This is a genomic window from Neolewinella xylanilytica (genome assembly GCF_002934605.1).
Taxonomy (GTDB): domain Bacteria; phylum Bacteroidota; class Bacteroidia; order Chitinophagales; family Saprospiraceae; genus Neolewinella; species Neolewinella xylanilytica.
In genome coordinates, this window is the sequence record NZ_PTJC01000007.1 from 57,672 (window position 1) to 115,342 (window position 57,671).

Annotated in this window: 39 protein-coding genes (2 of these 39 cut by a window edge); 24 read left to right on the plus strand and 15 right to left on the minus strand. The window is 61.1% G+C overall.

The annotated features are described in order from the left end of the window. Positions 1-3,615, minus strand: the 5' portion of a protein-coding gene (locus CLV84_RS18280; RefSeq protein ID WP_146088871.1) for a DEAD/DEAH box helicase. Its footprint begins 522 nt before the window's first position; only the first 3,615 of its 4,137 coding nucleotides appear in the window; the start codon lies at positions 3,613-3,615; its stop codon lies beyond the left edge, outside the window. Between the two features lie 123 nt (positions 3,616-3,738). Between CLV84_RS18280 and CLV84_RS18285 the strand changes: the two genes are divergently transcribed. Together CLV84_RS18285 and CLV84_RS18290 are read left to right on the plus strand one after the other, a co-directional pair. Then, positions 3,739-4,791: a hypothetical protein gene (locus CLV84_RS18285; RefSeq protein ID WP_104421281.1), complete on the plus strand. Its 1,053-nt coding sequence runs from the start codon at positions 3,739-3,741 to the stop codon at positions 4,789-4,791. A gap of 200 nt (positions 4,792-4,991) precedes the next feature. Beyond that, positions 4,992-6,044: an outer membrane beta-barrel protein gene (locus CLV84_RS18290; RefSeq protein ID WP_104421282.1), complete on the plus strand. Its 1,053-nt coding sequence runs from the start codon at positions 4,992-4,994 to the stop codon at positions 6,042-6,044. A 10-nt stretch (positions 6,045-6,054) separates the two neighbouring features. Here the strand turns inward: CLV84_RS18290 and CLV84_RS18295 are convergent, their stop codons facing one another. Together CLV84_RS18295 and CLV84_RS18300 are read right to left on the minus strand one after the other, a co-directional pair. Further along, complete coding sequence (locus CLV84_RS18295) at positions 6,055-6,900, minus strand: metallophosphoesterase (protein WP_104421283.1); 846 nt, start codon at positions 6,898-6,900, stop codon at positions 6,055-6,057. A 72-nt stretch (positions 6,901-6,972) separates the two neighbouring features. Then, the gene (locus tag CLV84_RS18300; protein WP_104421284.1) at positions 6,973-7,845 is read right to left on the minus strand and encodes a hypothetical protein; all 873 of its coding nucleotides are present in this window, start codon (positions 7,843-7,845) and stop codon (positions 6,973-6,975) included. 336 nt (positions 7,846-8,181) lie between these two features. On the opposite strand from CLV84_RS18300, the gene CLV84_RS18305 reads away from it, so the two are divergent. Together CLV84_RS18305 and CLV84_RS18310 are read left to right on the plus strand one after the other, a co-directional pair. Next, complete coding sequence (locus CLV84_RS18305) at positions 8,182-10,362, plus strand: cellulase family glycosylhydrolase (RefSeq protein ID WP_104421285.1); 2,181 nt, start codon at positions 8,182-8,184, stop codon at positions 10,360-10,362. Between the two features lie 319 nt (positions 10,363-10,681). Beyond that, entirely contained in the window at positions 10,682-11,002 is a 321-nt protein-coding gene (locus tag CLV84_RS18310) for a Sec-independent protein translocase subunit TatA/TatB (protein WP_104421286.1), read from the plus strand. 85 nt (positions 11,003-11,087) lie between these two features. Here CLV84_RS18310 and CLV84_RS18315 read toward each other — a convergent pair whose 3' ends face one another. Next, entirely contained in the window at positions 11,088-12,194 is a 1,107-nt protein-coding gene (locus tag CLV84_RS18315; protein ID WP_170067771.1) for a serine hydrolase domain-containing protein, read from the minus strand. Positions 12,195-12,431: 237 nt separating this feature from the next. On the opposite strand from CLV84_RS18315, the gene lysS reads away from it, so the two are divergent. The 3 genes from lysS (at position 12,432) to CLV84_RS18330 (ending at position 15,803) form a co-directional block, all read left to right on the plus strand. Continuing rightward, a complete protein-coding gene (gene lysS, locus CLV84_RS18320) occupies positions 12,432-13,955 on the plus strand; it encodes a lysine--tRNA ligase (RefSeq protein ID WP_104421287.1) in 1,524 nt (507 codons plus the stop codon). 192 nt (positions 13,956-14,147) lie between these two features. Continuing rightward, entirely contained in the window at positions 14,148-14,984 is an 837-nt protein-coding gene (gene lgt, locus CLV84_RS18325) for a prolipoprotein diacylglyceryl transferase (protein WP_104421288.1), read from the plus strand. A 192-nt stretch (positions 14,985-15,176) separates the two neighbouring features. Beyond that, positions 15,177-15,803, plus strand: coding sequence for an HAD family hydrolase (locus CLV84_RS18330; protein WP_104421289.1), 627 nt, complete (start codon positions 15,177-15,179; stop codon positions 15,801-15,803). Between the two features lie 36 nt (positions 15,804-15,839). Here CLV84_RS18330 and purQ read toward each other — a convergent pair whose 3' ends face one another. From purQ to yidD, 5 genes are all read right to left on the minus strand, one after another. Continuing rightward, a complete protein-coding gene (gene purQ, locus CLV84_RS18335) occupies positions 15,840-16,544 on the minus strand; it encodes a phosphoribosylformylglycinamidine synthase subunit PurQ (RefSeq protein ID WP_104421290.1) in 705 nt (234 codons plus the stop codon). Between the two features lie 111 nt (positions 16,545-16,655). Beyond that, positions 16,656-17,669, minus strand: coding sequence for a sugar kinase (locus tag CLV84_RS18340; RefSeq protein WP_104421291.1), 1,014 nt, complete (start codon positions 17,667-17,669; stop codon positions 16,656-16,658). 111 nt (positions 17,670-17,780) lie between these two features. Beyond that, a complete protein-coding gene (locus CLV84_RS18345) occupies positions 17,781-18,971 on the minus strand; it encodes a prolipoprotein diacylglyceryl transferase (protein WP_104421292.1) in 1,191 nt (396 codons plus the stop codon). Between the two features lie 30 nt (positions 18,972-19,001). Beyond that, positions 19,002-20,180 carry a thioredoxin family protein gene (locus tag CLV84_RS18350; RefSeq protein ID WP_104421293.1) on the minus strand — a complete coding sequence of 393 codons (1,179 nt, stop codon included), beginning with the start codon at positions 20,178-20,180 and terminating at the stop codon, positions 19,002-19,004. 112 nt (positions 20,181-20,292) lie between these two features. Then, the gene (gene yidD, locus CLV84_RS18355) at positions 20,293-20,535 is read right to left on the minus strand and encodes a membrane protein insertion efficiency factor YidD (protein WP_104421294.1); all 243 of its coding nucleotides are present in this window, start codon (positions 20,533-20,535) and stop codon (positions 20,293-20,295) included. Between the two features lie 232 nt (positions 20,536-20,767). Here yidD and CLV84_RS18360 point away from each other — a divergent pair, with 232 nt between their 5' ends. Beyond that, positions 20,768-21,322, plus strand: a complete 555-nt coding sequence (locus tag CLV84_RS18360; protein ID WP_146088872.1) for a hypothetical protein — start codon at positions 20,768-20,770, stop codon at positions 21,320-21,322. Between the two features lie 164 nt (positions 21,323-21,486). Then, on the plus strand, positions 21,487-22,047 hold the full coding sequence (locus CLV84_RS21915; RefSeq protein ID WP_170067772.1) for a hypothetical protein: 561 nt from the start codon (positions 21,487-21,489) through the stop codon (positions 22,045-22,047). Positions 22,048-22,106: 59 nt separating this feature from the next. On the opposite strand, the gene CLV84_RS18370 is transcribed toward CLV84_RS21915, so the two are convergent. Next, the gene (locus CLV84_RS18370) at positions 22,107-22,541 is read right to left on the minus strand and encodes a Dabb family protein (RefSeq protein ID WP_104421297.1); all 435 of its coding nucleotides are present in this window, start codon (positions 22,539-22,541) and stop codon (positions 22,107-22,109) included. A gap of 58 nt (positions 22,542-22,599) precedes the next feature. After that, positions 22,600-22,893: a LamG domain-containing protein gene (locus CLV84_RS18375; protein WP_104421298.1), complete on the minus strand. Its 294-nt coding sequence runs from the start codon at positions 22,891-22,893 to the stop codon at positions 22,600-22,602. A 236-nt stretch (positions 22,894-23,129) separates the two neighbouring features. Between CLV84_RS18375 and CLV84_RS18380 the strand changes: the two genes are divergently transcribed. Then, complete coding sequence (locus CLV84_RS18380; RefSeq protein ID WP_104421299.1) at positions 23,130-23,972, plus strand: carboxypeptidase-like regulatory domain-containing protein; 843 nt, start codon at positions 23,130-23,132, stop codon at positions 23,970-23,972. 33 nt (positions 23,973-24,005) lie between these two features. On the opposite strand, the gene CLV84_RS18385 is transcribed toward CLV84_RS18380, so the two are convergent. Beyond that, positions 24,006-24,617 carry an LbetaH domain-containing protein gene (locus tag CLV84_RS18385; RefSeq protein WP_104421300.1) on the minus strand — a complete coding sequence of 204 codons (612 nt, stop codon included), beginning with the start codon at positions 24,615-24,617 and terminating at the stop codon, positions 24,006-24,008. A gap of 158 nt (positions 24,618-24,775) precedes the next feature. After that, positions 24,776-25,171: a hypothetical protein gene (locus CLV84_RS18390; protein WP_104421301.1), complete on the minus strand. Its 396-nt coding sequence runs from the start codon at positions 25,169-25,171 to the stop codon at positions 24,776-24,778. Between the two features lie 157 nt (positions 25,172-25,328). Between CLV84_RS18390 and CLV84_RS18395 the strand changes: the two genes are divergently transcribed. Both CLV84_RS18395 and CLV84_RS18400 read left to right on the plus strand, forming a co-directional pair. After that, on the plus strand, positions 25,329-28,628 hold the full coding sequence (locus CLV84_RS18395; protein ID WP_104421302.1) for a VPS10 domain-containing protein: 3,300 nt from the start codon (positions 25,329-25,331) through the stop codon (positions 28,626-28,628). A gap of 500 nt (positions 28,629-29,128) precedes the next feature. Continuing rightward, positions 29,129-30,391, plus strand: a complete 1,263-nt coding sequence (locus tag CLV84_RS18400; RefSeq protein ID WP_104421303.1) for an MFS transporter — start codon at positions 29,129-29,131, stop codon at positions 30,389-30,391. Between the two features lie 7 nt (positions 30,392-30,398). Here the strand turns inward: CLV84_RS18400 and CLV84_RS18405 are convergent, their stop codons facing one another. After that, positions 30,399-31,214, minus strand: coding sequence for an inositol oxygenase family protein (locus CLV84_RS18405; protein ID WP_104421304.1), 816 nt, complete (start codon positions 31,212-31,214; stop codon positions 30,399-30,401). A 31-nt stretch (positions 31,215-31,245) separates the two neighbouring features. Continuing rightward, positions 31,246-32,850 carry a solute:sodium symporter family transporter gene (locus CLV84_RS18410; protein ID WP_104421305.1) on the minus strand — a complete coding sequence of 535 codons (1,605 nt, stop codon included), beginning with the start codon at positions 32,848-32,850 and terminating at the stop codon, positions 31,246-31,248. Positions 32,851-33,690: 840 nt separating this feature from the next. Between CLV84_RS18410 and CLV84_RS18415 the strand changes: the two genes are divergently transcribed. From CLV84_RS18415 to CLV84_RS18470, 12 genes are all read left to right on the plus strand, one after another. Then, entirely contained in the window at positions 33,691-36,141 is a 2,451-nt protein-coding gene (locus CLV84_RS18415; protein ID WP_104421306.1) for a glutaminase family protein, read from the plus strand. Between the two features lie 134 nt (positions 36,142-36,275). Next, entirely contained in the window at positions 36,276-37,850 is a 1,575-nt protein-coding gene (locus CLV84_RS18420; protein WP_104421307.1) for a M20/M25/M40 family metallo-hydrolase, read from the plus strand. 117 nt (positions 37,851-37,967) lie between these two features. After that, positions 37,968-38,963: an aldo/keto reductase gene (locus CLV84_RS18425; protein WP_104421539.1), complete on the plus strand. Its 996-nt coding sequence runs from the start codon at positions 37,968-37,970 to the stop codon at positions 38,961-38,963. A gap of 2 nt (positions 38,964-38,965) precedes the next feature. Then, positions 38,966-39,895 (plus strand): helix-turn-helix domain-containing protein, encoded by a 930-nt coding sequence (locus tag CLV84_RS18430; protein WP_104421308.1) that lies wholly within the window; start codon positions 38,966-38,968, stop codon positions 39,893-39,895. 220 nt (positions 39,896-40,115) lie between these two features. Next, positions 40,116-43,241, plus strand: coding sequence for a SusC/RagA family TonB-linked outer membrane protein (locus CLV84_RS18435; protein WP_211295300.1), 3,126 nt, complete (start codon positions 40,116-40,118; stop codon positions 43,239-43,241). 5 nt (positions 43,242-43,246) lie between these two features. Then, a complete protein-coding gene (locus tag CLV84_RS18440; protein ID WP_104421309.1) occupies positions 43,247-44,842 on the plus strand; it encodes a RagB/SusD family nutrient uptake outer membrane protein in 1,596 nt (531 codons plus the stop codon). 103 nt (positions 44,843-44,945) lie between these two features. Continuing rightward, the gene (locus CLV84_RS18445; RefSeq protein WP_104421310.1) at positions 44,946-47,684 is read left to right on the plus strand and encodes a helix-turn-helix and ligand-binding sensor domain-containing protein; all 2,739 of its coding nucleotides are present in this window, start codon (positions 44,946-44,948) and stop codon (positions 47,682-47,684) included. A gap of 122 nt (positions 47,685-47,806) precedes the next feature. Continuing rightward, on the plus strand, positions 47,807-49,681 hold the full coding sequence (locus CLV84_RS18450; protein ID WP_211295301.1) for a glucoamylase family protein: 1,875 nt from the start codon (positions 47,807-47,809) through the stop codon (positions 49,679-49,681). A 26-nt stretch (positions 49,682-49,707) separates the two neighbouring features. After that, positions 49,708-52,413 carry a T9SS type A sorting domain-containing protein gene (locus CLV84_RS18455; RefSeq protein WP_104421311.1) on the plus strand — a complete coding sequence of 902 codons (2,706 nt, stop codon included), beginning with the start codon at positions 49,708-49,710 and terminating at the stop codon, positions 52,411-52,413. Between the two features lie 72 nt (positions 52,414-52,485). Beyond that, positions 52,486-53,871 (plus strand): glucoamylase family protein, encoded by a 1,386-nt coding sequence (locus CLV84_RS18460; RefSeq protein WP_104421312.1) that lies wholly within the window; start codon positions 52,486-52,488, stop codon positions 53,869-53,871. A gap of 67 nt (positions 53,872-53,938) precedes the next feature. After that, positions 53,939-56,131 (plus strand): glycoside hydrolase family 3 N-terminal domain-containing protein, encoded by a 2,193-nt coding sequence (locus CLV84_RS18465; protein ID WP_104421313.1) that lies wholly within the window; start codon positions 53,939-53,941, stop codon positions 56,129-56,131. 10 nt (positions 56,132-56,141) lie between these two features. Next, positions 56,142-57,671, plus strand: partial view of a SusC/RagA family TonB-linked outer membrane protein gene (locus CLV84_RS18470; protein ID WP_104421314.1) — the 5' portion only. It continues 1,452 nt past the right edge of the window; only the first 1,530 of its 2,982 coding nucleotides appear in the window; its start codon is at positions 56,142-56,144; its stop codon lies beyond the right edge, outside the window.

The window sequence follows — 57,671 nt, forward strand, 5'->3', positions numbered from 1 at the left end:
GCTTTTCGGGCGGACCAGCCGCGGATGGCAAGCTGCCTGCCGCAGTTTGGTCAGTTGCCGCAGCACGATGAATTTCTTTTTCTCGGGCGGGGCCTCGGCGATTTCGGCCAGGGCCTCCCGGCGCAATGCCTCGTACAGGGCCGCCTCTTCGGGCGTGGGAGTGACGGTGAGCACCACCTCGGTCTTGGCCGGCAGTTCGCGGAGTACCTCGTCCTTCCGGCGGCGCAGGATGAAGGGCTGCACCAGTTGGCGTAGTTGGTCGCGCCGCCCTTGATCACCCGCGGCGATCGGTGCTCCGTACTGCTCTCCGAAGGTCTTTTTGCTCCCCAGTAAGCCCGGGTTCAGGAAGCGGAAGAGGCTCCACAGCTCGCCCAGGTGGTTCTCGATCGGCGTGCCGGTGGTGGCGATGCGGAAGTCGGCCTGCAGCTCGCGAACGGTCCGCGCCCGCTGGGTGGTGGGGTTCTTAATGGCCTGGGCCTCGTCCAGCACCACGGTAGCGTAGGGGATAGCCGTGAGCTCGTCGGCCACGTAGGTCAGCAGGCCGTAGCTCACCAGCAGCAGGTCGCCGGGCCCGAGCTGGGGTAGCAGGTGGGTGTCGCTGCGCCGGGCCAGTACGATGGGCGTGAGCGCCGGGGCGAAGCGTTCGCATTCCGCCCGCCAGTTGCGCACTACCGAGGCGGGGGCCAGCACCAGGGCGGGGCCCAATTCCGCGCGCATAGTCAGTACGGCCAGGGCCTGTACGGTTTTCCCGAGGCCCATATCGTCGGCCAGGCAGGCCCCGACGCCCCAGGCCGCGAGGCGGGACAGCCAGTCGTAGCCCTCCCGCTGGTAGGGCCGCAGGTCGGCGTGAAAATTTTTCGGGGCGGCGGGGCGCAGGTGCCTGGCGGATTCGATCCGTTGGAGACTTTCGTGCCAGGCGGCATCGTACGCCACGTCGTCGAAGCCTTCCAGGAGCTCCGAAAAGGGCGCGGCGGCCAGGACGGGCAGTTGCCGGCTCTTGCCGCGCTCGTGCAGCATGCCGTCGAGCTGCTGAATACGTTGCCGCATCTCGTCGGTCAGCGCCACGAACTCCCCGGCTCCCAACCGGATGAAGCCGCCGTTGTTGTTGTTTCGCAGTTGCTCGAAGAGGAGCTGCAGGTCGAGCACCCGATTTTCGTCGAGCTGCAACTCCCCGCTTACCTCGAACCATTCGCGCTTCTTGCCCACCCGCAGCTTGAGGCTGTCGAAGTCGGCCAGGGACGTCAGGCGCAGGGGCTCGCCGCGGGGGTACTCGACCTCCACCCGGTCGGCCTGCACCAGCTCCTGCAGTTCCAGCAGGAAGGCAAGGGTAGCGTGTTCGTCGGTGAGTTCCCACTCGTTGCTGCCGGCAATGGGCGCACCGAGGGAGGGGCAATCGCTCACCAGCGCACGGGCTGCCTCCGTTTCCGCCTCGAGGTCCCGCTCCAGGATGCGCCGGCCGTCCTCCCCGGCTACCAGATTCCGCCGCATGCCCTCTCCCGGCGGGTAATACAGCGGCGGGTCGGTTACCGGGCGAACGAGCAGCTGCACCTGGTAGCCCTCGCCGAGGGGTAGCAAGTGCAGACTGAGCCGCGTGGCACCGGAGACGACGGGCAGGTCGCTCCGCAGTAGGTCGGTATCGGATTGTACGCTCACGTCGCCGCGCATGCCCTCGATGGTGGCCTCCAGCCGTTCCCGGGCCGAAGCGGGTACGTCCAGGCCGTAGCCGATGGAAGCGGCCAGCTCCCGTTGCCGGTCGCTAAGGTGGTACACGAGGTAGCGGGTGGGGGTGACCTGGCGGAGCTGGTAGTTACCCGGGCTGGTCACCGGCGGCTCGAACCGCAGTTGGAGCATGTCGTCCCGGTCCTCTACGGTGACGCCGGCCTGGCCGACGGTCACGGTCAGGGGCAGGCGTTTTCCTTCACCGAGCAGCAGCCGGGGATGATCGGCCAGTTCGTAAAGTAGCCGTTCGAAGTGGATGGTGACGTAGTCGTCGTTTAGATAGCTGTCCAATCGTACCGGCCGACCGTCGTAGTACCGCAGTCCGTGGACGGCGTTCAGGTCCTGTGGCTCCCGGTACTGTCGGAAAGCCGGTTGGAAGAGCTCGTCCCACCGCAGTTTACGGCCCTTGGAGTAGCCGCGGGGGCCTAGTTTTTGTTCCTTGGGGTAGATGTCGTGCCGGTCGAAATCCACGATCCAGACGGTACGCAGGGCCGGTTGCTGCACCGAGCCCTCCTCCGCCTTGGTCTTCCGCTTATCCGCTAGTACCAGCCGCTCCACTTGCCGCAGGGCGCTTTCCCAGCGGGGGCGCACGGGCTGCAGGGCCAGGAGGTAGTGGAAGCCGTGCCGCTGCGCCAGCTCCTCCGCGGCACGCTGCCAGTTGCTTCGTTCCGGGTGCAGGGGCAGCAGGGCGGCCAGGCCGTTCAGCAGCTCGCCCAGGACGTAGGGGTGTTGCCGGTCAGTCAGCAGCTGGGCCGCGGTGGCGATCGTGCGGTCGGTGAGCTCCGCGGGAAGCTGCAATCCCAGCCAGTTGGCCACCCAGAGCAGGACGATGGCTTCCAGGCGGTCGGGAGCGGGCGCCTCGGCGACGGCGTTTGCCAGGTCCGCGTCGGTTACTTTCCGGCCGCGCCGGTCCTCGGCCCATAAGGCAAAGGCGGCGTAGGCGGCCTTGGTCTGGGTTTCGTGGTTGGTGGCCAGGTGCATGGCCATCGCGTCGGCGTCCATGGTGCCGGCGCGGTAAGCGGCCGCCAGGAAGGCGAAGTCGACAAAATCGAGGTCGCCTTCGGAGGTGTCCAGTCGCTCCCGCAGCAGGGCACCGTCGGTGTCGCCGCCGCTGACCAGGGTATAGAGCTGGTCGAGGTCGAAGTGCTTGCGGCGGATAACTTCATCCTGTAGCAGGGCGTCGAGGCGCAGGATCCCGACCCGTTCGGGCAAGCGGTAAGCTTCGATGCCGAGAAAGTCCTGGCGCTGCAGAATCGCCGCGGCCGTAGCGGTCATCCGATCGTCGAGTGCGGACGGGTGCCGACTGAGCTGGGCCAGGAGGAAATACTGCAATCCGATATCCCGCCACGTCCAGAAGTCGGGTTCCGCCACTAGCTTAAGCTGCTCGACCAGGGTGGGGGGAGGCGATCCGTAGCCGGAGTGGTGATAATACTGGAACTGGCGGTAGTGTTGGTTGAAGGCGGCGTAGTCGTCGGCGATCAGGGCCAGTCCCGCGCTGGCGCCGTACTGGCCGCGGTAGTTGAATCCGAAACGGCTGCGCCGGGGCGAATCGTAGCGGAGGGCGGTGGCGGCCAGTTGCTTCAGTTGCGGGTTGGCGGCCACCCCCCGCTGCCCGAGTAAGGCTATCCGGCGGTCTGCGGTTATCCGCCCCACGGTCGGGGCGTCGATCAGGTCGCGGTCCAGGTCTTTGAGGATCTTGTGCACGGCGGCGCGGGTGAAGGGCCGCCCGGAGCTTTGCGCCATTCCGGCTTCGCTGAGCAATTCGGCTACCTCGTCCGCGTCGGTATAATCACCCTTGATCAGCAGGGCGTCCAGGCATTTGCCCTGGTCTTCGGTGAGGGGGGGTAGTGGCATGCGGTCGCTGATCGGGGGCAAGGTAGCATGAGGGAGTGGCATCAGCTGGTTTTTCAACGGGCATGGTACACTTTGGTGGGAGGAGCGCACCGCAAATTTTTTTCATGCGTCAGCAGAAAGCCCCTAGATTTCAGGAATCTTTCGGCCCCACCTATTGCACCCTTAATGCGACACACCTTTGCCCTACTCTGCTGCCTTATTTCCCTCTTTGCCCACGCCCAGATTCGGCGCGGTGATCACATCGTCACGCTTAACCAAACGTACAGTTTAGAAGGCCCCACTCAACTGTTCCATGCGGCTGATTTTGGCGAACTGGGCTTTGTATTGGGAGACCGGTACAGCTACATTTCTCTCGCTCCCACCTATGGGTATGCGCTGACCGATCGCTTGGTGGTGGGTGGCTCCCCGAACGGTATGGTTAGCCGATGGTTTGGACAGTGGAATTGGGGTGTCTCGCTCGATCCCTACTTGCGCTACTACTTCGTGAACCGGGAACGACTGGGGGTATACGGGCAGGTTAGTAGCACGTTGGGCCTCGTTCAACAAACGTTCTCCAGCTTCGACCGGGTAAACCTGCGGGCCGGCCTACAGGTACCGCTGACATCTGGGGTCTGGGTTGGACCGGCGGTGGACTATACCGTGCGGTCGGGCACAAACTATCTATCACTGGGCGGGCAAATCGAGGTCGTCCTAAACTCAAAGGGACGGGATGGAGCATCCCCCGTGAGCAGCCTTCGTGCCGGAGCGCTAATGCTTGGCGGGCAGCTGGCTAGCATCGGCCTGAGTAAATTTATAACGTCCGGCTCTGTCGACCTCGGCGGGCACTACTTTTTGACAAAGCGCTGGGCGGTGGGGCTGTCGCTGGGAGTTGCCGTGGGACGAGTAGACCTTCAACCCACCACGCGACCTGTAGAATGGCCTTACCGGCTCTCTGCATCGTTAAGCAGTCGCTATTACCTGGTTCCCGTTGGAAGATTGCTTTGGTACGCGGAGGCGGGCGCCGGGTATAGTATATTTCATTCTGACCGGAGTGACCAGAGTAGCATCGGGACCCCTGAATCGAGGCAGCACGCCTATACGGCAGCAACAGGAGGTCAGTATTTCCTCCAGGATAACATCGCGCTGGAATTTGGCCCGCAGTTGCGGCGGTATTCCCAGGATGGCGACGGCTATACAAACATTGGTGTGACGGGCGGGGTGCGGTTCTTTTTGCGGTAGCCGGCAGGATCGTGCAACTACTTTCCGTCACAAGGGGCTTGGTCGTCGGCTGGCGAATGGAAACCGGGATAGTTTACGCGCGCTTCAGGAGGCCCCCTGTTACCCGCCCGGTATTGGCCGCCACCACCTATATTTTTAACGCATCAACCAACTGACCCCTTACTTTCGGAAGTCTTTTGGTTGCAACAACTACAACCCTTATGCAAAACACCTTTACCCTTCTTTTCTTTTTGCTGTCCCTCTTTGCCCACGCCCAGATCCAACGGGGCGATCACATCGTAACCCTTGGCAACCAATCCTCAGCCTCGACGTCCAGTGACCTGGGGGGGATATATTACGACTTCGATACCAAAGTCAGCCAATTTTCCCTTCAGCCGACCTACGGTTACGCCCTGACTAATCGGTTGGTGGTGGGCGGCACCCTCGGTATTTTGACCACTCGCTACCCGGCCGCTACCGCTTCGAGTGAATTCAACTACTGGAACGTTTATGTAAATCCTTACGTACGGTATTACGCCATCAACGGCGAGCGCCTCGGCGTGTACGGACAGCTTGGTACCGGAGTGGGCGTGAACAAGGATGGTGTGTACGGTCTGGAAGAGCTGAATTTGGGGGCGGGCCTGCAGTTTCCCCTCTTGGCCGGTATCCGGGTCGGACCGACCCTTGATTATACCCTACGCAGCCGGAGGAATGTTCTCGTACTTGGCGGCCAAATCGAGATTGTCCTCGGTCGACGGTCCGGCGAAGGCAAGCCGGCCGGTAATTTCAGCGCCGGATCGGTCATGCTGGGTAGTCAGCTTTTGCAGACTACATTCGCCCGGGACGTCACTTACGGCGCGGTAAATATCGGCGGCCATTACTTCCTGACCGACCGCATCGCGGCGGGCCTCTCCGTCGGGGCGGGCGGGGGCCGGTACAACTTCGGTACGACCTCCGTTGACCGTTCCTTCCGAAGCTCGCAGATCCTGGCCTCGCTGAGTGGCCGCTATTACTTTACGACGAACCGCAACCTGGTCTGGTACGGAGAGGCCGGTGCCGGGGTAGGGCGTTTAGTATATCGGACCGATGCTGCCCTAGGCGACCTACCCGTTGACCGGAATGATTTTTCCCTCTTCGGCGGCGTGGGCGCACAGTGGTTCGTGCGGGACAACCTGGCGCTGGAAACGGGCGTAACCCTCAACCGGAACGCGGTCAACGGAGACTGGGGTACGGCGGTCAGCGTGCCGGTCGGGGTACGATTCTTTTTGCGGTAATAATTATCCGTCAGGCTTCCCCCCGCAACCGAAACACCGTAATCTCCGGCCGCACGTTAAACCGCACCGGCCACAGGTGGCCCAGCGCCCGGTTGATGTACAGCGTACGCCCGTCGTACAGGTCGAAGGTGCCGGCCGTATACCGTTCGTTCTCTACGGGGAGTAAGGGCGGTGGCAGGAAGGGCGGCTTGCACTGGCCGCCGTGGGTGTGCCCCGCCAGGATCCAGCCCCGGTAGCCGTTCCACACGTCGAGGTCGCAGACGTCCGGATTGTGGCAAAGGGCTACGGTGGGCGCCGCGGGGTCGTGGTGCTCCATGATCAGTTGGGGCGCGAAGTTCGGACTGTAATAGTCGTCGATACCGAGGAAGGTGAGATCGGCCACCGTCGTTCGCGCATTTCGGAGCACGGTGATGCCCGCAGCGGTCAGCTGTTCGTTAATGCGCTCGGCCACGTCGATCTCCGACCAGTTCTTTCCGTAGTCGTGGTTACCGAGGATGCCTACGGTGCCCAGTTTCCCCCGTACGGTGTGCGCCAGTACCTCGTCGAGTTGCCGGTGTTGCTCCGGACCTTCGTAGCTGACGTAATCGCCGGTGTAGACCACGAAATCGGGGTCGAGGGCCTGGGCTTCCCGGAAGGAGTCGATGAGGTACTGGTAATCAAAACGGTTACCCACGTGGATGTCGCTGATCTGCAACAGTGTTTTGCCCTCCAGCGCTGGGGGTAGATTCCGGATGGGCATATCCCGGCGGACGAATTCCAGCCAGTACGGCTCGATCCGCCAGGTGTACAATCCGGTGACGGCGGTGATTCCGGCGGTAGTGAGCGCGGCGGCTTTGAGGAAGGTTCTTCGCTGCATACGGTAAAGTAAAGGAGCGATGGCCGGTCGTCATTTAGTATTCCGCCGTCTACATTGGGTACCCGGTCGTTCCTAAACCAGGGTATTGCCCTCGAAAATTACCCCCGCCGCTTCACAGGGCCGGTCGCGTACCGCTTTCCAGGCCGGTCGCAGGCACTGGCGGAGCGAGAACAGGTGGGAAGCCGTTCCGCCGAGGAGCCCCGCCCCCACGCCCGGTTCGCCGAGGGCGGCGGCCACTACCGCCCCGAGTCCGAGTACGGTGGTGACGGCGATCTTTTTCCGGTCGAAGCGGCCGTTACCGAGTTCCTCCTCGTAGCGCCCGAGGAGGTATTCGAATTCCTCGCGGATTAGGTTGGCATTCCGAACGGGCGCGTCGCCCAGCAGCTCCGGCAGCCGGTCGGTCTGCCAGCTCCGGAAAGCGCGCAGGGCGGAGCGGAAGCTTTCGCGTTCCCGCAAGCGGACGATCGCTTCCAGCGGGACCGGGCCGTCCGGAACGCTGAGGAGTTGGGCGATTTCGATCATGGCCGTCTGGTCGTCCACCTCCGTCAGCTGGGTATAGGCTTTGCGGTAGTCCGCCCGGGCACCGTATACCGGCACGGCCGTTATGGCGTTCGTGCCGGCGGGGCGGAGCGCTTCCGTCCGTTGTTGGAGCAGCAGGCGGGTGTCGTAGCTGGTGTCGGTTTTTCCCACGGCCAGCGCTTCCCGCAGAAAATCGGTCTGCCATTCCTGAAAGGCCTCCGTTTTCCAGGGGTAGATCACGGCCGCTTCGTGGCTGGCCAGGTAAGCCGCGTCCGCGTGCAGGCGGTCGAGTTCTTCGGACGTCTGGTTGCCGAGCGGGTGGTCAGGCAGCGGGATCACCAACCGGTCGAACAGGATAAGGGATTTCAGGAAAACGGGCTCGCGGTGGTCGTAAATGGACAGCGTGCCCCACCATTCGTTGGCCATGCGGTGGGAGTTTGGGAGGTGAATTCCTTGATGCACCGGGCAGGCCACCGGTTACTGCGGGGTGTTTTGGGCGGCGGGGCGCGGGTGCAAGGGAGTAGGATCCTCGGCCCGTTTACGGGATAGGGTGCTTCCCGCGCTCCGGCGCAAAAAACCTGCACCGTTTGATCCCCCCAGGATGCGTACCAACCACCGATAAACCCCGGTTAAGTTCTGAAATACCGGATATTTTAGCCTATACTTGTCGGCACGGCCACCGGTAGCTCCGATTTTCTTACCGCCGGCCGTACCGAGATCCCGCCGCGGCGGGACCTGAGCCTAAACCCGTAATTGAAACCCATGCTATCGCGAATTTTTACCCCCTTCGGGAGGGCCACCCTGTTGACGGTGCTGCTCTTCTCCCTATTCCCCGTTGCCGCAACCGCCCAGGACGTCGTGAGCCAGTACGGTCGCCTGCAGGTCGACGGCAACCGCATCGACGGTGCCGACGGAAACCCGGTCAGCCTAGCCGGCAACAGCCTCTTCTGGAGCAACGCCGGCGATACCTACGACTACTACCGCGCCGAAACCGTCGATCACCTCGCCCAGGACTGGAATGCCTCCCTCGTGCGGGCCGCTATCGGGGTGAAGGAGAGCTGGGACGCGGGCCGCGGTTACGTCGACTCCCCCGCGGCACAGCTCGCAAAGGCGCGCGCCATCATCGACGCGGCCATCGCCAACGACATCTACGTGATCGTCGACTGGCACACCCACGAAGCCGAACGCTACCGGAGCGAGGCGATCACGTTCTTTACCGACATCGCGCGGCTCTACGGCGACCGCGACAACATCATCTACGAGATCTATAACGAGCCCATCGATCAGTCGTGGAGCACGATCAAGACCTACGCCGAGGCCGTGATCGCCGCCATTCGCGCCGAGGATCCCGACAACCTGATCGTGGTGGGTACGCCCTTTTACTCTCAGCGCGTGGGACAGGCCGCTGCCAATCCGATCCAGGATAACAACGTCGCCTACACCCTCCACTTCTACGCCGGTACCCACGGCGACGGATTGCGCAACGAGGCCCAGGGCGCCCTGGACAGCGGTATCCCCCTCTTCGTGACGGAGTGGGGCAGCGTGGATGCCAGCGGTAAGGGAGCCCCGGACGTCGCCGCCACCGAGCGGTGGATGGATTTTCTGCGGGCTAACGACCTCAGCCACGCCAACTGGTCGGTGGCGGACAAGGCCGAGGAGCCGGGTACGGCTTTTCCCTCCGGCGCCTCCATCGTGCGCCCGGGCCTCGGGTTGCCAGGACTGTTAAACAACCAACTTTCGGCCGCCGGGGAGCTGGTCAAGCCGATCATCGAGGGGTGGACGACCGACGATGGCGGCGGCGAACCGGAACCGACGGAACCCTGTACGGAAGCCGGGGCATCCATTTCCGGCCGCATCCAGGCCGAGGACTACTGCGCCATGCAGGGCATCCAGACCGAAACCACCAGCGACGGCGGCGGCGGCACGAACGTCGGCTGGATCGACGCGGGGGATTACCTCGATTACCGCCTGAACGTACCGTCGGCGGGGACGTATACCGTCAGCTACCGCGTAGCCAGTACGGGCTCCGCCGGTCGGGTAAGCTTTCGGGCAAACGGGAATGCACTGGCTACGACGGCTATTCCAAATACGGGTGGCTGGCAGAACTGGGAAACCGTTACGGCTACGGTCGACCTGTCAGCGGGCGATCAAACGGTTCGCCTATACGCCGCCGGCGGGGGGTGGAACCTCAACTGGTTTACGCTCGGCGCGGGTGGGGTGACGAACCCCGATCCGGAACCCGATCCCGATCCCGATCCGAACCCGGGTACCGCCACCTGCGACTTCGGTACTCCGACGTCCGGTCCGCTACCGAATATCGGTCAGGCTTCCTACGGCAATGCCTACGTGCTCGGTAGTGGTGGCCCGAACCTTGGCAACCTACGCAACCTGACCATCAACTGGGATGCACCCAACAACGGGCTCTACCAGTTCGCCATTAACACCGACAATGGCTCGCCGAACTGGTACGTGGATCTGCGGTCTACCATGACCTGGAATTTCGGCACCGCCCAACCGGACCTGACCCTGACCGGTAGCGGCTTTCCCGGCCTCGACGGTAGCTACTGGGTGACCGTAGACGGCGGCAACTTCGTGATGGTATCGAAAGCTGGCGGCTACACGATTTACTTTACCGATGCATCGACCGTCCCCAGCTGCTCCGCGGCACTCGCCCAGCCGGCTACGATCAAGGCCAGTGCGCAAGCGGAGGTCCTACGCGTATATCCCAATCCCAACACCGGGGATCGGCTTACCCTTGACGGACTATCCGGCAGCGGGGGCACCTACCGCCTCACCGACCTGCAGGGCCGGAGGCTGCTGACCGGCCGCCTTACGGAGCAACGTAGCCAGGGCATCGATCTACCCGATCTTTCCGCCGGCGTCTATGTGCTCACGGTCGTGCAGGGTAGCGATTTGCAGAGTCTGCGGATCGTCCGGGAATAGTCGGGCGACGGAGAAGGTAGCCATCTTTGGGCGTTTCCGTACCATACGCGGAACCGGCGAACGGGGCTCGCGCGAAGCTGCGGGTAAGGAAGGCGGAGTTGATCCGGTGATCGGTGGCCGATCGCGCTAGCAGCTACGTTTCACCCAATTTTTTGCTTTTAAAAACCGATCGCCCCCGTTCCGTCGTATTTCCCGGTACACCCGCGCACCGCCGCCCCGGTGGCAATACATATCGTGCCGCCTAAACAACTCAACCCCAATCCCGCACGTTAGTGTAAAATATGCGCTACCTTTGGTTCCGCTTTCAACTACGAAACAGATGAATACCACGCTACTTTTCCTTAACGCCATTGGCCCGGAGATGATCCTGGTCTTCTTTGCTATCCTGCTCCTCTTCGGCGGCAAGAAAATCCCCGAACTGATGCGTGGCATTGGCAAAGGCATCCGAGAATTCAACACCGCCAAGGGCTCCCTCGAGAAGGAACTCCAGGACGGGATGAAGGAAGAAGAAGAACGCGAAAAGCGCAATCGCGAACTCAAAGAGCAACGCGAACGCGATGCCCGCGAGCTTGCCGAACTGCGCGAACGCGAAGCCAACCGCCAGCGGGAGGAGTCCTTCATTACGCGTAATAACGACTAGGCTTCCGAAGCCGATTTCGGTCAAAAAAGCTTCTCTGCCGGTCGGCGGGGAAGCTTTTTTGTTGTCTCCGCTTTCGGGTCTTCAATCATTCCCGGGGCGGGGCGGGCAGCAGGAGTTTGAAGCCGGTGCGGTCCACGATCGAATCGTAGCTGAACACATTCGTCAGCACCACGACACCCCGTGCGCCCTCGACGTCGATGGCCATAAAGGACCGGTAGCCCCCCACCGCGCCATTGTGCCAGTATACGGTTTGGCCTGGTGCCGAGGATAGGATTTGCCAGCCCAATCCTACGGCGTGCTCGGCGTCGTTCTCGGCGTGCCGTTCCCGCGTGAGTACGAGGGTCGCTTGGCCGGGGTCCAGTTGTGCCCGCAGAAAACGTACTACATCCCGGGGGGTGGAGACGAGTGCGCCGCCGCCGCCCAGGGCCTCGGTGAAGGTCCAAAAGGTAGCGGCGGAGCCATCGGCATTCAGTCCGGCTACGGGGGAGCGGGCGTCTTCGATGCCGAAGGAGGTGTGCGCCATGGCCAGGGGCTCGAATACCCGTTTCCGGAGGGCTTCCGCGTAGCCGACCGTATCGAAGCGGCTGCCGAGGGTGTAGCCGAGGAGACCGAACCCGAGGTTGGAATAGCCGCCGTTGCCAGCGGGGAGTACGTAGAGATGATCCCGCAGGTAGGTTTCCAGTTGGTCGGGGGTGAAGCTCGCGTAGGGATTATCGGGAGTTAGCCACACGCCCGGCATGATATGTGGCAGGCGGGGCAGTCCGCTGGTATGGGTGGCCAGCTGGCGGTACGTAAAGGCGATGTTGTCGGCAAAGGAGAAGCCATAGGCGGCGGTCACGGTGTCGTCGAGGGATAGCGCTCCGTCCGTCACCAGGTCGGCGAGCAGGGTGGCGGTAAACACTTTGGTGATGGAGCCGATACGGAAGCCGCGGTCGGCATTGTCGACGGTGATCAGCTTGCCGTTCTGGCGGCGTAGGCCCTGGAAAATGGTTTCGTGGCCGTCGATCAGGGCGAAACCGAGCTCGCCGCCGTCCGGTAGCGTCCGCATCAGATCGTAAAGGATGGCTTGTTGGAGGGTATCCAGCGGACTGCGATCCCGAGCGTCGATCAGGGTATCGGGCTGGGCGGACACCAACGAGAAGAAGCAAAAGAAGGCGGGGAGCAGGCGGTAGCGACGCGGTAGGGCAAACATGCTGCTAAAGGTAGGCCCGGGGCGGCGGGGCGCGGGAGGAATGATTTTGGCGGGGGTAGACATCGGATGTGTCAGGTGAGATTTTCGGGGCCTGTCATTTTGGCGGACCTGACACATCGGATGTGTCAGGTCCGCCACCCGAGGAGAAAAGCCGCGGCCGGCGTACCTTCGCGGCCCCATCGATTCGGTATGCGCGCATTGCCCGTACCAGCCTTTACAACCTAGAGCATACTCCCCATGGAACTGACCGATCAGGAAAAAACCCGACGTGAAAACCTCGCCAAGATTCGCGAGCTCGGCATCGAGCCCTATCCCGCGGCGCTCTTTCCCGTGACGCATCTGGCCACAGAGATCACGGAGCAGGTCGAACTGGACGCCGAGGGTGAGGTCACCAACCTGCAGGAAGTAGCGCTGGCCGGCAGGATCATGTCGCAGCGCATCATGGGCAAGGCCGCTTTCGCCAACCTGCAGGACAGCAGTGGGCGCATCCAGCTCTACGTGAGCCGCGACGATATCGCCCCCGGCGAGGACAAGACGATGTACAATACCGTCTTCAAGAAGCTGGTCGACCTGGGCGACTTCATCGGGGTGAAGGGCTTCGTATTCAAAACCCGCACCGGTGAGATTTCGGTGCACGTGAAGGAATTCACCTTCCTTGGTAAGTCGCTGCGGCCCCTACCTGTACCCCGTGAGGATAAAGAGGGCAATATTCACGATGAGTTCAAAAATCCCGAGCTCCGCTACCGGATGCGCTACGTGGACCTGACCGTCAACCCCAAAGTAAAGGAGGTCTTCCGGAAACGGAGCCGGCTGATCACCGCCATGCGCCAATTCCTCGATGACCTCGGACTGATGGAAGTGGAAACCCCGGTATTGCAGCCGATCCACGGTGGAGCGGCGGCCCGTCCCTTCAAGACCCACCACAATACACTGGACGTACCGATGTACCTCCGCATCGCCAACGAATTGTACCTGAAGCGCCTCATCATCGGCGGCTTTGACGGGGTGTACGAATTCGCCAAGATCTTCCGGAACGAGGGGATGGACCGGACCCACAATCCGGAATTCACCATGGTCGAATTCTACGTAGCCTACAAAGACTACAACTGGATGATGGACACCTGCGAGCAATTGCTCGAGCACGCGGTAAAGGCCGTCAACGGCGGCACCACTACCAAAGTGACCATCGGCGAAAACGAGGTAGACTTTAAAGGTCCCTACCGCCGGCTCAGCATGGCCGACGCCATCCGCGAGCACACCGGCGAAAATATCGACGGTGTCGACGAGGCCGAGCTCCGGGCCATCGCCGATCGACTGGACGTCCACGTAGACAAAACCATGGGCCGCGGCAAGATCATCGACGAGATCTTCGGCGAAACCGTGGAGGCGAAGCTAATCCAGCCTACCTTCATCACCGACTATCCGGTGGAAATGTCGCCCCTCACCAAAAAGCACCGCAGCAAGGAAGGGCTGGTGGAGCGCTTCGAACTCATTGTCAACGGCAAGGAACTGGCCAACGCCTACTCCGAACTTAACGACCCCATCGACCAGCGGGAACGCTTCGAGGAGCAACTCGAACTGGGCAAGCGCGGCGACGAGGAAGCCATGGCCCTGGACGAGGATTTCCTCCGCGCCCTCGAGTACGGCATGCCCCCCACCGCCGGCATCGGCATCGGCATCGACCGGCTGGTGATGTTGCTGACGGGGCAGCGGACCATTCAGGAGGTGCTCTTTTTCCCACAGATGAAACCGGAGAAGTAGGCTGTTAGGCTGTTAGTCTTTTAGGTGGCATGGATGGTAGTTGGTCAGTTAATTATAGAATCCTTGGTGAATGCAGACACTGCGAAATGGTACAAAAGCTGTACTGGTGGGAATAATTTTCGGCTGCAGCCACTTTGGGTTCAGCAGACAGCGGACCGGGTAATGTCTAAAAGACTAAAAGACTAAAAGACTATGTTTCTCTACATCACCTGGGACGCCTCCCCCGAAATCTTCTCCGTCGGTCCGATCACGCTGCGGTGGTATGGCATGATGTTCGCCCTCGGTTTCCTGTTGGGATTCATGATGGTGCGGCGGATGTTTTTGCGCGACGGAGCGCCGGAGTCTTGGCTGGATTACTGTTTTTATTTCCTGATCGCGGGCACGGTACTCGGTGCGCGGCTCGGCCACATCCTGTTTTACCAGTGGGATTACTACAGCTCCCACCCGGAGGATATTTTGAAGATCTGGGAGGGCGGACTGGCCAGTCACGGGGGCGTGATCGGGGTGGTGACCGCGCTGTGGCTTTTCAGCAAGTTCGTGAGCAAACAATCCTTCTTCTGGATCAGCGACAAGGTGGCCGCGCCGATCGCGTTGGTAGGCGCGATGATCCGCTTCGGGAACCTGATGAACAGCGAGATCGTAGGCACCCCGAGCGATGCGCCCTGGGCCTTCCTCTTCGTCAACGCCCGACCCGCGATACTGGCCGAAGTACCCCGCCACCCCGTCCAGCTCTACGAAAGCATTAGCTACTTAGCCGTTTTCGGCTTGTTACTTTGGCTGTACTGGAATACCGAACTGCGCAAGCGACCGGGCTTCCTTACCGGTCTGTGGTTTGCGCTGATCTTCGGCTTCCGGTTTATCTGGGAGTTTTTCAAAAGCCAGCAGGGTGGATTTGCCGCCGAAGGGGCATTGCAGACGGGGCAGTGGCTAAGTGTACCCTTGGTGGCACTCGGACTTGGATTGATGGCGTACGCTTACAGCCGGAAGCCTCGGGAGACTGCTGTCAAGGGGTTAGGGGGTAAAGGCTGAAAGGGGGCTAGGGGGTAAGGGTTGAAAGCGGCTGCGGGGCTGCGGAACTTTGTAAACGAGGGTAACCTTTGGGAGACCGTTGCCGGCGGGGGCTTTCCAGGTTGCATTTTCGCTTCCTGAATTACCTTGGACCTGCGCGCCGGCGCCCAAGCTGCCGCCCTTAGCCCCTTCACCCCGTAAGCCCTTAGCCCCTTGGAAATACATACCATCATCTTCGACCTGGGAAACGTGCTCATCGGCTGGCAGCCGCGGGCGCTGTTTGAGCGGGTGTTCGACACAAAAGAAGAGGTCGACCACTTTCTGCAAAACGTAGCTACGCTGGAGTGGAACGAAAAACAGGACGCCGGCCGGACGATCGAGGAGGGGACGCGAGAACTGATCGCCCAGCATCCGGAGTTCGAGCGGGAGATACGCATCTACTACGACCGTTGGACGGAGACGATTACCGGGCCCATCGAGGGGACGGTGGAAATACTCAAGGAACTGAAAGCAAGTGGAAAGTACCGCCTGTTGGCCTTGACCAACTGGTCGCACGAGCTTTTTCCCTGGGCGCGGGAGACCTTTGACTTTTTGGAGTTGTTCGAGTCCATTATGGTCTCCGGCGAGGTAGAACTCCAAAAGCCGGACCCCGCCATCTACCGGCTGCTGCACGAGACCTACGATCTGAAAGCATACGGTGGCTGCGTATTTATCGACGACAGCCTGCGTAACGTGGAGGCCGCGCGGAAAGAAGGGCTGGATACGATTCGCTTCGAGAGCCCCAAACAGCTACGGGAGGAATTGGTGGCTCGGGGGGTGGGGTTAGGGGGTAGCAGGTAGCGGGTCGATCACCGGCTACCTGCTACCTGCTAGATACTACTCCACAGCTACCGCTTCGACCAATCCCTGAAAGATGGTGAAGCCGTCTCGGTTCCCGAGGATGTCCTCGCTGGCGCGCTCGGGGTGGGGCATCATGCCGAATACGTTGCGTTGGGCGTTACAGATACCGGCGATGTTACCGATGGAGCCGTTGTAGTTGCTGTCCAGATTGACGTCACCGGCGCCGTCGCAGTAGCGGAAGAGGACCTGGTCGTTCTGGTTGAGCTCGTAGATGGTCTGCTCGTCGGCGTAGTAGCGGCCTTCGGCGTGGGCGATGGGGATGCGGAGCACCTGGCCGGGAGAGAGCCGGCGGTTGGTGGGCGCATTGTCGGTTTCGGCACGAATGAAGACGTTCTTGGCGATAAATTTCTGCTCGCGGTTGCGCAACAGGGCGCCGGGGAGCAGCCCGGCTTCGCAGAGAATCTGGAAACCGTTGCAGATACCGAAGACGTAGCCGCCGCGGTTGGCGAAGTCGATCACTGACTTCATGATCGGGGAAAAGCGGGCTACTGCTCCGGCGCGGACGTAATCACCGTAGCTGAAGCCACCGGGCACGATGATACAATCGTCGGTAGTGAGGTCGCCCAGGCTTTCCTCCTTATGCCAGAGCTTGACGGTTTCGCGGCCGAGGACGGTGCCGAGGACGTGTATCATATCGTCGTCGCAGTTGCTGCCGGGGAAAACGATTACGCCGAATTTCATGTCGCTGAATTTAGGGTGTGAAGATAGGGCGGAAAATGCTGGGGGGTATCTGACACATCGGATGTCTGTCAAAATGACAGTGCCTGACACATCCGATGTCTACCGGGCAGTTTACCGGCTCACCCGCCCGCTACCGTCGCCCTCCATCAGGGTGACGACCTCCTCGACGGTCACCAGGTTCACGTCGCCGGGAATGGTGTGTTTTAGGGCCGAAGCCGCCGTAGCGAAGCGGACCGCCGCAGCCGGATCGTCGGGCCAGGTGATAAGGCCGTAGATGAGCCCGCCCATGAAGCTGTCGCCGCCGCCCACCCGGTCTACGATGTGGGTGAGTTGGTAAGTAGGGGCAGTGTGGAGTTCTTGCCCGTCCCAGAGCAGGCCGCTGTAGGTGTTGTGGCTGGCCGAAACGGTTTCCCGGAGGGTGGTGGCCAATTTTGAGGCTTTGGGAAAGCGGTCCTGCATGGCGCGGGCTACTACGGAAAAGTCGTCGTCCGGGGGGCGGGGGATGCCGAAGTAGCTCTCCGCTTCCCGAGTGCCGCCTACGATCAGGTCGCAGTGCTCGACGAGGGCGGGCATGACCTCGCCGGGGGATTTGCCGTACTGCCAGAGTTTTTCCCGGTGGTTGAGGTCGACGCTGATGGTGAGGCCCTTCGCGGTGGCGGCTTCACAGGCTTCGAGGCAGGCGTCGGCGGCCGACTGGCTCAGGGCCGGGGTTATGCCCGTCCAGTGGAACCAGCTCGCCCCCTCGAAGGCGGCGTCCCAGTCGATCTGCCCCGGGCGAATGGTCGCCATACCCGAATCCTCGCGATCGTACACGACCTTGGATGCCCGCTGTACGGCGCCCTTTTCGAGGAAATACAGCCCGAGCCGTTTGCCGCCCCGGACCACGTGTTCCGTTTCGATGCCGGCTCCCCGCAGGGCGTGGAGGGCGCACTCGCCCAGGTCGTTATCGGGTAAGCGGGTGACGAAGGTTACGCCCAGTCCGAAGTTAGCCAGGGATACGGCTACGTTGCTTTCCCCGCCGCCGTATTCTACCCGGAAATCGTGGGCCTGGCGGAAGCGCTGGTGACCCGGCGGACTGAGCCGGAGCATGATCTCGCCAAATGTGACTACCTGGGAACGTTTCATGGTGAGCAGGGGATTGGGTGGGTAAGGACGTTCTACCGATTGCTATCGGAAACCGGCGGTCAAAGGTTGGCTGAGGAAGCGCTCCAGACGGGTATCCCTTCCGGTGGCCGGTTAGCGTGGCTCCTGCGCTCCCGGCGCCCCCCTATTGTACACGACCCTGCCGCGGCGGTATACCCAAATTCCGCCGACGATGCCCGCCAACATGAAGCCGAGGGCGATGATTTGGGCCTGGGTGAGGCTGAAACCGAGGAAGTCGTACTGGTCGTTGAGGCGGACGTACTCGATGAAGAAGCGCTCTACTCCGTTGAAGAACAGGTAGATGCAGAAGAGCATGGCCGGAAAGACGGTCAGCGGTTTGCGGACCGCCCAGAGAATGCCGCCGATCGCGAAGGCCATCAGCGTCTCGTAGATCGGGGTCGGGTAATGCAGCTCGGGAAGCACGCTGCAGTACTGGTCGGCACAGCCGGGAATGGGGACGCCCCGGTTCAGCACGTTGTTCGGGTAATCGAAGCCGTAGAGCCAGTCGGGCAGGAACCAGCCGTCGGGGATCGCGGTGATGGCCGTCCCCCAGTCGCCGTCGCCGCTGAGCTGGCAACCGATCCGCCCCACCCCGTAGGCCACGATGAGGGCCGGGGCCACCGCGTCCATCACGGGCAGCACCGGAATTTTGTGCTTCCGCAGGTAGAGGAAAACCGCTACGCCGCCGCCGATGAGGCCGCCGTAGATGGCCAGTCCGCCGCCGCTGAATAGCTCCTGGATGGGGTTCTGGAGGAAGCGATCCCAGTATTCGATCACGGCGAAAAACTTGGCGCCGAGCAATCCGCCAAGTGCCGCCATCATCGTGATGGGCCCGACGCGGTCGCTGGGGTAGACTACGACCGGCTGCGGTTCCGGCAGCTCCCCCTGTTTGCGGCCGATCTGGTAGTAGTAGCCGAAGAAGAGGGCGGCTCCGAGGAGCCCGGTAAGGAAATAGCCGTCCGTGGAGAGCAAGGTGCCGGAGGGGTCGAGCTGCCAGGCTTCGAAGTTGGCGATCGCGTAGGGGATCTTATAGCCGAGTAGGAAACCGAGGATGGTGTTGGTGACATAGTCCGCCGCAGTGACCGTATGGCCGGGCACGCGCAGGGTGCTTTCCCCGCGCAGCTGGCCGATGCGTTCCCGGCGCTGTAGCTCCATTTTGACCAGCTTTGCCGCCACGATAAAGGCGAGCAGCAGGAAGAGCCCGAAGGTTTTGACGATGCTAAAACCGTTATCGCGGGCGGTGCCGATCAGGTCGTAGAGCAGGTAGGAAAGGTCCGGATACATGGCCACAAAGCTACGCCACAGGTAGTTGGCTTATTCCGTCTGGGCGCGGAGTTGGTCAACGAGGTCCTGGATCGCGCGGCGGTAGTTGTCCTGACCGTCGGGCCCGAGGGAGGTGAGCGAGCGTTCGGCGGCCTCCAAGCCCTGCTCGTAGCGTTGCCGTTTCTGCAGGAAGCGGGCGAGGTTGTAGTAGTCGCGCCAGCCCTCCTCGGACAGCTCGGCGGCCGCACCCAGCGACTCGGCCGCCAGGTCGATGATGACGGAGTAATCAATGAACTCGGAGTTCTCCAGCGCCCCGAAGAGATCGCGGAGACGATCCTCGTCGCCGGCTGCTCCCTTCTTCAGGTAATTTTTGGCGGCTTTGTAGACGTCCTTGTGCTCCTTACCCTGCAGCGCGAAGGCGAATTCTCCTTCGGATTCGAGGCGTTTGGCTTCGTCCTTGTCTACGAGGGCCATCTTATTCACGGCGGTCCCCATTAGTTCCTGGCTGCGAAATTCGAGTGCTTTATTGAAGGTGGCGCGCACGGCGTCGCGTACTTTTTCGTCGTAGGCCTGGCGGCCCTCCAGCTCGATGATGCCATCCCGTTGCTCGATAAGGAGGTCGAAGAGCCGGCTATCCGCTTCCGTCGTAGCAAGAAAAATAGTGCGCCGGGGCGCAGGAGAAGCGAGGTCGAGTCCGGGTGTCCGTAGGTAATCGTTGGCAATCTTCAGGTGGGGTTCGCCGCGTCGGATCAGGGCACGGATCAGTTTGTAGGCGGCTTCCGGTTCCTTATTCGCGTAGGCTTTTTCGAGGACGGCCATGTTATCGATGCGTTCCAGGGCGGTGCGGGCGTCGCTGATCAGCTGCTCGGCCTGGCGGGCACCGATGATGCGGTGTACGGGCTCGTTGTCGGCGTTGATGAACAGCAGGGTGGGGAAAGCGGGCGCCCGGTGGAATTCGCGGAAGTCCGCCGACTCCGGCTTTTCCATATCGTACTGGACGCTGATGAAGTTGGCGTTGAAGAAATCGCCGACCTCCTCCCGGGGGAAGACGCTGTTGGCCATCATCTTGCAGGGGCCGCACCACTCGGCGTAGGCGTCGACGAAGATGAGCTTGTCCTCGGCTTCGGCCTTGGCGAGGGCTTCGTCCCAGGTGCCTTCGAAGAACTCGATGCCCTGCGCGGAAAGACCGGCGGAAAGCAGCAGGAGAAGGAAGGGTATTAGATAACGCATAAGTATTGGGGTAAAGCGGTGGGAAGCCTTAAACTAACATACACCTGAGTATACAAGTTACCCACCGGCGAGTGGAACGGCAAGCGATGTTTAACCCCCGTTTAACGCCACCTTACTCGCTCTTGGGTGCGCGGCGCGGATTTTTAGGCACCGGATCCGGCCCGAACCCGCCCCACGGATGACAGCGGCCGATGCGCTTCAGCCCGAGCCAGCTTCCCTTCAGCACGCCCCATTCCTTGATCGCTCCGATGGCGTAGTGGCTGCAGGTCGGCGTGTACCGGCAGCGCGCTCCGATCAGGGGCGAGATCGCGACCTGGTAGAAGCGGATGGGTAGGATGAAGAGTTTATTAAGCATTTAGGGGATAGGAGATAGTATGCATCAAGCATAGCTTAAACGGCTGGTGAAAATGTAAAGTTTTTGCGTCCGATGGGGGGCTGCGAGTGGCGAGGGCGGCGGCCGGGGAACCGTTATTTAAATTTTAAATCGGGGGCGGGAGGGAGTTTCCGTGCAGCGGGGCGACTACATTCAGGTTCCTTTTGCGGGTAGTCGCTTGGCTGCTGCCGGTATCACCTAGAACTCTGGATGGATGAAATCGCATAGTTATTTACTATTCTTCTCTTTTTTGTGCTTTTCAAACTGGGCCAACGGGCAGTCTGCGGAATCGCCGGCTGCGGTCGAATCGGTGTATGGGGCGCAAATTGGTTTTTTTGGCGTTTGGGGATATACGGAGCTTCCGTTGGGTCGTTCGGTCGTAGCACGTCTGGAGGCCGGGCTGGATGCGGGCTACCGCAGAAGCAACGATATGCTGACAGGGGCACCGGTGATTGCGGCGGGCCCGCGGTGGTACTATAATCTGGACAAGCGGGCGGCGAAGGAGAAACGCATTGCCGGCAACGCGGCGAACTTTCTGTCACTGCCCATTGCCTATCGCCCCGGTTGGTTTACGCTCTCGAACGGAGATGATGCCTACACCGATAAGGAAATCACCTTACTGCCCACCTGGGGGATCCGCCGCAACCTAGGGAAGCACCTCAATTTTGAGGTGGGCGTGGGGATCGGCTATCGGGTCCGGTGGTTAGATTTTGGGGTGAAGCGATTTGGCGATGTTGCGGCTTGGGTTCCGTTGCGGATCGGGTTCTAGACATCGGATGTGTCAGGTGTGTCATTTTGACAGACATCGGATGTGTCAGGTCCTTTAAGGCAGTAGTTGCCGGCAATTCCGGGTGCCCGGCACGGGTTATACTCCCGTCAACTGAACCGCCCACCTTGTTTTCTACCTCGCTCAGAGCTGTCGTGCCTGTTCGCATGCAGCGCCCATTTTTTATTGTCGGCCTGTTGCTGGCGCTGGCGAGTACCATCTCGGGTCAGGCGCCGACGGAGAATGCCACCGTAACCCGCCAACTGGGCGTACAACTCGGCTATCTGGGAACGTGGGCCTATGGCGAATGGCCCCTCGGTAACCAACTCGTAGCGCGTGCCGAAGCGGGGCTCGATCTGCGCATGCGCGAAGGTGGCTGGACTACCCCGGCGGCCTTTCGGTTCACGCCGGTGGTTACGGCCGGTCCGCGGTACTACTACAATTTGGTCCGGCGGGCCCGGCGCGGACGGGATACCTACGGGAATGCCGCCAATTTCGTGGCGCTGCCGGTCAGCTTTGAGACGGGCTGGGTCGTATGGTCGGTACCCGAAGGAGCGGTAGCGGAGCGCGCTATGACCGTACTCCCCACCTGGGGGCTGCGCCACGGCATCCACCGGCGGTACAGTGTCGAAGCGGGGCTCGGGCTAGGCTACTCCCACCGCTGGATGCCGGGGACGGCGGCGCGGGGCAATTTGGCGATCTGGGTGCCCTTCCGGATTGGCTTTTAGACATCGGATGTCTATTAAACTGACAGCACTGACACATCCGATGTGTCCGGCCCTAAACCTTAATCCTCCCGCGCCCAGTAATCCACCACGAACACGTCCTTGACGATCGGCTGCAAGACCTCCACGAAGGCCTGGTGCGCGGGGTGCGGCAGGTAGGTGGCCCGGTCTTCCTCGCTCTCGAAGGTGACGAAGAAGGCATGGGTGAAGCCTTTATTTAGGCCTTCGGGGCTGTTGTTGGTGCCCCATTCGTAGTCGCGAATCTCCTCGATCTCGTTCGGCAAATTGCTGAAGGCCTGTTGGACTTCCGTGATTTGCTCATCGGTAGCGTCGTCCTGGAAGGCAAAGAAGACGGCGTGGCGCAGGACGCTGTCGGGGGTAGTCACGGTCGCTAGTTCTTCCGTTTGCAGGTCATCCATGGTTTGCGGGGTAGGTTCTTCCTGGCAGGCGATGAGCGTGACGGCCGTCAGGAGGAGGAGGAGTAGGATACGCTTCATTGGTGTAATGTACAGTTCCGGTGCGGATGCTGCGACCGGCGTCCGGAAAATCTTCCGCCTATTTGCCCACTACGACGCGGTAGGTGCGGGCCTCCCCGTCGGCGTAGGCCGTGCGGAGTACGTAGGCCCCCTCCTTCCAGGTGAAGAAATTCGGGATCACCCCGCTGCCCGCGGCCGCGCGCATGCGGAATTCGATCCGGCCGTACGGCACGCTCAGGGTCGTAAAGACCTCCGCCGCCCGGCAGGCCTCGGTCGACGGTCCGGGTTTTCCGCCCCGCTGGGCCAGGCAGACCGTAGAAAGGAGCAGCGCACCCGGCAGGAGCCACGCGCCGCGCGACAGGTAGTTGTACATGATCGATGGGAAGCTTTTTGCGCCGGAGCGCAGGTGAAAAGCCCCTCGCTACAGCTAAGCGGTCTGGTACCGATTTCCAGTCCTCGTACCTAGGGTTCATCCGTTACGCTGGATTGTAGGCCCCAGGCCAAAATCCGTTGCGGTGGACCGGTAAAAGAGCCGCATCTTTAGTGTAGTGCTTACACCTGATTACCCACCCAGCTTGCGCCTCTGGCAAGAGCTTCTCCGGCTATCCCATGCTTCGCTTCCTCTCCCTCCTTGTCCCCTGCTTCCTGGTCACCGTAGCCGCCAGATCCCAGGGCGGTTGTCAGATCCTGGACGAGGACGGCGAACCGGTACCCTACGCCCACGTCTACCTGCCAACCGTGCAGCAGGGCGCGCTCACGGATGAGGAAGGTCGGTTCGAACTGCCCTGGGACGCGCTTGCCGCCGGCACCCCGATCGTTTTTTCGTGTCTGAATTTCGAATCGGTCGAATCTACCGTCGGGGAAGCCCGGGCCCCGGGTGCGGCGGCGTGCACCGTACGCATGCAAAGCAAGCCCTACGAGCTCGGGGGGGTAGAAGTGCGGGCGGACAAGATTAACTTTAAAGCCAGGACTCTGGGCGTGCCGCCGCCTAGCCGCTTTTCCCGATTGGGGTACAATATTTCGGGCCGGGGTTGGGAGTTTGGGCTGCTGATCGAAAACGAGGGGCGCTGCCGGCTACGGGACATCAATGTATTCGTAAGCAACGTGAGTGATATCGATTCTTTTCACGTGGAGGTCAATCTCTACGCGTATGCAGACGGGACGGTCGGGGAAAAGCTGCAGTCAGAACGCATCTTCGCGACCATCAAAAAGGAAGACGCCAATACGCTCTTCCCGGTCCCGCTTCCGCCCACCTTCCATAATCTGTACGTGGACGGTCCCTTCGTGGCTACCGTCACCATGCTGGATGACTCGAAAGAGGTAACCACCATGCTGGAGGCCAACCCGAAAAAGAAGTACCAAGGATACCACCACCGGCTCGACGGTACCTGGGTGCGCCGCGATGCGAGCCCTTCTATCTCAGTGGTGATGGAGTGCCCGGAGGCGCGGTAGGTATTGGCGCTTGCGATACGGTGGCGGGGCGCCCTAATCCTTACGTTCCTGGTCCACCAATTGTAACCGACCAACGACGGTGCCGGGCCACAGGATCGTTCCCGGACTGAGCACGGCGTTCGCCCCGATCCGGCAGCCGTCGCCGACCACGGCCCCGAATTTAGTTACACCGGTAGGGATCCGCCGGCCGTCTACCAGCACGGAGATGGATTTATCCGTCCGTTCGTTGAAGTGGTTGGCGGTGATCGACCCGGCCTCGAAGTTGACGTCGGCCCCGATGAGGCTGTTGCCGATGTAGTTGAAGTGCGCGATGGCGGTGCGGGCGCAGATCAGGCTGCTTTTGATCTCGCAGCCCGGCCCGATGGTCACATCCTCCCCCAGCCATACGCCTTCGCGGAAGTAGGCATTTGCCTTGACGTGGCAGCCGGCACTTACGATGGTCGGGCCTTTGAATACGACGCCCGCTTCCACCTCCGCATCCACGTGGATGGCCGCCCCGCCGCGCCGGGTGTAGGTCGCGGGCAGCTTAGCTATCTCGCTCCGAACAACACCCTCCATATCGCGGGCGATGATCCAGGGCGGGTGGGGTACATCCCGCAGGGGCTGCGGAAGGAGCCGGAGGAAGGATTGAATGGGAAATTCCATGGGTGATACACACTGTCAGACATCGGATGTCTGTCATTTTGGCAATCGTGCAATTTCGGGCAATATCTCCGGGTAGCGTCAACTTTTACGTACTAAAATGCCGAAACTACGGCCTGTCATTTTTCAGACATCCGATGTCTGTCAAAATGGTGGCCGCCTTAATTCCGAAGTTTCTCGTACCGCTCCGCGCATCCCTCAAAGCACAAGTAAGAAATTGTCAATTCCCGCCCGTCAACTGAGTAGGTGTATTCCGCCCCGATGCGGCATTCGGTTGGGAAGATCACGTCTTCCCCGGGACTGTACCGGCCCGTGCCGGGACCTTCATCTTGGTCCAGGATGGTACAGATCTGCCGCGAGGTCCGGTAAGTTGAATCTGCATAAAAGGTGATCTCCCGCTCGTAGTCCGCCGGCTCAAAGGAGCCCGACCCATCACCGGGGTCGAGGTAGACCTCGGTCAATTTCCAGGTACCCAGAATTTCGTCGGGGGTGATGGAGTCGTCCTTACTACAGGCAATGAAGAGCAGGGCAAGGAGCGGGAGCAAGCGATGGGGCATGGCGGCGCGAGGGTATCGGTTTAACCGACAGACGTTTGTGGTGGCGCGGGCGTTGGTCAGTCCGTTTCGGTCTGACTGGCTTATATAGCGAAAATATCGATGCCAATTTCGGTCCCTTTCCGAATGCTTGCTATCTTCCCCACTTATCCCCGACCAAATGAACCGACTCCAGCAACTACTCACCTTAGTTCTATTCTCCTGCGCCCCGGCGCTATGCTTCGCCCAGGAACTCAACGAAGACCACTGGAAGGCCCTCGCGCCCCGCAACATCGGCCCGGCGGGCATGTCCGGACGCGTAACCGGTTTTGACGTCCACCCCGAGGACCGCGACCAGATCTACGTAGCCACGGCCTCCGGCGGCCTGTGGAAAAGCACCAACGGCGGCATCAATTTCCAGCCGCTCTTCGACGACGAAAAGTACCTCAGCATCGGCGCGGTGGCCGTCAGCGACGCCAACCCGAACATCGTCTGGGCCGGTACCGGCGAGGGTAACCCCCGTAACTCGGCCAACTACGGCGGCGGCATCTACCGCAGTCTGGACGGCGGCAAGAACTGGGAGCTTATGGGTCTCGAAGATACCCGCCACATCTACCGCATCCACCCCCACCCGACCGACGAGAACACCGTCTACGTAGGCGCCATGGGCAGCATGTGGGTCCCCAATCCCGAGCGCGGCGTGTACCGCACCACCGACGGCGGCAAGAGCTGGGAAAAGGTACTGTACATCGACGAGGGTACCGGCATCGCCGACTTCGTGATGGACCCCACCAACCCCGACAAACTGGTGGCCGCTACCTGGACCTTCGATCGCGACCCCTGGTTCTTCAACTCCGGTGGCCCGGGCTCCGGTATCTGGGTAAGCAAGGACGGCGGCGACAACTGGGAGCGCCGCACCGCCAAGGACGGTCTGCCGAAAGGTAACCTGGGTCGCATCGGACTGGCCATCGCCGCCAGCGACCCCGATATCATCTACGCCCTGGTAGAAGCGAAGGAGAACGGCCTGTACAAGTCCACCGACGGCGGCGAAACCTTCGAGCTGGTCAGTAAGAAGAACATCGGCACCCGCCCCTTTTACTACGCGGAATTGTACGTTGACCCGACTAATCCCAACGTCATCTACAACGTCCACACCTACGTGGATAAGTCCACCGACGGCGGCCGCACTTTCGAGGAGATCGCCAACTACGGCAACAGCGTCCACCCCGACCACCACGCCTTCTGGATCGACCCGGAAGACCCCGAATTCCTGATCGACGGCAACGACGGCGGCATGAACATCAGCCGCGACGCCGGCAAGACCTGGCGCTTCATCGGCAACCTGCCGCTGGCCCAGTTCTACCACATCAACTACGACATGAGCTACCCCTACCTCGTGGGTGGCGGCCTGCAGGATAACGGCAGCTGGGTAGGCCCGAGCCAGGGACTGAAGAGCGGCGGCATCACCGGCGCCGACTGGCAAGAGGTCTACTTCGGCGATGGCTTCGATATGATCTTCAAGCCTAACCAACCCGACGTGGTCTACGCCGCTAGCCAGGGCGGGGCGCTAGGGCGGGTGCACCGGTCGACCGGTAAAACCATCTCGATCAAACCGATTCACCCCGACGGCGAGTTTCTCCGCTTCAACTGGAACGCCCCGATCGCGCAATCGCCCCGCGACAACAATACCATCTACATGGGCAGCCAGTTCGTCCATAAGAGCACCGACGCCGGCGACAGTTGGGAGATCATCAGTCCCGACCTGACCACCGACGACACCACCAAGCAGCGGCAGGACATCAGCGGCGGCCTCACCATCGACGCCACCCAGGCGGAGAACCACACCACCCTGCTGACCATCGTACCGGAAGCGAGTGGCTACACCATGGGCGATAGCGTGCTCTGGGTAGGTAGCGACGACGGACTGCTGCACCTCACCCGCAACGGCGGCAGGACCTGGACCGAGCTGAGCGGCAAGCTCACCGGCATGAACCCCAACAGCTGGATCCCCTACATCGAATCTTCCCCCACCAATCCGGGAGAGGCCTTCGTAGTAGTGAACGACTATCGCCGCGGCGATTACCGCCCGATGGTGTACCACACCACCAACTACGGGGAAAGCTTCACCCGAATCGTGGACGAGAACAAGGTAATGGGCCACGCCCAGGCCATCGTGCAGGACCCGGTGCAGGAGAATTTGCTTTTCCTGGGTACCGACCAGGGACTGTGGTTCAGTCTGGACTACGGCGACACCTGGACCCGCCACGACGCCGGCTACCCCCACGTGAGCACCCGCGACCTCAAGATCCACCCCCGCGACCACGATCTGATCATCGCCACCTTCGGCCGCGCGGCCTGGATTTTGGACGATATCCGTCCGTTCCGGGAACTGGCCCGCGAGGGGATGGAGATCCTACAGGATAGCTTCGTCGTCTTCGACGCCCCCGATGCCTACCAGTGGGAGTATCGTTCCTACCAGGGTGTCCGCTTTTACGGCCAGGCCGACTTCCAGGGCGAGGACCGGCCCTACGGCGCCATGCTGACCTACTGGGTGCGGCCCGGCGGCCCGTCGGAAATCGTGGACGCCGACTCGGTGGACGTGAGCCGGATGGTCGGTTACTCGATGATCGACCCCGAGATCAAGGAAGATATTCCCGGCCGGGAAACGGGTAGCATGCGCGCCGCCTACGCGGATCTCGACGATCCGGTGGAGCCGGTAGCCGCGCCCAAGGAGAAGGTGACCATTCAGGTGATCGACGTACAGAGCGGGGACACCATCCGCACCTGCACCGAAAAGCCGAAGTGGGGCATGAACCGGACTACCTGGAATATGCGCCGCGACGGCGTGGAGTCCCCCAGCCGGCGGGAGCGCAGCGAGGATGCCGATACCCCCAGTGGCATGGCCGTCGTGCCGGGTACGTACCGTCTTATACTGACGTACGGCGACCATACCGATGAAACAATGGTCACCGTACACGCCGATCCGCGGGATAGCTTTACCGGCAGCGGCCGCTACGCACAGCGGGATGCGCTGTACCAAGAATTCGAGGACAAAACCGAGCAAGTCACTGCCGCCTTCAACCGGCTGCAGGAGGCCCGGAAATCACTCTCCCGGGTAGCCGAAGTGATCAAAACCGCCCCCAAGGAGGTGAAAGATTCGCTGGACGCCGACCGCAAGGAAATCGTCAAACAGATCGACGACCTCGAGGAAATCCTGATGGAGCCCGAGGACCTCAAGGGCATCCAGCGTAACCCGACAAACCTGCAAGCGATGATGTACACCGCCCGCCGGTATGTCTCCCAAACCGAAGGACGACCCAACCAGCTGGCTACGCTGGCGATGGATCAGTTCACGGAGATGGCGGACGATTTCATCGAGCGGGTGAATGACTTCCTGACGGGGGATCTTCGGGCGTTCCGGGAGGAGGTCCAGGCTGCGGACCTGACCTTGTTTGGTGACCTCGAACCGGTAGGGAAATAGACGCAGTCGCTTTGCTCCTGCATGGTAGACGGCCTGACGGCTTTGGTAGACGCGGGGTCGCTGCGCTTCCCGCCTGGTAGGCAGCCTGCGGCTTGAGGTTTTCTCAACACAGATGTACACAGATTTCTTGCACGGATTGAACACAGATTGGCTGCGCCGCTACTTCGTGGTTTCTTGCAACGCTCTGGATCGACTTCGTCGCTGCTTCGCGAAGCTGCGGTTGCTATGCGGCTTAAAAGGTCGACTTACGGGTCGAGCTGCCGATTGCGAAGGGCTTGCCATCTATCTTGCCAGGAAAACTTTGGTGGTAGCAGGCGGTTAGTTCGACTTTATCTGCGGAATACGTTGGGGACTGCGAAGCAGACCAGAACAAGAAACACTATGTGCTGCGGGAAAATCCGTGTACATCCGTGCCCGAAATCCGTGAAATCTGTGTTGAGAAACCCCGGCGAGCGAAGCGAGCCAAATAAGAGACCAGAAGTCGATACAAACCAATCCAAATGACGGACCCCCAACCCCGTCCGGGTATCCTCACCCGCCAGAACGGTAGGTACCTCGGCTTCGGCTTCCTACACTTCTTTTTCAGTTTCGTCGGGCAGACCTTCTTCATCAGTCTTTTCGTGGCCCGCATGACGGAGCGGATGGACTGGGCCGACAACACCTTCGCAGCCATCTACTCCACGGTGACCCTAGCAGCGGCCTTCGTGCTACCGGTGATCGGGAACCAGGTGGATCGGCTCAAGGTGCGTTACGTGAGCACCGTGGCGGCCGCCTTCCTATTGATCGGTACGGCCCTATTGGCGTTTACCGACCATATCGCGCTGCTGGTGGCCGGCCTGTTCATCGTGCGCCTGGGCGGACAGGGCGTACTGCCCCTCATCGGCTCCACCACCATCGGGCGATACTTCGATAAGCGGCGGGGGCGGGCCCTTGCCTTGTCTATCATTGGCATCTCGGCGGCGGAGGTGCTGCTACCACCGCTGGCTACCTACGCCATGACGAGCTACGGTTACGCGCCGGTCTGGTTGATGGCGGGCTGCGCGGTGCTCTTCGTATTCGTTCCGCTGGTGTGGGTGTTGGTGCGGCGCTACGATGATTTTCAGAAAGCGGCTACGGTGGCGGAAGCTCAGTTGAAGCGCGATCCGGGGGCGGCGGAGGTCACTTCCTGGTCGCGGGGGGACGTGCTCCGCGACCGGCGCTTCCAGCTCGTCCTACCGATCGTTTTATTCATTCCCTTCGTGTTTACGGGGCTGGTCTTTAACCAGTCGGTGATCGCGGAGGAGCGCGGCTATACGGCCGAGACCATGGCGTACGGGCTGAGTACCTACGGACTGGTGCGGGTGATCTTCCTGCTGTTCGGCGGGGATCTGATCGACCGGATCGGTCCCGGTCGTCTACTCCGCTTCGTGCTGATGCCGGCGGTGGCGGGACTGCTGGTATTGATGCTCGTGGAGGCCAGCTGGGCGGTGCCCGTGTTCTTCGGGCTGATGGCGGTAAGTGGAGGCACGGACTCGGTAAACACCCCGGCGCTGTGGGCGGAGCGGTACGGACCGAGGTTTTTAGGTAGTATTAAAAGTACCGTCCGCCTGTTCGTTGTTGTTTCCAGCGCTGCGGCGCCCATCCTTTTCAGCTACGGATTGGGGTGGAGCTTACGCGGCTGGTTGATCATCCTGGTGGTTTACGGCATAGCCTGCATCGCCCTGGCTATGGGCGAGCGACGGGTAGACCGGAAGGGCGGGGGAATGGCGGCGGAGCGCAGGTGAACGGAAATTACCAGTAAATAGGCCCCGAACCCAAATATTTTTCCGCGATCGGCTGGTAGTAATCCAGTACCTCCTCTAGGTCGTAGACCTGCTGGCTCTTGGTGTAGAGGTCGTACTTGTTGAAGTCCCGGATAAGCTCCAGGTAGCGCTGATCTCCCGCGTTGGTCAGTTCGGTGTAGGCGCCACCGGAATGCCAGGGGTAGAAGGAGTGGTAGCGGATCATGATCATCGCTTCCTCGGGGAGGGTATTCGTCGCGTGGTGGTTGAGTACCTGGTAGAGGTACTCGTCGTGGCCCCAGGCGAGGTCCACGTTGTCGATGCCACAGCCCGGCTCGTATTTGCCGGTCGGGGTATTGTAGCGGGGATCCTGCATGTCCGGATTCAATGGGTTGAATTCGGGGTAAACGCAGGAATCGGGCAAGGCACAGCCCACTACGAAAACGTCACCGACCGTACCCCACTGCTCGTCCTGGCTGGTGCCGTCTTCGTCGCTCCCCCACAGGAACATGACTTTCCCGAGGTCGTGGATCAGTCCGGTCAGTTGCATCCAATCCGGGCGATCGTCGGCGCGGATGGCCTCGGCGCTCTGGATGAGGTGCTGGACGTTCGGGAGGTCGAGGTCCGGATCGCTGACGTCGATGAGGCGGTTCAGGTGGCGCATGGCTTCCCACAGGTCCATCGGCTTATCGAAGGTCAGGTACTTCTCTTGCATACGTTGCACGTAATCGACCGTCTGATTTTTGCGCATCTTCCGATAATGTTCCCGGACGGCTACCGAGACGTCGGGGGCATCGTAGTTTCTAAAGACTTTTGCTTCCGCCATAGTGGGTTGACTTAATGATTAGGTACAACGCTTACACGTTTCCTAAGGAAAGATAGAGAAAAAGGGTAAGCAGCACCAGAAAGATACTGAATCCTTTCGCGTACTTCCAGGGCTGCAGATCGAGCAGGCCGGCATCCGCCATGATAAAGGTTGGTTCTTTCGATCCCCAGTGGGAAACCAAGTGCATCACGATCAGGTTGAGCACGAATTCGATGCCCCAGATGTGGACGAAATGTAACGGTACTTCGAGTCCGTAGTCCATGACCACGTAAAACACGAGGCCGAAAAGTAAGCCGGCCTTGGCCCCCGTTGCGGACACCCGCGGAAACAGGAAGCCCGCTATGATGACGCTGGCGATCGGGATGAAGAAAATCCCGTTCAACTGCTGAAGCAACTGGTACAGTCCGTCCGGAGCGTTAGCCACGAAGGGAGCGATGCCGATCGCGAACAGGGCCAGCAGGGCGGAGGTCCATTTCCCGATCGTCACCAATCGTAGCTCGCCCGCATCCCGGTTAATGTACCGTTTGTAGATACCGAGACTGAAGACGGTAGCGGCACTGTTCAGCGTACTGTTGAAGGTGCTGAAGACGGCCCCCATCATGACCGCCACGAAGAAGCCCGTCAGCCACAGCGGCAGCACCCGTTTGACGAGCAGGGGGTACACGCTATCGGGGTTGTCGTACAGGCTTTCCCCGTAGTAGTAGAAGCCGATCAGGCCGGGCAGCACGATGATGAGGGGGATCAGGATCTTGAACAGCCCGGTCAGCAGCAGCCCCTTCTGCGCCTCCTTCAGGCTCACCGCCCCGAGTACCCGCTGGATGATGGACTGGTGCATCGTCCAGAAATACAACTGGTTGATCACCAGGCCGGTGAACAGTACCTCGAAGGGGAGAATCGCCGAGCGGGCGCCGGGCCCGATGCCCGGCTCGTCGCTGATCACGTTGAACTTTTCGGGGGCGTGCCGGAACACCGTTCGCAGGCCCTCCAAGGGGTCCCCATCGCCAATACTGAGCAGCGCCAGCAGGGGAACCAGTAGCCCCGCCGCCACCAGGCCGAAGCCGTTCAGCGTATCCGTATAGGCTACCATCTTCAGCCCGCCGAAGATGGCGTAGACGGCTCCGATCACGCCGACTATGACTACCGTCACGATGATCCCCTCCTCCACGCTGACGTCGAGTAGCTCGGAGATGCCGAAGATGGCCTCGATATTCAGGGCACCGGTATAGAGGACGATCGGGAGCAGGGTGGCTACGAAAGACACGATCAGCAGCAGGGCAACAAGGGTGCGGGTCAGTCCGTCGAAGCGTTTTTCCAGGAATTCGGGAATGGTAGTCAAGCCCATTTTCAGGTACCTCGGGGCGAAGTACAGCGCCCCCACGATCAGCGCCAGGGCGGAAGTCACTTCCCAGGCCACGATAATGGCCCCGTTGCGGTAGGCCGAGCCGTTCATGCCCACGAGGTGCTCGGTGGAGATGTTGGTCAGCAGCAGGGAGCCCGCGATGACGATCCCTGTCAGGGATCTTCCGCCGAGGAAGTACCCATCCTGGGTGTTCACCTCGTCCCGGCGCAGCTGCCAGCTGGCGTAAAGGGCTACGAAGCCAGTGTAGAGTAAGAAGGTGAGCAGGGTGATTCCCATATAAGTGGTCGGCTACTTCACGGTGAGGGAGGGCGATACGGAACGCCCCCGGTGCGCTTTTAAAAGTAGGATTTTTTGGAACTCGGGCGGAAGATCACTCGCTATCGTAGCGACTTTCGCCCGTCACCCATCGAGAACCCCGCGGATTCAGGGCAGTGTTGTATTGGATTTCGCCGGATGATGGGTCGGGTCGGACTTAGGACGGCGCCCGTGGTCGGTAGGGGTACCAGCAGCGGTGTGGCACGAAGATCCGGTAAGGTCGCCGGTACCGCCCCAGCGTTCTGGAAACGGGAAATCCGAACCTATCGGAAAAAATCTTAAAAAAACTTTTTCGGGCTTCCCGTAGCGGATCCGAGCGGCCGTATTCCTGAAACCCAGGTAGTGCAGGCCATCTCGGCCACGTTTGACTAAAAGGATTTAGTTAAGCCCAAAGCCTGGGGCAGTCTCACTCGCCTTGAAAACTTACTGTGGCTTGCGGGCGGTGGCACAAACGTATTATATTGGTAACCGTTACGAAATGACACGATGTTTTGTGGGGAATTACCATACTTAAAACCACTTCCCGGCATGGTTTCTCCCCTCCGTTTCGGGTGGTTGCTTCCACGCATTCGGTCCCATGTATTCCCCGCTACGGCTGTTCCCGTGGGATCTACGACCCCAGGGAGGACACGCGAAACGCGGCTGGAGGACAGCTTCCGCACACTAACACTGATGGGTAGGTTGCGCCGCTACGCGGGAATAACGATCGACCGGGACACCGGTCCCATTCTCTCGCTTTATGCATTCGGCCCGGCCCGCTCCCCTGCTTTCCTTTCGACCAAAATCTAACGGCCCACGCGTATGAGACAATTCTTCCTTTTGTTCCTTGCCACCTGTAGCGCTTTGGGGGTGTCCGCCCAAAACGCTCGACAGGCACCCGCCTATCCCCTCATCGTACACGATCCCTACTTCAGTATCTGGGCGATGGACGATGAGATTACCGCATCATCAACGGCCCACTGGACCGGCGCACCGCACGCACTCGTCGGATTGATCAAGGTGGATGGGGTACCCTACCGATTTTTGGGTAAGGAGCCAGCGGCTTACCGCGATATCGTCCCGACTTCCGGGCTCGGGCGTTACCGCGAATCGAAGCCCGCGGAAGGATGGCAAAGCGCCGGCTTCCCTGACGCCGACTGGCAGGAAGCAGCCGCCCCCTTCGGGAATGCGGGGCAGGCAACCACGGCCTGGACTTCGGAGGAGATATGGTTCCGGAAAACCTTCGATCTACCGGAGCAGGCATTCGAGGAACTCTACCTCAAGCTCTCCCACGACGATGACGTAAAAGCTTACCTGAACGGCCAACTCCTGTACGAATGCGCGGAATGCTGGACCGACCCCGATAAATTCCAGTACCACCGGATTTCGGAAGCAGCGCTCAACACCCTGCAGGAAACGGGCAACGTGCTGGCGGTGCACGTTAAAAACAACCGGGGCGGACAGTGGCTGAACGCCGGTATCGTAGATCTCGTTCGGCCCGAAACGACGCCCGAGCCGGCCCGGCAAACCGCGCTGGATTTTACCGCGACCCAAACGGCCTACACCCTGGAGTGCGGCGGGATCGACGTGACGCTTACGTTCACCTCGCCGCTTTTGCTAGACGATCTGGACCTACTGTCCCGACCCGTTTCCTACGTATCGGTCAAGACGGCCGCGAACGACGGCAAGGCCCACGACGTACAAGTTTACTTCGGCGCTTCCTCGTTGATCGCGGCTGATGAGGACGGGCAGGAAATGATTGCGGAAACGGGTTCGTCCGATGTCCTGGATTACCTGAAGGTCGGGACCCGGGAACAACCGGTGCTGGAGAAGAAGGGGGATCTCATTGGCATCGACTGGGGATATCTCTACGTAGCAGCGCCCAAAGCGTCGAACGCCCTGCAGCAGGTGGTTGGCTACGAGGATGCCGTGAGCAACTTTGTGACCGGAAAACGCGGCGCGCTCCAAGATTCGGGCCAGCGGCTGGTATTAACCACCGTTTTCCCGGAAGAACGGGTCGAGCAGGAAAAGGAATACCTGGTTCTGCTGGGCTACGACGACGTATATTCCATCAACTTTTTCGGCGAAAAGCTGCGTCCGTGGTGGAATAAGGACGGTCAAAACTCTTTACCCCAGGAACTCGGCCGGGCTTACGTGGATTACGCGAAAGTGATCGAAAAATGCCGGACGTTTGACGACGAACTCCGGCGGGACGGCCTGGCTTCCGGGGGCGAAGCATACGCCGAACTATTGGAAATCGGCTACCGCCAGGCCATTGCCGCCCACAAGCTGGTGGAAAGCCCGGACGGAGAACTGCTTTTCCTGTCGAAGGAAAACAACAGCAACGGGTCCATCAATACGGTGGACGTTACCTATCCTTCCGCCCCCCTTTTCCTGGCCTACAATCCGGATCTACTGAAGGGCATGCTGAACGGCATCTTTTACTATAGCGAAAGCGGAAAGTGGAAAAAGCCTTTCCCGGCCCACGACCTGGGTACTTACCCCATTGCGACCGGGCAGACGTACGGGGAAGACATGCCGATCGAGGAGGCCGGTAATATGGTCGTACTCGCCGCGGCAATCGCCAAAGCGGAAGGCAACGCCGACTACGCCGCCCAACACTGGGAAAGCCTCACCGCCTGGGCCGATTACCTGGCGAAGGAGGGGCTCGACCCGGCCAATCAGTTATCCACCGACGACTTCTCCGGCCATTTGGCCCGCAACGCCAACCTTTCGGTGAAGGCCACCGTGGGCGTGGGGGGCTACGGCTACCTGGCCGCCCAGTTAGGTAAAAAGGACGTAGCGCGGAAGTACACCAAAAAAGCCAAGGAGATGGCCAGGAAGTGGATGAAACTCGCGGATGCGGGCGATCACTACGTGCTGGCCTTCGGAAACCCCGACACCTGGAGCCAGAAATACAACCTCGTCTGGGACAAGCTCATCGGGCTGAACCTCTTTCCCCGGGAAGTATACGACAAGGAACTGGCGTACTACGCGACCCAAAATAACCCGTACGGCCTGCCGCTCGACAACCGCTCCGATTACAGCAAATCGGACTGGATCCTGTGGACGGCCACGCTCACGGATTCCCCGGAAAGCTTCCAGGAATTCGTCGACCCCGTCTACAAATTCGCCCTCGAGACCAGGGACCGGGTGCCGATGAGCGACTGGCACTGGACCACCAGCGGTGACCAACGCGGCTTCAAGGCCCGCAGCGTCGTCGGGGGATACTTTATCAAACTGGTGGCGGATCAGTGGGCGGCTGGCAAATGATGGAACGGAATCCGAATGGATCACCACCCCCGCTTACGATAAATGCGAGGTCCGGAATCGGGCCCGTATTTTTGGACGGTGTAGGGCGATCCGGTCCGTGTGATGACGGGATCCATCTAGTCAAATAGGCCAGTATGAAGGTGGAAGGCGGGTTGGGTAAAAGGATTCGCACGCGGTTCGGACAACGCGCTTCCCTGGCGCTGGCTATGGTGCTGTCAGTCGGGTTGTCCGCCCGGATGCCTGCCCAGCCTCCGTCGCCGTCCTTCATCGCATCCGTGACCGACCGGGCCCTACCCGCCGCCCTCGAGGAACTAACCGCCTTCCTGGCCATCCCCAACGACGGCAACTACGCCGAGCAGGTGGAAGCCAACCTTACCTGGTGCCGCGATAGATTTACCGAATTAGACTATACCGTCATTCGCCTGGAGACGCCCGGCCAGCCCCTGCTCTTTGCGGAGCATACGGTCGACCCGGAACTGCCCACCGTGCTCTTTTACCTGCAGATCGACGGCCAGCCCGTCGACACCAGCGCCTGGGACCAGCCGAACCCCTACCGGGCGGTGTGGAAGCGGAAGAATGAAGATGGCCGCTACACCACCTTCGATCGGGATCCCGCCGACCTCGACCCCGAACTCCGGCTCTTCGCCCGCTCGGCCTCCGATTCCAAAGGGCCGGCGATAAGCTTTATCACGGCCCTGGACATCCTGCGGAGCGAAGGGATTGCCCCGGCCTTTAACGTCAAGGTAATTATGGACTTCCAGGAAGAGATGGGGAGCGACGACCTGCCCGGGGCGGTGGCGGCTAACCGGGAACGCTTCGACGCTGATTTCCTGGTGATCATGGACGGCACCCGCCACGTCAGCAACGAACCGACGCTGACCTTCGGGGCGCGGGGTATCGCTACGGTGACGATGCGGTTGTTCGGCCCGGCATATGCGCTGCACAGCGGCCAGTACGGCAACTTCGCGCCCAATCCGGTATTTGCCGCTTCCCGGCTGCTGGCGGCGATGAAGGACGAGAGCGGCAGGGTGCTGATTCCCGGATTTTACGACGGGGTGAAGCTGACGGAGGCGGAGAAGGAGGAGATGAACCGCGTGCCCGAAAGCCGGGAAGCGATCCGGGCGATGGTGGGCATCGCGGAGAACGAAGCGCTGGGAGACTCCTACCAGGAAGCGTTACAGTATCCCAGCCTGAACGTGCGCGGACTGCGCAGCGGTTGGACGGGCAAGGAGGTCCGGACGCTCATCCCCGAGGACGTGGTGATTGAGCTCGACATGCGGCTGGTGCCCGAAACACCGGGGGAGCGGCAAGTGAACTTGCTGCGGCAGTTCGTCGCCGAGCGGGGCTACCACTTCGTGGATTCCATCCCGACGGAGGAAGAACGCCTGCAATACCCTAAGCTAATTTGCTTCACTTCCAGTCTGGGCTCCGTCCCCTTTCGTACGGACCTTGGCACGCCCATCGATCGCTGGCTGACCGCGGCGATAAGGCGGGGACTGGGCCGCGAACCGGTCCGCATGCGCACCACCGGCGGGTCCCAGCCGATGGGCCCCTTCGTCAATCTGTTGGGGTTGCCCGCGGTCAGCCTGCGGATCCCGAACCCGGACAACAGCATCCACGCGCCGAACGAGAACCTGCGGCTCGGCAATTTCCGGGAGGGGATCGCGGAGTGTCTGGCGGTGCTGACGCAAGCGGTTCCCGGCGGTTGATGCTCCTGCGCTCCGGCGCCCTAGACTTTTGTGTGATTTGTATACGGATTGCGGCGCTTTGTGCTCGTGCCCCGGGTGGACGGTGGCGGACCTTTGTACTTCAACAAACCGAATACAATGAAAGCGATTAAACAAGTAGCCCTCGGGAGTGAGGGATTGATGGTTTCCCAGGAAGGCCTGGGGTGTATGGGGATGTCTACCTTTCAGGGAGGTACCATGTACGGTACCCCCGATGAGGCGGAGGCCCTGGCTACGATCCACCGGGGCATCGAGCTGGGCATCACCATGCTGGACACGGCGGATATGTACGGTCCCTACGACAACGAGCGGCTATTGCGCAAGGCACTCGCCGGTGGTAAGCGGGATTCCGTTACTCTAGCCACCAAATTTGGCTGGGAGATCGATGAGGCGGGGATGGTCACCTATCAATTCAGGGGTGACCCTGCTTACGTCCGTAAATCCATCGACCGCTCCCTGACCAACCTGGGCACCGACCACGTCGATCTGTATTACCTGCACCGGCTCGACCCCAATACCCCGATCGAGGATACGGTAGGCGCCATGAGCCGCCTCGTCGAGGAAGGCAAGGTCAACTACATCGGGCTCTCGGAAGTGCCGGCCGACATCATCCGCCGCGCCCACGCCGTTCACCCGATATCCGCCATACAGACGGAATATTCCCTCTTCGAGCGGACGGTCGAAGAAAACGGCGTGCTTGCCTTGTGCCGCGAACTCGGCATCGGTTTTGTGGGCTATTCGCCTCTGGGCCGGGGTTTTCTCTCCGGCGAGATTACGTCCCCGGATGATTTCGAGGAGAACGATTCACGTCGGATGTTCCCCCGTTTCCAGGGAGCGAACTTTTACAAGAACCTGGAATTGGTCAATCAGCTTGGGTTGATGGCCGAGGAAAAGGGCATTACCCCGGCCCAGCTGGCGCTTGCCTGGGTGCTCGCGCAGGATGTCGTAGCCATTCCCGGAACCAAACGCCGGAAGTATCTTGAGCTCAACCTGGCGGCCGCCGAGATTCAACTGACGACGGGGGAGTTGGAGGCCATCGATGCCGTGCTACCGCTCGGCAGCGCCGCCGGAGCCGCCTATCCTACTTTTTCCTGACGATGAAGAAACCGACCGACAACATCCGGGTGATCGATACGCTGGCCGACTACGCCCGGCTATGTGGTCACCCGGCGCCGGCCCATCCGCTGGTCACCCTGCTGGACCTGAAGAAAACGCGGGAACGGATGGCCGGGGAACCGCCCCGCCCCTTCGAGCCGATCGTGCAAAACCTTTACTCGATCGCCGTTAAACGCGGACTGAAGGGCACCATCTATTATGGCCGGCGGACCCACGACTTCAGTTCGGGCGTCCTGACGTTCATGGCGCCGGGGCAAATGTTCTCCGTGGATAAGAATCTGGATATTTCCGAAATGGCGGGTTGGTCGCTGCTCTTTCACCCGGACCTGCTGTACAGCTATCCGCTGGGCCGAAAGATTGCCGAGTACGGCTTTTTTCACTACGACACCACGGAGGCGCTGCATCTGTCGGCGGAGGAGGAAGCCATCCTTGACGACGTACTACGGGGTATCGAAAGAGAGTATCTCCGGCCCATCGATTCCTTTAGTCAGGACGTAATCGTATCGCAGCTGGAAGTACTGCTTACCTACGCCGATCGCTTTTACCACCGGCAGTTCGTAACCCGGGCAAAAGTGCCCCACGATTTGCTCTCCCGCTTCGAAAGCCAACTGCGGGCGCATATGGTCGGGGAGGATGGCCACCCGGTCCCCACGGTCGGTGTGCTGGCCGGAGAGCTAGGGGTTACACCCGCCTACCTCAGTGACATGCTGCGGTCGCTGACCGGTCTGACCACCCAGCAGCACATTCACCAGGCCGTCATCGAGAAAGCGAAGGGGATGCTGTTAAGTAGCTCCCGCACCGTAGCCGAAACGGCCTATGCGCTGGGATTTGAATATCCGCAGTACTTCAGTCGGCTTTTTCGGCAGAAGACCGGAATTTCGCCTACGGAATTTCGCCGACAGTCAAATTAGGAGCGGAAGCCGCTAAATTCCTACTCCCGTGACCAAATAACAAGGGGAAAGGAAGGCTGCGGCGCGTTAACGTAAACGCATCGCGACGGGAAGGGTGTGTAAAATTTTGCCATGAGGGAGCACAATATTTGAAAGGTTATTCCAAATGGCCTATATTCACCGTGACTAAATCGTTTAAGTACGATTCGAAACTTAATCTGACACCGTAAATTGTTTATCAATGGTCATGCAATGCCAGGCCTGGATAGGAACGCTCCTATTCAGTGCAGCACTCCTAACGCCGGGTACCACCGGTTTACTTGCTGCTGATAATTTTCTCACCACGCTAGATCATGCGCATTCAGAACGCTATTCCCTTACAGTGGAAAGCGAAGACGAGCGTGTTCTTACCGGTAAGGTCGTCGACGCCGAAACCGGTGAGCCGTTAATCGGAGCGACGATACGGGTGAAGGGGAGTAGCGGCGGTACGGTCACGGACCTCGACGGGAATTTTACGCTTACGGTGCCGGATGGTCCGGTGACCCTGGTGATTTCTTCGATCAGCTACGCCACCGAGGAAATTCTGGTCGACGAGCAGTCGGAAATCGTTATCGAGTTGTCTACCGACGTGCAGTCGCTGTCCGAAGTGGTAGTTGTGGGGTACGGTACCCAGCGCAAATCGGACGTAACCGGCGCCATCGGTACCCTCAGTTCGGAGGAACTGCTCAAGGCACCCGTCACCAACGCCATCCAGGGCCTGCAGGGCAAAGTGGCCGGCGTGAACGTCTTCCTGAACTCGGGGGCACCCACCGGAAGCCCGCGGGTACTGATTCGGGGCCTCGGTACGATCAACTCCAGCTCTAGCCCGCTGTACGTCGTTGACGGGGTGGTCATGGAGGACATTCAGTTCCTGAACCCCAACGACATCCAGAGCATGGAAGTACTGAAGGACGCTTCGGCCACCGCCATCTACGGGGCGCGGGGGGCCAACGGGGTCATCCTGGTTACTACGAAACGCGGACCCAACACCGAGGGCATCGTGGTCGGCTACGACGGCTACGTCTCGGCGGGCAATCTGCGGAAAAAGATGGACGTACTGAACGCCGAGGAATGGCTGGAGGTAGTCCGCCGCGGCATGGAAAACGCCCCGCTGTACGGCGGCACGGACCCGGGATTCACTACGGATAATCCGCTCTTCTTCGACGAGAACGGCGACCCGCTATACGATACCGATTGGCAGGAGGAGACGACGCGCACGGCGATCTCCCACAGCCACCAAATCTCCATCCAGCAGCGGACGGGCAAATCCTCCTACGGCGTATTCCTAAACTACACCGGTACCGAGGGCATCATGCTAAACAACTACCTCAACCGCATCTACGGTAAGGTCGCCTATGAGGGTACGCCCAAAGACTGGCTGACCTTCGGCTTCAACCTGCTGACCAACCGCACGAAGGAAAACAGCTTCGAGGAAGGCGGTGGCGGCCAGTCTCCCCGCCGGACGATGATCGAGATGCCGGCCATCTTCCCAATCCGCTTTCCGGACGGAACCTACTCCCGCAGCACCGACCTGGGGGGCAACTTCAACCTGGAGGCCATGGCCAACCCGGTGCACGTACTGGAAACCCAGGACCGGCTGGCCAAGCGGACCCAGATTTTCGGAAACGCCTACCTGGTCTTCAACATCGCCGAGGGCCTCAACTTCCGCACCCAGTTCGGTTTCGACAACCACGACCGGCTGTTCCAGAATTACAGTCCGCGCGACCTGATCAATATCTCCGACCCCCTGGGTTTCGCCAGCCAGAGCAACCAGCAGGTGAGCTACTGGCAGCAGGAGAACTACCTCAACTACAATAAGCTGATCGGCGTCCACAGCATCAGCGGGGTGGCAGGCTTCAGTTTCCAGAAACGCACCGACGAGAGCTACGGCATCGGCGTACGGGGCTTCGCCGACGACTTCTTCCGCTTCAATAACCTCGGCGCCGCCAGCCAGCCCGAGGCACCCTCCTCCGGCTACAGCGACTGGACCCTCAACTCCTACTTCCTCCGCGGCAGCTACAGCTACGACGACCGCTACCTGCTGACTCTTACGGGTCGGGTGGACGGCTCCTCGCGCTTCGGTGCCGGTAATAAGTACGGCTGGTTCCCCTCCGTGGGCGTGGGCTGGGTGCTGTCGAACGAGGAATTTCTGCAAGGTAGCCCCACCATCAGCCAGCTGAAAATCCGCTCCAGCTTCGGTATCACGGGGAACACCGAAATCGGCTCCTACCAGTCGCTGGCTACCGTCGGCTCCGGAACGACCCTGATCAACGGCCAGCGCGTGACCAGCACGGTCATCAACGGACTGGCGAACCCCGACCTGCAGTGGGAAAGAACCCAGCAGTTCGACGTGGGCTTCGACCTGTCGCTGTTCAACTACCGCGTCGGCCTGGAAATGGACTACTACTACAAGCTGACCACCGACCTGCTGCTGGCCCGACCGCTGCCCCAGACGACCGGCTTCGGATCCATCTTCGATAACATCGGCTCCGTGTCCAACCGCGGGATCGAGGTATTGCTGACCACCCAAAACGTGGTGACCAACAACTTCACCTGGAGCTCCAACCTGAACTTTAACTACAACAAGAACCGGATCGAGAAACTCGGCGAGAACGACGAGGACATCGAGTCGGGCCCCTTCTGGGTATCCGGTAGCCAGACCATCCTGCGGGTGGGCGAGCCGCTATCTTCCTTCTGGGGTTACCGCCGCCTGGGCACCTGGAACACCGACGAGGCCGACGAGGCCGCAGAGGTAGGCCGCATCCCCGGCGAGGCCAAGCGGACCACCGAAAAAGAGATTATCGGCAGCGGCCTTCCCGACGTGACCGGCAGTTTCATCAACGACTTCACCCTTGGCAACTTCGACCTGTCGATCAACCTGCAGTTCGTCCTGGGTGCCGACATTATGCAGCAGTACTACCATTCGGTCGAGGACCGCTCGGGCATCGCCAGCGGCCTGCGCACCATCCTGACCGACGCCTGGACGCCGGAAAACCAGAACACCATGGTGCAGCAGATTCGCCACCAGGCCTGGGCCGGCCAGAACAGCGAGGTCGACGACCACTGGGTCGTCGACGGCTCCTACCTGCGGGGCAACGCCTTCACCCTCGGATACAACCTGGGCGGCGGCGCGCTGGATCGCCTGAACCTGAACCGGCTGCGTGTTTACCTGTCGGCCCAGAACCTTTTCGTCGTCCACAGCGACGAATTCCAGGGCCTGGACCCCGAGGCGACTTCCTGGGGGGGGAATCAGTGGGGACAGAACATCTTCTTCTTCCAGTACCCCCGCCCCCGCACCTTCACTTTCGGCCTTAACGCACAATTCTAACGACCATGAATACGATCAAATCAGTCTTCCTACTGCTACTGTGCGGGGCGACCTATTCCTGCTCCGATTTTCTGGAGGAGGAGCCGCGCAGCGAAGCCAGCCTGAATCAATTCTTTACCGAACCGGCCCACGCCGAGAACGCCGTGAACGCCCTTTACCGTGACGGCGCCCCCGCCCTGTGGATGAACGGCGGCGTCTATAACGGGCGGGATATCATGTACGGCCCCTATCTATCGGGCTTTTTCGAAAACAATTACAAGGGGCAGTACGCCTACATCGGCTTTGCCCAGCAGTTGCAGCTTAATGCCATCAACTCGAACTCGATCCTGAATACCTACTGGTCGCAGATGTACCGGGAGATTAGCCGGGCCAACAACGCCATCAAGTACATTCCGACCACCGAAGGGGTCAGCGAGGCGCAGGCCAACCGCCTGCTCGGCGAAGCCCGCTTCTTCCGGGCCTGGGCTTACTTCATGCTGGTGCGCCACTTCGGCGACGTGCCCCTGATCGTAGAACCCTACGAGTCGCTGAACGACATTTACCGGCCCCGGAATTCAGCGGACGAGGTCTATGCCCTCATCGTACAGGACCTGGAATTCGCCGTGAATTCCGCCGGGCTCGCCGAAGAGAACATGATCGAGAACGGCTACCGTGTCTCCAAACCGGCCGCCGCGGCCCTGCTGGCCGACGTGCAGCTGACCCGCAGTGGATTCCCGCAACAGAACGATAACTACGCCGCCGCCGCGGCGGCGGCCCGCACCGTGATCAACGGTGGAAGCCACTCCCTGGCGCAGAACGATCTGGACGGAAGCGGCGATGTCGATCCGGAAAACAGTGCCTACAATAAGATCCGCCGGCAGGAGCTGACGGCCATTGCGCAAGAGTTCGTCTACCCCATCGAATTTACCATCGGTATCGCCGGTTCGGGCTACCCGGCCTATACCTATCCGGTGACGCTTACCAACCAGACGAACTACAGCATCACGAACCAGGCCTACGAGCCCCGCGACGAGTTCCTGGCGATGTACGACGACGAGGCGGATCTCCGTATCCAGAACAAGCAGCTCTGGCATAATACCTACACGAACGAGGACGGCGAAACGACCACCTTCCGCTTCCAGCCGTATCTATGGCACGACGACCAGGCGCTCTTCGGAACGACCAACCGCGCCAACTCCGAACTGGAAGTCGCCGCTTACACCTACGCGGAAGTCCTCCTGATCGCCGCCGAGGCCATTGCCCGCTCCGAGGGCGTCACCGCCGAGGCCGTCGACTACCTGACCCAGGTCCGCAGCCGCGCCTATTTCATGCAGGATGCCGAGGATATCCGTGCCGAATTGGCGGGGCTCTCCGTCCAGGAATTTGTCGAGGAAGTCTGGACCGAGCGGAATCGCGAACTGGCGCTGAACTTCAAGATCTGGTTCGATATGGTCCGGACCCGAAAGTACCCGGAAGCCAATGACGGTAACGTTACTTTCGTTGACCTGGTCGGCCGCGAAAATACCTGGGGATCGACCTACCAGGAACGCAACCTGCTCCTTCCCCTGCCCGACCAGGAATTGCAGCGGAATACCAACCTGGGACAGAACACGGGATACTAGGTCTCCCGGGCGAAATCGCCCCGCGACGGACGATTGGGCGATGAATAGCGCCCGTTGGTACCGGATTTGCTAGCTTGCCCGCCAAGTCTAATGCCATCCACCGATGCGTCCGTTTACCCTATTGCTGTTCGTACTGCTGGCCGGTGTAACCACCGGCCAGCAGTGGAACACGGAGGACGGTCCGCAACTCACGCCGCGCATACGTCAATACGCTAAGTCGGACTACGGCGCCGATAACCAGAACTGGGACATCACCCAATCGCCCGAGGGCGTCCTCTACGTGGCCAACTCCGGCGGCGTACTGCGCTTCGACGGACTCAACTGGAGCGTCCATCAGTTACCCGGCCGGCCGTCGGTGCGCTGCGTCACCCGCTACGCGGACCGCCTCTACGTGGGAGGGTACGGGGAATTCGGTTACTTCCGCCTGCGGGAAGGCCAGTTAGGTTCCTATGTATCCCTGAGCGCGACGCTTCCCCCGGAGGAACAGGGGGAGGAGATCTGGAACATCGAATTACTCGACGGAGGGGCGGTGGTCTTCCAATCCTTTTCCCGGCTGTACTGGTACGTCGGTGACGCGCTCCGCGTAGCGGTACCCGGCGATATCATGTTCGCCCACGCCGCCGGGGAAGCCTTACTCTACCCCGTAACGGGGGCGGGCATCTACCGGCAATCGCCGGGTAAGGAGGCCGTCCCGTTGCCGAACAGTGACCCGGGCGGGCAACCCATCGTCGGCCTGGCGGGTTCGGCTGACGAGCTGTTGGTCGCTACCGCGGGCGGCGTCTTCCGGTACGGGCACGACGGCTACGGATCGTGGTCCACCGTGGCCGATAGCCTGCTGTTCGGGCAGCAGATCAATCGACTGATTCGGCTCGGCGGGGGCGAGGTCGCCGTCGGTACCATTACCAGCGGGGTATACGTGTTCGACTCGGGAGGCAAACTGCTGCATCACCTGAGCTACGGACGGGGACTGAGCAACAACACGGTATTAGCCCTTTTCGAGGATCGGGACGGGAATCTATGGACGGGGCTTGATGGGGGGTTGAACCTCATCGTCCGGAGCGAGCCCCTGCTTTTTTACCGGTCCGGGGTCCGTCCCATCGGCTCGGCCTACGCGGCGGCGCACTACGGGGGCAGCTTTTACGTCGGCACCAACCAGGGCTTGTTCCGCTACCGACCGGAACCCGGCCAGTTTATCCTCGTGCCCGGTACGGCCGGGCAGGTATGGGAACTGAGGGCTACCCCCTACGGGCTACTGTGCGGTCATAACGACGGGACCTTCCTCGTCGAGGAAGATCGGGCAAACCTCATCTCCCCGCGCTCCGGTGGCTGGCAGAGCGTTTTCGTCGATGGTGACAGCACCCGGCTGCTACAGGCCAACTATGCCGGACTCAGCCTGATCGATCTTGCTAAAGCGACGGGAAGCGGCGCAGCGGAAGCGGAGCACCGGTTGGAAGGGCTGCTCGCCCCCCTGCGGTACCTCGCGTTCACCGGGCCACGGCGGGTACTGGCCCTGCACGGGTCCCGGGGTGCTTACGACATCAGGTTGTCGGCGGACCTCCGATCCATCGAACGGGTAGATACCCTGACTAGCCCGGATCTCATCCGGCCGCTGCTGGTGCGTTTTGGGGATACGCTGCTGGTTCAGACCGACGACGGGATCTATCGCTACAGGGACGGAGCATTCAACGAGCTGACCGCTTTTCGGGGGGCCGCCCTGACGCCGGGCACTTACGTGCTTCCCGGTCGGGAGGGCAGTGGGGAATGGTTCAAAGTGGATCCCGACCGCATCGTACCCTACCGGAAGGAGCGGGCCCTGGCAGCCTACCCGGTTACCCTAAGACGAAGCTTTCCGGCGCTGGTGGCCACCACCGATTCGACCTACCTTTTTTGCCTGGATGACGGCTTCGCGCTTTTCGACGCTACGGGCGCAGCGGCGGAGCTGGACAGACGGGAGTTGCTACTGGATTATGCCGGGGTGACGGGGCGGCGGGTGGAAGGAGCAGCGGTCAGCATCCCTTACGCGGAGAATGATTTGCGGTTTGCTTATGCGCTACCGGTACTCGATCGTCCGATCCGGTATCGGTCCCGGTTGCTGGGCTTTAGCGACGCCTGGTCCGAGTGGTCGACGCTCGGGGCAAGAGAGTTCACCAACCTGGAAGAAGGCGCTTATCGCTTCGAGGTGGAGGCCGACTGGTTCGGCGCCGGGGCCACGGCATCCTTCTTCGTGCGCCCGCCCTGGTACCGCACGGGACTGGCCTACACGGCGTATGCGTTGTTCCTGGTCGGCCTGCTCTACGCCCTCTACCTGCAGCACCGGAAGCGACTGCGGCTACAGGCGCGGAAACTGGAAGCACTACGCCAGCGCCAGCTACAACGGCAGCGGATAGAGGCCCGTAACGAGCAACTGGAAGCGGAGAACAGGCGCAAGAGCCGGGAGCTGGCGAACACCACCCTTACGCTGGCCAAAAAAAACGAGATGCTGCTGGACCTAAAGGGGGAGTTGTCGAAGTCTTCCGGTAGCCCCACCATCGGAAAAAGCTCCCAAAAACTGCTGCGGCTGATCGACCGGAACCTCAACAACGAAGAAGACTGGGCGATCTTCGAGTCGCACTTCAACGAGGTACACGAGGCTTTCCTGAAACGGTTGCGGGGGGAGCACGCCGATCTGACCTCCGGCGACCTGCGGTTGGCCGCGTACGTCCGGATGGATCTGAGTTCGAAGGAAATCGCGCCCCTGCTTCACATTTCCATTCGTGGGGTGGAGAACAAGCGATACCGGCTGAGAAAGAAGCTAGGGTTAGAAAGTAATGACAACCTGAATCAGTATTTGCATGATTTCTGAGCAAATCGTACACATGGCGTAGTCGCGGTGAGGTGAATTTATAGGTTTTAAAGGGGTTTCGGGAGAACTTTGGTGAAGTGATGGTGGATTATATCCTGCACACGCTGCCAAGTCGATCGTACATGAAACTAGCTTTACTTCCTTACCGAGCCGCCTATCTGGGGTTGCTCCTTACCGTCACCACCGCTGTTTTGCGAGCCCAGGCCGGCACGGTGACCGGCGTAACGGCTACGGCCTACGACCACCACGTGGAGATTAACTGGGAGCAGCCCGCCGACCCTTCCATCGATCGGGTACGGATATACGGATCTACCGACGGGGAAACCTTCAATCTGATCGGCTCGACCAACAACGTGGAGACGCGGCTGGTGCACTTTGTCGGCGACCAGGGCGTGACGGGCCGCTACTTCCTCCGGGCGACCGGCAGCGGTGGAACCCTCGGGGAGCCCTCGGATACGGTTTCGGCGACCACCTACGCCATGAGCGATTCCGCCCTGCTCGACATGGTGCAGGAATATACCCTCCGTTACTTCTATGACTTCGGGCACCCGGTATCCGGCATGGCCCGCGAACGCAACGCCGGTAACGTCGTGACCACCGGCGGCACCGGCTTCGGCCTCATGGCCCTGATCGTGGGCGCCGAGCGCGGGTTCATTACCTACGACCAAGCCCTGGAGCGCACCAACAAGATCGTCGACTTTCTCGGGGAAATTCCCCGATTCCACGGTGCCTTCGCCCACTGGTACAACGGCTCCACGGGGGAAGTGATCCCATTCAGCGCGCCCGATAACGGTGGCGACCTGGTGGAAACGGCCTTTCTTATGCAGGGGCTGCTGACCGCGCGGCAGTACTTCGCCGGCGACGGGGAAGCGGAAAGCGGCCTGCGCGACAACATCAACGAGCTCTGGGCCGGGGTCGATTGGAACTGGTACCGCAACGGCGGGGACGTGTTGCTCTGGCACTGGTCGCCGGACTTTCGCTTTCAGATCAACCTGCCGATCCGCGGATTCAACGAAACCCACATCGTATACCTACTGGCTGCCGCCTCCCCGACGGAGGAGTACCGCATTCCGGCTTCCCTCTACCACACCGGCTGGGCGGGCGGCAGTTATGAGACTAACAATGTCTACTACGGCATTCCCCTGCTGGTGGGCGAACTGAAGGGCGGCCCACTCTTCTTCAGCCACTACAGCTATATGGGATTCGACCCCCGTGGCATCACGGACGATTACGCGAACTACTTCGTCCGCAACACCAACCACACCCGCATCAACTACCAGCACGCCCTGGACAACCCCTACAACCGGGAGGGCTACGGCCCGAACGTATGGGGCATCACGGCGAGCGACGACCCCGACGGCTATGCGGCCCACTCGCCGAACAGTTCGGCCCTGGACAACGGTACCATCGCGCCGACCGCCGCCCTGGGCAGCATGCCTTACACCCCGGAGGAAAGCATGAACGCGCTGAAGTATTTCTACCGGGAGCTCGGCGACCGGATGTGGGGGCCCTACGGCTTCTACGATGCCTTCAACCTGGACCGCGACTGGTACGCTGACAGCTACCTGGCCATCGACCAGGGGCCCATCATCAACATGATCGAGAACCACCGCAGCGGGTTGCTGTGGGATGTATTCATGACGAGCCCGGAGATTGACCCTGCCCTTACCGCCGTGGGATTCGTGGTGGATACGACCACGACTACCGCCGTAGCCGAAATGCCCGCTTTTATGAAGGAGCGGCCCACGGTTTTTCCGAATCCCGCGACCGACCGCGTCACGCTATCCCTGCACCCCGTCCGTGCCACCACCGTAAGCGTGGACCTCCTGGACGCCAGTGGTAGACCGATTCGGAACCTGATCCCCAACACGGCCCTGACGGCCGGGCGCACGCGACTGCCCTTGCACCTGCGCTCCGGCGCAACGAGTGGCCTGTATTTCCTCCGTATCCGCAGCCCGGATGGCACCACCGCGGTGCCCCTGCTGCTCAACCGATAATTATTAGCGCTTAAATCGATTCTACCATGCAAAGACTTTTACTTCTTTTATGCTGCCTTGCCGCCGGGTTCGGCCTGCGGGCGCAAACAACCGTCCTCTCCGACTTCGAGGGCGATGACGATCTGGTTACCTGGGAAGCCGTGGACGGCACCTATAACGGGGTGGTGGAAAACCCCGAGGATACCACCGGGATCAACCCCAGCGCCAGCGCGGGATCGTACACGAAGAGCGGCGAACATGCCTATAGTCAGTTCGTCGGCAACTTCGCCGAGCCACTGGACCTGGCTACCCAGAACGTCTTCACGATCCAGGTGTACGCCGACACCAACACCTCCTTCATTCTGAAACTGGAGGGTGCGGTGCCGGCCGAGAACATCGAGAGGAAACAGAACATCGCCACGGCCAACGTGTGGCGGACCTACACCTTCGACTTCAGCGCGGCGGCCGAGCAATTTGACGCCACGCGGGTGCTGATCTTCTTCGACGAGAACGTCGAGACGACCACCAATACCTACCTGATCGACAACTTCACGGTGCGTGAAGGCGGCCCCTGCGCGGGCACGCCCGTAGACCCGCTGGTGATCGACAATTTTGAGTGCCAGCGCAACGCGACCTACGGCATCGGTTACAACGACGTGGAAGTGATTGCCAACCCCGAAAAGAACGGCATCAATACCAGCGACAGCGTCGGACGCTACACCGACCAGGCAGAAGCCTACCACGCCTTGGTCATCGACTACGACGAACCGATCGACCTGCGGGAGAATGCCCAATTCTGTATTAAAGTGTGGGCTCCGGTGGCCGGTGAACTGCTCTTCAAACTGGAGAGAACCGGCGGCCAGTATGAGGAAGGCGTCCAGATCACGGAAACCAACACCTGGGTGGAAGCCTGCGTCGACTTCAGCGGCGAAGCGGGCGAGGACTATACCCGCTTCGTGCTCTTCTTCAATGCCGGCCAGGATGGTACGGACGACGTTTATTACATCGACGACATCACCCGCTCGGAGGCCCCCGTGGCCGAGGCCATCGAGGACTTCGAGGACGGTGCCTCGCTGAACTGGATGGCCGGCGGCAACAACGGTACCTTCAACGGGGTAATCGCCAACCCGAATATGACCGGTGCGAATACCAGCGAGAACGTCGGTAGTTATACCCGCGGCTCGGCGCAATTCGCCTTCCTACAGGCGGAACTGCAGGAAGCGCTTGATCTAAGTACGGAGCCCCAGATGAATCTGGATGTGTGGGCGCCGGAGGGAGCCACCAGCGTGACCATGCAATTGGTAAGCGCCTTGGACGGCGCGGTCAGCGTAACCGTTCCCCTGACCGCAACGCAAAGCTGGCAAACACTTAGCTTCAACTTTGCAGCGAACGCCGGCACCACCGATTTCAGTTCGATTCGGTTGCTATTCGATTCCGGCACTACCGGCACCGGTACGTACTACTTCGACAATTTGTTTCAGGGAGCAGGAACGACGGATGAATGCGCGGACGTGGAGACCGATCTGCGGATACTCGATGACTTCGAGTGCCAGCGCAACGCCAACTACACCGTCGGTGCCGGCGACCTGAGCGTGGTGGATAACCCCGACGGGGAGGAGGATAGTGGAAACGAGAGCGATCGCGTCGGCCGGTTCGACGATCCGGTCGGTATGTTCAGTGCGCTGGCCATCGGCTTCGACAGTGCCATCGACCTGAGCCTGAACAATCAGTTGCTCGTCGATATCTGGGCCCCGGTCGCCGGTGACATCATCTTTAAGCTGGAGGGCGGTACGGCCGCTCCCGTGGAAATCCGCCGGACCATTCCCCAGACGGAGGCGTGGGTGATGTACTCCGTCGACCTGTCGGAATACGAGGGCGACGGCTACGAGACCCTGGTCATGTTCTTTGACGGAGGTGCCGGCAGCACCGTGGTGAATACCTACTACGTGGACAACATCCGGCTGAACCGGCCGCCGTACACGACCAGCTGTCTCTCTACCTTCGAGGATGAAGACTACACGCTGAGCGATTGGACCTATTTCGCGAACGGGGGCTTTGAGGGCAACGACTTCCTGATCGTGGAAAACCCTGACCCCTCGGGCATCAATACGAGCGCCGAAGTAGGGCAATTCGAAGAGGCCAACGATGGCCTGGCCTTCGCCGGGCTGGCTGCGGACCTGTCCTCGCCGGTCCAGTTAGTCAATGGAGCCAAGACCGGCACGGTAAAGGTTTGGATGTCCGTTGCGGGCGAAGTCTGGTTGAAATTGGAACGACCACGCGGCGATGCTCCGGGTAGTGGAGACGTTAAAGCGCAATACACGACACCCGGCGAATGGCAGGAACTGACTTTTGATTACAGCGCCCTCCCCGATGGTGCGATGTACGACCGCGTTTCGATCCTGATGAATGCCGCTGCCGTACCCGCTCAAGCGCAGACCCACTACTTCGACGACCTGGCTTTCGGCGGTGGCGACTGCGCCAACCTGACCGGCATCTTCACGCCCGTGCGCATCGACGCCCTCCGGGCCTTTCCGAACCCGGTGACCAGCCAATTGACTATTGACAACCCGAACCAAGCCGTCCGCTTCACCCTGACCAATATGCTCGGCCAGCAGGTGAAGGAGCTGGTAGCGGCTGGCGACGGAGCGCAGGTGTACTGGTCGGTAGATGATCTCCGCCCCGCCACCTACGTGCTCGGTGCCTACGATCGCAGCGGTCGCCTGGTGGCCCGCTCCCTCATCGTCAAGCGCTAACCCCCGACCCGTAACCCCCGGAGGATGTAGCCCATCCTCCGGGTTTTTGCCACCTAACTACCCTAAAGAAATATGAGACTACTTCCCGTACTGTTGTTGTTGATCCTGGCTGCCTGTCAGCGCGCTCCGGCCGATACGACCGATGCCGGGACGGTAGCGGAAAACCGCGACTTCAGTCTTGACGAACTGCAACGCCGCACCTTCGGCTACTTCTGGGAGCGCGCCCACCCGGAAACCTACCAGGTCCCCGACCGCTGGCCCACCGACCGCTTCAGCAGCATCGCGGCCACCGGCTTCGGCCTGACGTCCTACATCGTCGGGGCCGAACGCGGCTACGTGACCCGGGCCGAGGCCGCCGAGCGGACGCGGAACACGCTGGAAAAGCTGTGGACCCTGCCCCAGGGACCGGAGATGAGCGGTGTGGCCGGCCACAAGGGCCTGTTCTACCACTTCCTGAACAACGACGATGCCCTCCGCTACGGCGACGTGGAGCTTTCCACCATCGACACCGGCCTGCTCATGGCGGGCGTGCTGTCGGTGATGAGCTACTTCGACGGCGACGGCGAAGACGAGCGCCGTATCCGCGAACTGGCCGACCAGCTCTACCGCCGCGTAGAGTGGGACTGGAGCCTGAACGAAAAAGGCCGCATGAGCATGGGCTGGCGCCCCGACCGCGGGTTCATCCCCGCCGAATGGAACGGCTACAACGAGGCCATGATCCTGGTCATCCTCGGCCTCGGCTCGCCGACCCACCCGCTGCCCGACGACGCCTGGGAGCGCTGGACGGAGGGTTACGACTGGCAGGAGTTCCAGGGCTACGAGCACCTGAACTTCACGCCGCTCTTCGGCCACCAGTACAGCCACATGTACGTGGACTTCCGCGGCATTCAGGACGACTACATGCGCGAGCAAGACAGCGACTACTTCGAAAACAGCCGCAAGGGCACCCTCAGTAACCGGGCCTACTGCGTCGATAACCCCGAGAACTTCGCGGGCTACGGACCCAATCAGTGGGGCCTGACCGCCTGTGACGGTCCAGGTGGACTGGACACCATTGTGGACGGGGTGCCCAGGGAATTCTATTCCTACCGGGCACGCGGTGCCTCCGCCGACCACATCATCGATGACGGCACCATCGCGCCCACCGCCGCCGGCGGATCGGTGCCTTTCGCCCCCGAGGAAAGCATCGCCGCCCTCGAGCATATGTGGACCACCCAGTACGACAGCCTCGTCGGGCCCTATGGCTTCCGCGACGCCTTCAACCCGACCTACACCTATGGTGAAGGAAACGAGAACGGCTGGTACGACGTCGACTACCTCGGCATCGATCAGGGCCCGATCCTGATCCAGATCGAAAATCACCGCTCGGAACTGATCTGGGAGGTGATGAAGAAAAACCCCTACGTACGGCGTGGCCTGGAACGGGCCGGGTTCACCGGGGGATGGATGGAGGAGTGAATGGCTGAATTTTTGAATTACTGAATTGGGCCGGCTCGCTGGCCTGCTTAGCTGAATTAACCGAATTATGAACAAAGCTTTATTACTGATGCTGGTCCTGCTATCCGCGGGGCTGCGCGCCCAGCAGGTACCCGACTGGTACGACGCCGGGCACGAGCGGCGCATCGACAGCCTGTTGGACATCATGACCCTCGAGGAGAAGGTGGGGCAGATGACGCTCTTCACCAGCGACTGGGACGTGACCGGTCCGACGATCCGCGAGGGCTACCAGGATGACATCAAGACCGGCCGGCTGGGCGCCATCTTCAACGCCCATACCGCCGAATACAACCGCAACCTGCAGCGCATCGCGGTGGAGGAGACCCGACTGGGTATTCCCCTGCTGTTCGGCTACGACGTGATCCACGGCTACCGGACCATCTTTCCCATTCCCCTCGGCGAAGCCGCCAGCTGGAACGCGGAGGCCGCCGAGGAATCCGCCCGCATTGCGGCCCGCGAATCCGCCGCCGCCGGCCTGCACTGGACCTTCGCTCCGATGGTCGACGTCGCCCGCGACCCCCGCTGGGGCCGGGTCATGGAAGGCGCCGGCGAGGACGTGTACCTGGGCAAGGTCATGGCCGCGGCCCGGGTAAAGGGCTTCCAAGGCGACGACCTGACCGATCCGCTCACCATCCTGGCCTGCGCCAAGCATTTCGCCGCCTACGGGGCGGCCCAGGCGGGGCGGGATTACCATACCGTAGACATCTCCGAGCGGGTACTGCGCGACATCTACCTGCCGCCCTTCAAGGCCGCCCTGGACGCCGGGGTAGCCACCTTCATGACCAGCTTTAACGAGCTGGACGGGGTGCCCGCCAGTGGCAACGAACACCTGCTCACGGAGATCCTGCGCGACCAGTGGGGCTTCATGGGCTTCGTGGTGACCGATTACACCAGCATCAACGAGATGGTCCCCCACGGTATCGCCACCGATTCGGCCGCCGCCGGGGAGCTGGCCATCGAGGCCGGGGTGGACATGGATATGCAGGGCGCCATCTTCTACGAATACCTCGCTGAGCAGGTCCGCAGCGGCGCGGTAGCCCAGTCCCAGATCGATGAGGCCGTGCGCCGTATTCTCCGCATGAAGTACGCGCTGGGCCTTTTCGACGATCCTTACCGCTACTCCGATACGACCCGCGAAAGCGAGAACATCCTGACCGAAGCCAACCGGGAAGCCGCACGGCGGATCGCGCGCGAAAGCTTTGTGCTGTTGAAGAACGAGGACAATGTGCTGCCGCTAGCGAAAGACGGCGGCCGCATCCTGATCACCGGGCCACTGGCCGACAGCCAGGAAGACATGCTCGGCGCCTGGCACGGAGACGGGCGGGCCGCCGATGTCATCACCCTCCTGACCGGTATGCGGGAAGCAGCGGGCGACAAAGCGCAGGTGCAATACGTTTCGGACATGACCGAAGCCATCCGCGCCGCCCGACGTGCTGACGTGATCGTTGTAGCCGCCGGCGAAACCTGGGAAATGAGCGGGGAAGCCGCCAGCCGGGCCGACATCGGCCTGCCGGGCGACCAGGGGGCAATGATCCGCGAGCTGGCCGCCATCGGCAAGCCCGTCGTGGTGGTGCTCTTTAACGGCCGGCCCCTAGCGATTCCCGGCGTGGATTCCACGGCCACGGCCATTCTGGAAGCCTGGTACCCGGGTACGGAAGCCGGTCATGCCCTGGCTGACGTGCTCTTCGGTGATCATAACCCCGGCGGCCGGTTGCCGATGACGTTCCCGCGCTCCGTCGGCCAAGTCCCCATCTTCTACAGCATGAAGAACACCGGGCGCCCCATGGACCCGAACAACAAATACACCAGCAAGTACCTCGACGAAAGCAACGACCCGCTGTATCCCTTCGGCTACGGCCTGGGCTACACCACCTTCGAATACGGTGCCCCGAGCCTGGAATCGGCTACCATTACCCGCAACGACACCGCCCGCGTGTCGGTGGAATTGACCAATACGGGCTCGGTGGCCGGCACCACCGTGGTGCAGCTGTACGTACAGGACGTGATCGGCTCCGTCACCCGCCCGGTACGCGAGCTCAAGGCCTTCGAACGGGTCGAACTGGCCGCCGGCGAAAGCCGCACCGTGACCCTGGAACTGACCGAGGAGGACCTGTCCTTCTACCGCCGCGACATGACCTACGGCAGCGAACCCGGCGCGTTCCGCATATACGTCGGCGCCGACGCCACCACATCCAACGCTATCTCCCTGACATTAGAATAACTACCCTATTATGCAACGATCATTTACCATCCTATTCGCGCTGCTCGTCAGCCTGGGGCTATCGGCCCAGGTGACGGTAGACGGTATCGTCACCGACGGTACCGAACCGCTCATCGGCGTCAGCGTGCAGGTGCCCGGCACGACCAGCGGCACCATCACCGACATTGACGGGCGCTACGAACTCACGGTTCCCGAAGGCGGCGACACCCTCTCTTTTTCCTACATCGGTTTCACCACCCAGGCGGTGGCGATCAACGGCCGGACTACCGTCGACATCGTCCTTGGCGAAGCCAGCGAAGTCTTGCAGGAAATCGTAGTCGTGGGCTACGGTATCCAGCAGAAGGACGACCTGACCGGCGCCGTCGGTGTGGTCGAATCGGACCAGCTGACGGATATTCCAACCCAGTCGCTCGGCCAGTCGCTGCAGGGTAAGGTCTCCGGCCTGCAGATCATCCCGGGTTCCGGCGCGCCGGGTGCCGACGCGATCTTCCGGATCCGCGGAGTGGGTACGCTCAACAACGCTGACCCCCTCTTCGTGGTGGACGGCATGATCCTCAACGACATCTCCTTCCTTAACCCCCAGGACGTGGAGAGCGTCTCCGTGCTTAAAGACGCCAGCGCTACGGCCATCTACGGTGCCCGCGGTGCCAACGGGGTGATCATCGTGACGACCAAGCAGGGCGACGGCGAGGGCCAGCTCACCATCAACGCCTACGCTGGCACCCAGGAAGTGGTGCGGCAGATCGACGTGCTGAATGCTACGGAGTACGCCACCCTGGTCAACGAGGCCGACGTGAACGTGGGCCGCCAACCGCGCTTCCCTAACCCGGAGCAGTACGGCGAGGGTACCAACTGGCAGGACGTGATCTTCCAGCAGGCCCCCATTTATAATGCCCAAATATCCTTTCTGGGAGGTGGCGAGGAATCCAGTTTTAACCTCAGTGCTAACTACTACAAGCAGGAGGGCATCATCCGGGGCTCGGGCTACGACCGCTTCACGGCGCGCCTCAACAACACCCGCCAGGTGAAGGACTGGCTCACCGTAGCCGGCAACCTGAACCTGGGCTACAATACGTCCGATAATATTCCGACCGGAGGTGTGCTGCTGACCGCCTACCGCGCCGACCCCATCTCGGTGCCCCGCGACTCGGCCGGCAACTTCGCCGATGCCTCCGCGATCGGAAACACCGGCAACCCCCTGGCTACGATCAACTACACGAACGACCGCAGCCAGACCTACCGGGCGGTGGGGAATACCTACGCCGACGTGACTTTCCTGGACGGCTTCCGCTTCCGGACCAACTTCGGTCTCGACTTCGTATATGACCGGAACCGAAACTTCTCGCCGGTATTCCGCGTCGGCCCCAGTCAGCAGAACCTGGAAAGCGACATCAGAATAACTAACGCGTACCGCCGTAACTGGCTCTGGGAGAATACCCTGAACTACAATAACACCTTCGGTGTCCACCAGGTGGATGGCGTAGTGGGTATTACATACCAGGACAATTTTGGCGAATTTATCGAGGGAGCCCGCCAGCGG

What these genes read in the sequence shown, in the direction of transcription:
- CLV84_RS18295 (WP_104421283.1), bottom strand. Translation starts at nt 6,900, where the DNA reads ATGCAGCGAAGAACCTTCCTCAAAGCCGCCGCGCTCACTACCGCCGGA.
- CLV84_RS18285 (WP_104421281.1), top strand. Translation starts at nt 3,739, where the DNA reads ATGCGACACACCTTTGCCCTACTCTGCTGCCTTATTTCCCTCTTTGCC.
- CLV84_RS18405 (WP_104421304.1), bottom strand. Translation starts at nt 31,214, where the DNA reads ATGGCGGAAGCAAAAGTCTTTAGAAACTACGATGCCCCCGACGTCTCG.
- purQ (WP_104421290.1), bottom strand. Translation starts at nt 16,544, where the DNA reads ATGAAATTCGGCGTAATCGTTTTCCCCGGCAGCAACTGCGACGACGAT.
- CLV84_RS18390 (WP_104421301.1), bottom strand. Translation starts at nt 25,171, where the DNA reads ATGCCCCATCGCTTGCTCCCGCTCCTTGCCCTGCTCTTCATTGCCTGT.
- CLV84_RS18460 (WP_104421312.1), top strand. Translation starts at nt 52,486, where the DNA reads ATGAGACTACTTCCCGTACTGTTGTTGTTGATCCTGGCTGCCTGTCAG.
- CLV84_RS18300 (WP_104421284.1), bottom strand. Translation starts at nt 7,845, where the DNA reads ATGGCCAACGAATGGTGGGGCACGCTGTCCATTTACGACCACCGCGAG.
- CLV84_RS18435 (WP_211295300.1), top strand. Translation starts at nt 40,116, where the DNA reads ATGGTCATGCAATGCCAGGCCTGGATAGGAACGCTCCTATTCAGTGCA.
- CLV84_RS21915 (WP_170067772.1), top strand. Translation starts at nt 21,487, where the DNA reads ATGCAGCGCCCATTTTTTATTGTCGGCCTGTTGCTGGCGCTGGCGAGT.
- CLV84_RS18440 (WP_104421309.1), top strand. Translation starts at nt 43,247, where the DNA reads ATGAATACGATCAAATCAGTCTTCCTACTGCTACTGTGCGGGGCGACC.
- CLV84_RS18410 (WP_104421305.1), bottom strand. Translation starts at nt 32,850, where the DNA reads ATGGGAATCACCCTGCTCACCTTCTTACTCTACACTGGCTTCGTAGCC.
- CLV84_RS18345 (WP_104421292.1), bottom strand. Translation starts at nt 18,971, where the DNA reads ATGTATCCGGACCTTTCCTACCTGCTCTACGACCTGATCGGCACCGCC.
- yidD (WP_104421294.1), bottom strand. Translation starts at nt 20,535, where the DNA reads ATGCTTAATAAACTCTTCATCCTACCCATCCGCTTCTACCAGGTCGCG.
- CLV84_RS18350 (WP_104421293.1), bottom strand. Translation starts at nt 20,180, where the DNA reads ATGCGTTATCTAATACCCTTCCTTCTCCTGCTGCTTTCCGCCGGTCTT.
- CLV84_RS18450 (WP_211295301.1), top strand. Translation starts at nt 47,807, where the DNA reads ATGAAACTAGCTTTACTTCCTTACCGAGCCGCCTATCTGGGGTTGCTC.
- CLV84_RS18465 (WP_104421313.1), top strand. Translation starts at nt 53,939, where the DNA reads ATGAACAAAGCTTTATTACTGATGCTGGTCCTGCTATCCGCGGGGCTG.
- CLV84_RS18360 (WP_146088872.1), top strand. Translation starts at nt 20,768, where the DNA reads ATGAAATCGCATAGTTATTTACTATTCTTCTCTTTTTTGTGCTTTTCA.
- CLV84_RS18310 (WP_104421286.1), top strand. Translation starts at nt 10,682, where the DNA reads ATGAATACCACGCTACTTTTCCTTAACGCCATTGGCCCGGAGATGATC.
- CLV84_RS18455 (WP_104421311.1), top strand. Translation starts at nt 49,708, where the DNA reads ATGCAAAGACTTTTACTTCTTTTATGCTGCCTTGCCGCCGGGTTCGGC.
- lysS (WP_104421287.1), top strand. Translation starts at nt 12,432, where the DNA reads ATGGAACTGACCGATCAGGAAAAAACCCGACGTGAAAACCTCGCCAAG.
- CLV84_RS18430 (WP_104421308.1), top strand. Translation starts at nt 38,966, where the DNA reads ATGAAGAAACCGACCGACAACATCCGGGTGATCGATACGCTGGCCGAC.
- CLV84_RS18420 (WP_104421307.1), top strand. Translation starts at nt 36,276, where the DNA reads ATGAAGGTGGAAGGCGGGTTGGGTAAAAGGATTCGCACGCGGTTCGGA.
- CLV84_RS18375 (WP_104421298.1), bottom strand. Translation starts at nt 22,893, where the DNA reads ATGTACAACTACCTGTCGCGCGGCGCGTGGCTCCTGCCGGGTGCGCTG.
- CLV84_RS18395 (WP_104421302.1), top strand. Translation starts at nt 25,329, where the DNA reads ATGAACCGACTCCAGCAACTACTCACCTTAGTTCTATTCTCCTGCGCC.
- CLV84_RS18340 (WP_104421291.1), bottom strand. Translation starts at nt 17,669, where the DNA reads ATGAAACGTTCCCAGGTAGTCACATTTGGCGAGATCATGCTCCGGCTC.
- CLV84_RS18445 (WP_104421310.1), top strand. Translation starts at nt 44,946, where the DNA reads ATGCGTCCGTTTACCCTATTGCTGTTCGTACTGCTGGCCGGTGTAACC.
- CLV84_RS18400 (WP_104421303.1), top strand. Translation starts at nt 29,129, where the DNA reads ATGACGGACCCCCAACCCCGTCCGGGTATCCTCACCCGCCAGAACGGT.
- CLV84_RS18315 (WP_170067771.1), bottom strand. Translation starts at nt 12,194, where the DNA reads ATGTTTGCCCTACCGCGTCGCTACCGCCTGCTCCCCGCCTTCTTTTGC.
- CLV84_RS18425 (WP_104421539.1), top strand. Translation starts at nt 37,968, where the DNA reads ATGAAAGCGATTAAACAAGTAGCCCTCGGGAGTGAGGGATTGATGGTT.
- CLV84_RS18385 (WP_104421300.1), bottom strand. Translation starts at nt 24,617, where the DNA reads ATGGAATTTCCCATTCAATCCTTCCTCCGGCTCCTTCCGCAGCCCCTG.
- CLV84_RS18380 (WP_104421299.1), top strand. Translation starts at nt 23,130, where the DNA reads ATGCTTCGCTTCCTCTCCCTCCTTGTCCCCTGCTTCCTGGTCACCGTA.
- lgt (WP_104421288.1), top strand. Translation starts at nt 14,148, where the DNA reads ATGTTTCTCTACATCACCTGGGACGCCTCCCCCGAAATCTTCTCCGTC.
- CLV84_RS18370 (WP_104421297.1), bottom strand. Translation starts at nt 22,541, where the DNA reads ATGAAGCGTATCCTACTCCTCCTCCTCCTGACGGCCGTCACGCTCATC.
- CLV84_RS18305 (WP_104421285.1), top strand. Translation starts at nt 8,182, where the DNA reads ATGCTATCGCGAATTTTTACCCCCTTCGGGAGGGCCACCCTGTTGACG.
- CLV84_RS18290 (WP_104421282.1), top strand. Translation starts at nt 4,992, where the DNA reads ATGCAAAACACCTTTACCCTTCTTTTCTTTTTGCTGTCCCTCTTTGCC.
- CLV84_RS18415 (WP_104421306.1), top strand. Translation starts at nt 33,691, where the DNA reads ATGAGACAATTCTTCCTTTTGTTCCTTGCCACCTGTAGCGCTTTGGGG.